57 protein-coding genes and 1 riboswitch (1 of these 58 cut by a window edge) are annotated in these 54,919 nt (G+C 73.8%); of the genes, 25 read left to right on the forward strand and 32 right to left on the reverse strand.

The window, feature by feature from the left end; translation table 11 throughout:
- Positions 1–281: 281 nt before the first annotated feature.
- Both tyrS and AC3EVP_RS12885 read right to left on the reverse strand, forming a co-directional pair.
- The gene (tyrS, locus tag AC3EVP_RS12880; RefSeq protein ID WP_335973114.1) at positions 282–1,556 is read right to left on the reverse strand and encodes a tyrosine--tRNA ligase; all 1,275 of its coding nucleotides are present in this window, start codon (positions 1,554–1,556) and stop codon (positions 282–284) included.
- A 143-nt stretch (positions 1,557–1,699) separates the two neighbouring features.
- Complete coding sequence (locus AC3EVP_RS12885) at positions 1,700–2,338, reverse strand: DNA-3-methyladenine glycosylase (RefSeq protein ID WP_435129443.1); 639 nt, start codon at positions 2,336–2,338, stop codon at positions 1,700–1,702.
- A 96-nt stretch (positions 2,339–2,434) separates the two neighbouring features.
- On the opposite strand from AC3EVP_RS12885, the gene AC3EVP_RS12890 reads away from it, so the two are divergent.
- Positions 2,435–2,977 (forward strand): YbhB/YbcL family Raf kinase inhibitor-like protein, encoded by a 543-nt coding sequence (locus AC3EVP_RS12890; protein WP_435129446.1) that lies wholly within the window; start codon positions 2,435–2,437, stop codon positions 2,975–2,977.
- Positions 2,978–3,098: 121 nt separating this feature from the next.
- Positions 3,099–3,602, forward strand: a complete 504-nt coding sequence (locus AC3EVP_RS12895; RefSeq protein WP_335973122.1) for an HNH endonuclease — start codon at positions 3,099–3,101, stop codon at positions 3,600–3,602.
- Between the two features lie 27 nt (positions 3,603–3,629).
- Here AC3EVP_RS12895 and AC3EVP_RS12900 read toward each other — a convergent pair whose 3' ends face one another.
- The 4 genes from AC3EVP_RS12900 to AC3EVP_RS12915 all read right to left on the reverse strand — a co-directional run bounded on the left by AC3EVP_RS12900 (position 3,630) and on the right by AC3EVP_RS12915 (position 7,014).
- Positions 3,630–4,397 (reverse strand): sulfite exporter TauE/SafE family protein, encoded by a 768-nt coding sequence (locus AC3EVP_RS12900; protein WP_435129450.1) that lies wholly within the window; start codon positions 4,395–4,397, stop codon positions 3,630–3,632.
- Between the two features lie 167 nt (positions 4,398–4,564).
- Positions 4,565–5,584 carry an SPFH domain-containing protein gene (locus tag AC3EVP_RS12905; protein ID WP_335973128.1) on the reverse strand — a complete coding sequence of 340 codons (1,020 nt, stop codon included), beginning with the start codon at positions 5,582–5,584 and terminating at the stop codon, positions 4,565–4,567.
- A 149-nt stretch (positions 5,585–5,733) separates the two neighbouring features.
- Positions 5,734–6,144, reverse strand: a complete 411-nt coding sequence (locus tag AC3EVP_RS12910; RefSeq protein WP_335974110.1) for an NfeD family protein — start codon at positions 6,142–6,144, stop codon at positions 5,734–5,736.
- Positions 6,145–6,222: 78 nt separating this feature from the next.
- Positions 6,223–7,014 carry an ABC transporter ATP-binding protein gene (locus AC3EVP_RS12915; RefSeq protein WP_335973131.1) on the reverse strand — a complete coding sequence of 264 codons (792 nt, stop codon included), beginning with the start codon at positions 7,012–7,014 and terminating at the stop codon, positions 6,223–6,225.
- 133 nt (positions 7,015–7,147) lie between these two features.
- On the opposite strand from AC3EVP_RS12915, the gene AC3EVP_RS12920 reads away from it, so the two are divergent.
- Positions 7,148–7,936 (forward strand): hypothetical protein, encoded by a 789-nt coding sequence (locus AC3EVP_RS12920; RefSeq protein ID WP_335973132.1) that lies wholly within the window; start codon positions 7,148–7,150, stop codon positions 7,934–7,936.
- A 109-nt stretch (positions 7,937–8,045) separates the two neighbouring features.
- Here AC3EVP_RS12920 and AC3EVP_RS12925 read toward each other — a convergent pair whose 3' ends face one another.
- The 3 genes from AC3EVP_RS12925 to AC3EVP_RS12935 all read right to left on the reverse strand — a co-directional run bounded on the left by AC3EVP_RS12925 (position 8,046) and on the right by AC3EVP_RS12935 (position 10,359).
- Positions 8,046–8,285, reverse strand: coding sequence for a chaplin family protein (locus AC3EVP_RS12925; protein ID WP_335973134.1), 240 nt, complete (start codon positions 8,283–8,285; stop codon positions 8,046–8,048).
- Between the two features lie 219 nt (positions 8,286–8,504).
- A complete protein-coding gene (locus AC3EVP_RS12930; RefSeq protein ID WP_335973137.1) occupies positions 8,505–9,149 on the reverse strand; it encodes a response regulator in 645 nt (214 codons plus the stop codon).
- Positions 9,142–10,359: a GAF domain-containing sensor histidine kinase gene (locus tag AC3EVP_RS12935; protein ID WP_435129456.1), complete on the reverse strand. Its 1,218-nt coding sequence runs from the start codon at positions 10,357–10,359 to the stop codon at positions 9,142–9,144. The genes AC3EVP_RS12930 and AC3EVP_RS12935 overlap by 8 nt, the downstream gene beginning before the upstream one ends.
- 202 nt (positions 10,360–10,561) lie before the next feature.
- Between AC3EVP_RS12935 and AC3EVP_RS12940 the strand changes: the two genes are divergently transcribed.
- The 3 genes from AC3EVP_RS12940 to AC3EVP_RS12950 all read left to right on the forward strand — a co-directional run bounded on the left by AC3EVP_RS12940 (position 10,562) and on the right by AC3EVP_RS12950 (position 13,645).
- The gene (locus AC3EVP_RS12940; RefSeq protein ID WP_435129459.1) at positions 10,562–11,398 is read left to right on the forward strand and encodes an SDR family NAD(P)-dependent oxidoreductase; all 837 of its coding nucleotides are present in this window, start codon (positions 10,562–10,564) and stop codon (positions 11,396–11,398) included.
- The gene (locus tag AC3EVP_RS12945; protein WP_435129462.1) at positions 11,395–12,507 is read left to right on the forward strand and encodes an S-adenosylmethionine:tRNA ribosyltransferase-isomerase; all 1,113 of its coding nucleotides are present in this window, start codon (positions 11,395–11,397) and stop codon (positions 12,505–12,507) included. The genes AC3EVP_RS12940 and AC3EVP_RS12945 overlap by 4 nt, the downstream gene beginning before the upstream one ends.
- 274 nt (positions 12,508–12,781) lie before the next feature.
- Complete coding sequence (locus AC3EVP_RS12950; RefSeq protein WP_435129465.1) at positions 12,782–13,645, forward strand: transglycosylase SLT domain-containing protein; 864 nt, start codon at positions 12,782–12,784, stop codon at positions 13,643–13,645.
- 92 nt (positions 13,646–13,737) lie between these two features.
- Here the strand turns inward: AC3EVP_RS12950 and AC3EVP_RS12955 are convergent, their stop codons facing one another.
- Entirely contained in the window at positions 13,738–16,374 is a 2,637-nt protein-coding gene (locus AC3EVP_RS12955) for an FHA domain-containing protein (protein WP_435129468.1), read from the reverse strand.
- Positions 16,375–16,673: 299 nt separating this feature from the next.
- Between AC3EVP_RS12955 and serB the strand changes: the two genes are divergently transcribed.
- Positions 16,674–17,942, forward strand: a complete 1,269-nt coding sequence (gene serB / locus AC3EVP_RS12960) for a phosphoserine phosphatase SerB (RefSeq protein ID WP_435129471.1) — start codon at positions 16,674–16,676, stop codon at positions 17,940–17,942.
- 51 nt (positions 17,943–17,993) lie between these two features.
- Here the strand turns inward: serB and AC3EVP_RS12965 are convergent, their stop codons facing one another.
- From AC3EVP_RS12965 to AC3EVP_RS12980, 4 genes are all read right to left on the reverse strand, one after another.
- On the reverse strand, positions 17,994–18,515 hold the full coding sequence (locus AC3EVP_RS12965; RefSeq protein ID WP_335973147.1) for a SixA phosphatase family protein: 522 nt from the start codon (positions 18,513–18,515) through the stop codon (positions 17,994–17,996).
- Positions 18,516–18,636: 121 nt separating this feature from the next.
- Positions 18,637–18,897, reverse strand: a complete 261-nt coding sequence (locus AC3EVP_RS12970; RefSeq protein ID WP_335973149.1) for a hypothetical protein — start codon at positions 18,895–18,897, stop codon at positions 18,637–18,639.
- 228 nt (positions 18,898–19,125) lie between these two features.
- Positions 19,126–19,248 (reverse strand): SGM_5486 family transporter-associated protein, encoded by a 123-nt coding sequence (locus AC3EVP_RS12975; RefSeq protein ID WP_262413603.1) that lies wholly within the window; start codon positions 19,246–19,248, stop codon positions 19,126–19,128.
- 43 nt (positions 19,249–19,291) lie between these two features.
- Positions 19,292–20,662, reverse strand: coding sequence for a CynX/NimT family MFS transporter (locus AC3EVP_RS12980; RefSeq protein ID WP_435129476.1), 1,371 nt, complete (start codon positions 20,660–20,662; stop codon positions 19,292–19,294).
- 22 nt (positions 20,663–20,684) lie between these two features.
- On the opposite strand from AC3EVP_RS12980, the gene AC3EVP_RS12985 reads away from it, so the two are divergent.
- Positions 20,685–21,368, forward strand: coding sequence for a FadR/GntR family transcriptional regulator (locus AC3EVP_RS12985; protein WP_335973155.1), 684 nt, complete (start codon positions 20,685–20,687; stop codon positions 21,366–21,368).
- 55 nt (positions 21,369–21,423) lie between these two features.
- On the opposite strand, the gene fabI is transcribed toward AC3EVP_RS12985, so the two are convergent.
- From fabI to AC3EVP_RS13010, 5 genes are all read right to left on the reverse strand, one after another.
- On the reverse strand, positions 21,424–22,212 hold the full coding sequence (gene fabI / locus AC3EVP_RS12990) for an enoyl-ACP reductase FabI (RefSeq protein WP_435129479.1): 789 nt from the start codon (positions 22,210–22,212) through the stop codon (positions 21,424–21,426).
- 5 nt (positions 22,213–22,217) lie between these two features.
- A complete protein-coding gene (gene fabG / locus AC3EVP_RS12995; RefSeq protein ID WP_435129482.1) occupies positions 22,218–22,937 on the reverse strand; it encodes a 3-oxoacyl-[acyl-carrier-protein] reductase in 720 nt (239 codons plus the stop codon).
- A 160-nt stretch (positions 22,938–23,097) separates the two neighbouring features.
- Positions 23,098–23,613 (reverse strand): DivIVA domain-containing protein, encoded by a 516-nt coding sequence (locus AC3EVP_RS13000; protein WP_335973166.1) that lies wholly within the window; start codon positions 23,611–23,613, stop codon positions 23,098–23,100.
- A 49-nt stretch (positions 23,614–23,662) separates the two neighbouring features.
- Complete coding sequence (locus AC3EVP_RS13005; protein ID WP_335973168.1) at positions 23,663–24,769, reverse strand: globin domain-containing protein; 1,107 nt, start codon at positions 24,767–24,769, stop codon at positions 23,663–23,665.
- A gap of 90 nt (positions 24,770–24,859) precedes the next feature.
- Positions 24,860–25,273: a globin domain-containing protein gene (locus AC3EVP_RS13010; RefSeq protein WP_335973173.1), complete on the reverse strand. Its 414-nt coding sequence runs from the start codon at positions 25,271–25,273 to the stop codon at positions 24,860–24,862.
- Positions 25,274–25,869: 596 nt separating this feature from the next.
- Here AC3EVP_RS13010 and AC3EVP_RS13015 point away from each other — a divergent pair.
- Genes AC3EVP_RS13015 through AC3EVP_RS13025 form a run of 3 tightly spaced genes read left to right on the forward strand, consistent with a single transcriptional unit; the run spans position 25,870 to position 29,425 of the window.
- Positions 25,870–27,390 (forward strand): TldD/PmbA family protein, encoded by a 1,521-nt coding sequence (locus AC3EVP_RS13015; protein ID WP_435129487.1) that lies wholly within the window; start codon positions 25,870–25,872, stop codon positions 27,388–27,390.
- The gene (locus AC3EVP_RS13020; protein WP_435129490.1) at positions 27,387–28,793 is read left to right on the forward strand and encodes a metallopeptidase TldD-related protein; all 1,407 of its coding nucleotides are present in this window, start codon (positions 27,387–27,389) and stop codon (positions 28,791–28,793) included. The genes AC3EVP_RS13015 and AC3EVP_RS13020 overlap by 4 nt, the downstream gene beginning before the upstream one ends.
- Before the next feature lie 59 nt (positions 28,794–28,852).
- Positions 28,853–29,425 (forward strand): RNA 2'-phosphotransferase, encoded by a 573-nt coding sequence (locus AC3EVP_RS13025; protein ID WP_435129493.1) that lies wholly within the window; start codon positions 28,853–28,855, stop codon positions 29,423–29,425.
- 8 nt (positions 29,426–29,433) lie between these two features.
- On the opposite strand, the gene AC3EVP_RS13030 is transcribed toward AC3EVP_RS13025, so the two are convergent.
- Entirely contained in the window at positions 29,434–29,715 is a 282-nt protein-coding gene (locus AC3EVP_RS13030) for a GlsB/YeaQ/YmgE family stress response membrane protein (protein ID WP_335973188.1), read from the reverse strand.
- A 245-nt stretch (positions 29,716–29,960) separates the two neighbouring features.
- Here AC3EVP_RS13030 and AC3EVP_RS13035 point away from each other — a divergent pair, with 245 nt between their 5' ends.
- Positions 29,961–30,356 (forward strand): DUF3099 domain-containing protein, encoded by a 396-nt coding sequence (locus AC3EVP_RS13035; RefSeq protein WP_435129496.1) that lies wholly within the window; start codon positions 29,961–29,963, stop codon positions 30,354–30,356.
- Positions 30,357–30,637: 281 nt separating this feature from the next.
- A complete protein-coding gene (locus AC3EVP_RS13040) occupies positions 30,638–30,865 on the forward strand; it encodes a hypothetical protein (RefSeq protein WP_335973191.1) in 228 nt (75 codons plus the stop codon).
- On the opposite strand, the gene moaA is transcribed toward AC3EVP_RS13040, so the two are convergent.
- Positions 30,848–31,837 carry a GTP 3',8-cyclase MoaA gene (gene moaA / locus AC3EVP_RS13045; RefSeq protein ID WP_435129499.1) on the reverse strand — a complete coding sequence of 330 codons (990 nt, stop codon included), beginning with the start codon at positions 31,835–31,837 and terminating at the stop codon, positions 30,848–30,850. The genes AC3EVP_RS13040 and moaA overlap by 18 nt on opposite strands.
- A 227-nt stretch (positions 31,838–32,064) precedes the next feature.
- Here moaA and AC3EVP_RS13050 point away from each other — a divergent pair, with 227 nt between their 5' ends.
- The 3 genes from AC3EVP_RS13050 (at position 32,065) to AC3EVP_RS13060 (ending at position 35,486) form a co-directional block, all read left to right on the forward strand.
- A complete protein-coding gene (locus tag AC3EVP_RS13050) occupies positions 32,065–33,186 on the forward strand; it encodes a DEDDh family exonuclease (protein ID WP_435129502.1) in 1,122 nt (373 codons plus the stop codon).
- 106 nt (positions 33,187–33,292) lie between these two features.
- Entirely contained in the window at positions 33,293–33,544 is a 252-nt protein-coding gene (locus tag AC3EVP_RS13055) for a hypothetical protein (protein WP_335973202.1), read from the forward strand.
- A 154-nt stretch (positions 33,545–33,698) separates the two neighbouring features.
- On the forward strand, positions 33,699–35,486 hold the full coding sequence (locus AC3EVP_RS13060) for a glycoside hydrolase family 15 protein (RefSeq protein WP_435129505.1): 1,788 nt from the start codon (positions 33,699–33,701) through the stop codon (positions 35,484–35,486).
- Positions 35,487–35,502: 16 nt separating this feature from the next.
- Here the strand turns inward: AC3EVP_RS13060 and amaP are convergent, their stop codons facing one another.
- The 5 genes from amaP to AC3EVP_RS13085 form a co-directional block, all read right to left on the reverse strand.
- Positions 35,503–36,099 (reverse strand): alkaline shock response membrane anchor protein AmaP, encoded by a 597-nt coding sequence (gene amaP, locus AC3EVP_RS13065; RefSeq protein ID WP_435129508.1) that lies wholly within the window; start codon positions 36,097–36,099, stop codon positions 35,503–35,505.
- 11 nt (positions 36,100–36,110) lie between these two features.
- Entirely contained in the window at positions 36,111–36,740 is a 630-nt protein-coding gene (locus AC3EVP_RS13070; RefSeq protein ID WP_435129796.1) for a DUF6286 domain-containing protein, read from the reverse strand.
- A 113-nt stretch (positions 36,741–36,853) separates the two neighbouring features.
- Positions 36,854–37,201 (reverse strand): Asp23/Gls24 family envelope stress response protein, encoded by a 348-nt coding sequence (locus AC3EVP_RS13075; RefSeq protein WP_335973215.1) that lies wholly within the window; start codon positions 37,199–37,201, stop codon positions 36,854–36,856.
- A gap of 23 nt (positions 37,202–37,224) precedes the next feature.
- On the reverse strand, positions 37,225–37,425 hold the full coding sequence (locus AC3EVP_RS13080; protein ID WP_335973218.1) for a hypothetical protein: 201 nt from the start codon (positions 37,423–37,425) through the stop codon (positions 37,225–37,227).
- A 63-nt stretch (positions 37,426–37,488) separates the two neighbouring features.
- Complete coding sequence (locus tag AC3EVP_RS13085; protein WP_335973222.1) at positions 37,489–37,986, reverse strand: Asp23/Gls24 family envelope stress response protein; 498 nt, start codon at positions 37,984–37,986, stop codon at positions 37,489–37,491.
- Between the two features lie 143 nt (positions 37,987–38,129).
- On the opposite strand from AC3EVP_RS13085, the gene AC3EVP_RS13090 reads away from it, so the two are divergent.
- Entirely contained in the window at positions 38,130–38,891 is a 762-nt protein-coding gene (locus tag AC3EVP_RS13090) for a hypothetical protein (protein WP_435129512.1), read from the forward strand.
- 629 nt (positions 38,892–39,520) lie between these two features.
- Here AC3EVP_RS13090 and AC3EVP_RS13095 read toward each other — a convergent pair.
- The 3 genes from AC3EVP_RS13095 to AC3EVP_RS13105 all read right to left on the reverse strand — a co-directional run bounded on the left by AC3EVP_RS13095 (position 39,521) and on the right by AC3EVP_RS13105 (position 42,710).
- The gene (locus AC3EVP_RS13095; protein WP_435129515.1) at positions 39,521–40,312 is read right to left on the reverse strand and encodes an enoyl-CoA hydratase/isomerase family protein; all 792 of its coding nucleotides are present in this window, start codon (positions 40,310–40,312) and stop codon (positions 39,521–39,523) included.
- A gap of 154 nt (positions 40,313–40,466) precedes the next feature.
- Complete coding sequence (locus AC3EVP_RS13100; protein ID WP_335973233.1) at positions 40,467–40,688, reverse strand: helix-turn-helix domain-containing protein; 222 nt, start codon at positions 40,686–40,688, stop codon at positions 40,467–40,469.
- Positions 40,689–41,111: 423 nt separating this feature from the next.
- A complete protein-coding gene (locus AC3EVP_RS13105; protein WP_335973237.1) occupies positions 41,112–42,710 on the reverse strand; it encodes an ABC-F family ATP-binding cassette domain-containing protein in 1,599 nt (532 codons plus the stop codon).
- 319 nt (positions 42,711–43,029) lie between these two features.
- On the opposite strand from AC3EVP_RS13105, the gene AC3EVP_RS13110 reads away from it, so the two are divergent.
- Positions 43,030–43,434, forward strand: a complete 405-nt coding sequence (locus AC3EVP_RS13110; protein ID WP_435129520.1) for a VOC family protein — start codon at positions 43,030–43,032, stop codon at positions 43,432–43,434.
- A 7-nt stretch (positions 43,435–43,441) separates the two neighbouring features.
- Here AC3EVP_RS13110 and AC3EVP_RS13115 read toward each other — a convergent pair whose 3' ends face one another.
- The 3 genes from AC3EVP_RS13115 to AC3EVP_RS13125 form a co-directional block, all read right to left on the reverse strand.
- Positions 43,442–44,872: a hypothetical protein gene (locus AC3EVP_RS13115; protein WP_435129523.1), complete on the reverse strand. Its 1,431-nt coding sequence runs from the start codon at positions 44,870–44,872 to the stop codon at positions 43,442–43,444.
- Positions 44,873–44,926: 54 nt separating this feature from the next.
- Entirely contained in the window at positions 44,927–46,060 is a 1,134-nt protein-coding gene (locus AC3EVP_RS13120; RefSeq protein WP_435129526.1) for an alpha/beta hydrolase, read from the reverse strand.
- A gap of 502 nt (positions 46,061–46,562) precedes the next feature.
- The gene (locus tag AC3EVP_RS13125) at positions 46,563–47,213 is read right to left on the reverse strand and encodes a class II aldolase/adducin family protein (protein ID WP_435129529.1); all 651 of its coding nucleotides are present in this window, start codon (positions 47,211–47,213) and stop codon (positions 46,563–46,565) included.
- A gap of 290 nt (positions 47,214–47,503) precedes the next feature.
- Here AC3EVP_RS13125 and AC3EVP_RS13130 point away from each other — a divergent pair, with 290 nt between their 5' ends.
- The 7 genes from AC3EVP_RS13130 to AC3EVP_RS13160 form a co-directional block, all read left to right on the forward strand.
- Complete coding sequence (locus AC3EVP_RS13130) at positions 47,504–48,808, forward strand: inorganic phosphate transporter (RefSeq protein WP_435129532.1); 1,305 nt, start codon at positions 47,504–47,506, stop codon at positions 48,806–48,808.
- Positions 48,809–48,819: 11 nt separating this feature from the next.
- On the forward strand, positions 48,820–49,032 hold the full coding sequence (locus AC3EVP_RS13135) for a hypothetical protein (protein ID WP_435129535.1): 213 nt from the start codon (positions 48,820–48,822) through the stop codon (positions 49,030–49,032).
- A gap of 195 nt (positions 49,033–49,227) precedes the next feature.
- On the forward strand, positions 49,228–49,974 hold the full coding sequence (locus AC3EVP_RS13140) for an SDR family oxidoreductase (RefSeq protein WP_435129538.1): 747 nt from the start codon (positions 49,228–49,230) through the stop codon (positions 49,972–49,974).
- Between the two features lie 15 nt (positions 49,975–49,989).
- Positions 49,990–50,913, forward strand: coding sequence for an SDR family oxidoreductase (locus tag AC3EVP_RS13145; RefSeq protein ID WP_335973270.1), 924 nt, complete (start codon positions 49,990–49,992; stop codon positions 50,911–50,913).
- 109 nt (positions 50,914–51,022) lie between these two features.
- Positions 51,023–51,154, forward strand: a riboswitch (cobalamin riboswitch).
- A gap of 111 nt (positions 51,155–51,265) precedes the next feature.
- Positions 51,266–52,222 carry a cobalamin biosynthesis protein gene (locus AC3EVP_RS13150; protein ID WP_435129542.1) on the forward strand — a complete coding sequence of 319 codons (957 nt, stop codon included), beginning with the start codon at positions 51,266–51,268 and terminating at the stop codon, positions 52,220–52,222.
- 8 nt (positions 52,223–52,230) lie between these two features.
- Positions 52,231–53,724: a cobyric acid synthase gene (locus tag AC3EVP_RS13155; protein ID WP_435129799.1), complete on the forward strand. Its 1,494-nt coding sequence runs from the start codon at positions 52,231–52,233 to the stop codon at positions 53,722–53,724.
- Positions 53,725–53,812: 88 nt separating this feature from the next.
- Positions 53,813–54,919, forward strand: partial view of a putative cobaltochelatase gene (locus AC3EVP_RS13160; protein WP_435129545.1) — the 5' portion only. The gene runs 999 nt beyond the window's last position; only the first 1,107 of its 2,106 coding nucleotides appear in the window; it begins with the start codon at positions 53,813–53,815; its stop codon lies beyond the right edge, outside the window.

Raw genomic sequence — 54,919 nt, forward strand, 5'->3', positions numbered from 1 at the left:
TCCTTCGGTCCGACCGTTTCCGGTTTTTCCCTCCGGGCTTTCCCTTCGTGTTCACTACCGTACCCCATTCCCGGACCGATTCATAATCGGCTTCCCCGAATTGGATTTTGGCGCACCAAAAGCCAACCCGATGATCGGGAGGACGTAGTTAGTGGGTGGCCGCTCGTCCCGCGGAGCCTTGTGTGAACCAGGCCCGCCGTTTCAGCGACTCGGACTACGTTACGCAGGCGCGGCGGCCGAGTCAAGCTCGGCCGCCGCCCAAACGTGGATTTCCGGCCGTGTCAGGCCAGTTCGACCGCCCCGAGGTTGCGCTTGCCCCGGCGCAGGACCAGCCAGCGGCCGTGGATCAGGTCGCTCCGGGCGGGTACCGCGTCCTCCCCCACGACCTTGGCGTTGTTCAGGTAGGCGCCGCCCTCCTTGATGGTGCGGCGGGCGGCGGACTTGCTCGGGGCCAGCTCGACCAGCGCCAACAGGTCGGCGACCGGCGCCAGTTCGCTCACCTTGGCGTGCGGCAGCTCGCTCAGGGCCGCGGCGAGGGTGCCCTCGTCGAGGTCCGCCAGCTCACCCTGGCCGAAAAGTGCCTTGGAAGCGGCGATGACGGCCGCGCACTGCTCGGCGCCGTGCACCAGCTCGGTCAGCTCCTCGGCCAGCGCCCGCTGTGCCGCCCGGGCCTGCGGCCGCTCGGCGCTGGCCTGCTCCAGCTCCTCGATCTGCGCGCGGGAGCGGAAGCTGAAGGTGCGCAGGTAGCGGGAGATGTCGCGGTCGTCGGCGTTCAGCCAGAACTGGTAGAAGGCGTAGGGCGTGGTCAGTTCGGGGTCGAGCCAGACGGCCCCGCCCTCGGTCTTGCCGAACTTGGTTCCGTCGGCCTTGGTGAGCAGCACCTGGGTGAGGGCGTGCGCGGGGCCGTGCGGTGCGTTGCCCTCGACCCGGCGGATCAGGTCGAGGCCGGCGGTGATGTTGCCCCACTGGTCGCTGCCGCCGATCTGGAGCGTGCAGCCGTACGTCCGGTACAGCTCCAGGTAGTCCAGCGACTGGAGGATGACGTAGCTGAACTCGGTGTAGCTCATGCCCTCGCCGTCGAGGCGGGTCTTCACCGTCTCGCGGGCGAGCATCTGGTTGACGCTGAAGTGCTTGCCGTAGTCGCGCAGCAGCGCCAGGGCGGAGATGCCCTCGGTCCACTCGTAGTTATTGGCCATCACCGCCTGGGTGGGGCCGGCGGTGTCGAAGTCGAGGAACGCGGCGAGCTGGCCGCGGAGCGCGGCGACCCACTGCTGGACGGTCTCCACGTCGTTGAGTACCCGCTCGGCGCTGGGCTTCGGGTCGCCGATCAGTCCGGTGGCGCCCCCCACGAGGGCGATCGGCCGGTGGCCGGCGAGCTGGAAGCGGCGCAGGGTCAGGATCTGGGTGAGGTGGCCGACGTGCAGGCTGCGCGCGGTGGGGTCGAAGCCGCAATACAGGGTGAGGGGACCGTCCGCGAGCGCCTTGCGCAGGGCTTCCTCGTCGGTGGTCTGGGCGAGTACGCCCCGCCACCGCAGCTCGTCGACGATGTCCGTCACGGTGTCCGTGTCTCCTTGGGTCTGCGGCCTGCTCGGTCCGGCACCGGCCTGCCCGGGCGCCGGGGCGCCTGGTGGGCCTGCCGCCAGGGTGCCTGGCTTCCTGGTACCAGCGTGCCTGAGGTCTGGGTGTGGCGGCGATTCGATTATCCGCGCTTGCGCGGGGTGTGCGGGCGGTAGGGGCTGACGGTGGGGTCGCCGTCGATCCAGTAGCGCCAGGGGTGTGCGGCGCCGTCGCCGCCGACCCCGGTGCGGGGGCCGCTGCGGACGGCGTCGGGGGCGGGCGGGGTGCCGGTCAGGACGCGGAAGGGACCGCCGTCGGCGGCGCAGGCGTCGGCGCCGTTGAGGCCGCGGTCGACGCCGAGTGCGGTGGCGAGCCGGGCCGGGCCCTGGGCGAGGTCGGCGTCCTTGCGGGAGGTGGGGCGGCGGGGGCGGGCGAGGTCGGTGCCGGCGGTGATCCGGCCGGCGCGCAGCAGCACCCCGCTGGCGGTGCCGGGCGGGCCGCAGACCAGGTTCAGGCAGTGCCACATGCCGTAGGTGAAGTAGACGTAGGTGTGGCCGGGCGGGCCGAACATCACGGCGTTGCGCTCGGTGCGTCCGCGGTAGGCGTGGGAGCCGGGGTCGTTGGGGCCGTCGTACGCCTCGACCTCGGTGAGCCGCAGTTCGATCGGGCCGTCGTCGGTGCTGCGCACCAGGGTGCGGCCGAGCAGGTCGGGAGCGATCTCCAGGACGGGCCGGTCGAAGAAGGCGCGCTCCAGCGGGGTCCGGGTCGGTGGCGTGCTCACGAGGCAGGAGCGTAGTCGACGGCGGGTGGGTGCCGCGGGGATCGGTCGGGCAGGCCATAGGCTCGGACCAATCCGTTCCCAACAGGAGGTGTCGAGGTGACCGAGCAAGCGCGACGGCCGCTCCCCCATGACTTCCACCCGCCGGTGCCGGCGTTCACGGTGGTCAGTGACGATGTGGCGCCGGGTGCGGCGCTCAAGGACGACCAGGTGTTCGCGGCCGGCAACCGTTCGCCGCACCTGCGGTGGGAGGGTTTCCCGGCGGAGACGAAGAGCTTCGCGGTGTCCTGCTACGACCCGGACGCGCCGACCGGCAGCGGCTTCTGGCACTGGTCGGTGTTCGACATCCCGGTGTCGGTGACGGAGCTGCCCGCGGGTGCGGGGTCGGGGGACTTCGCCGGGCTGCCCGCGGGCGCGGTGCAGGTGCGCAACGACTACGGGACCCGGGACTTCGGCGGTGCCGCGCCGCCGCCCGGGGACGGCCCGCACCGCTATGTGTTCACGGTGTACGCGGTGGACACGGAGAAGCTGGGTCCTGACGCGGACGCGACGCCGGCGGTGGTGGGCTTCAACCTCCGCTTCCACGCGCTGGCGCGGGCGCAGCTGATCGGTGTCCACGAGGTGCCGGCCGACGCCGGCTGAGCCCGCCCCGCCTGCCCTCCCGGGGCCGGTGGCCCCTGTACGCGGCCGGAAACTCCGTTGTCCGGTACGGCGCCGGGGGTCACAGTGGTGCCACCTGAAGGACCCCGGGAGGTGGGCGGACATGCGTGAGACGCTGGTGCTGAATGCGAGTTTCGAGCCGCTGTCGACGGTGTCGCTGCGGCGTGCGGTCGTGCTGGTGATGCAGGACAAGGCCGTTGTCGAGCAGGCCCATCCCGGTCTTCGGGTGCGCGCGGCGCGGGTGGACGTGCCGATGCCGCAGGTGATCAGGCTGTGCCGGTATGTGCGGGTGCCGTTCCGACAACGGGCGCCGTGGTCGCGGCGCGGTGTGCTGGTACGCGACCGGCACCGCTGCGCGTACTGCGGGCGGCGGGCGACGACCGTGGACCATGTGCAGCCGCGGTCGCGCGGGGGCGGCGACACCTGGCTGAACACGGTGGCGGCGTGCAGCGAGGACAACCAGCGCAAGGCGGACCGTACGCCGGAGCAGGCGGGGATGCGGCTGCTGGTACGGCCGTTCGAGCCGACGCCGGCCGACGCGCTGCTGCTGGCGCTGGGGGCGCGGGACCGTACGGACCTGCCGGAGTGGCTGGCGCTGCCGGCGTGAGGCGGCCCGGGCGCGGCCCGGCGCGGGCTACTTCAGCAGGAGCTGGACGATCGCCGCGATGCCGACGGCGACGATGAGGCCGCGCAGTGCCATCGGCGGGAGGCGGCGTCCGACCCGGGCGCCGATCAGCCCGCCGATGGTGGCGCCGGCGGCGATGAGGGCGACCGCCGCCCAGTCCATGTGGGCGATGACGACGAAGAAGAGCGCGGCGATGCCGTTGACCATCGCGGCGAGCACGTTCTTCAGTCCGTTGATCCGCTGGAGCGACTCGTCGAGGAGCACCCCCATCAGGGACATGTAGATGACCCCCTGCGCGGCTCCGAAGTACCCGCCGTAGATGCTGGCGAGGAAGAGTCCGAGCAGGAGGACGGGTCCGCCGTGCACGGGGGCGGCGGACCCGCTGCGCTGCCGGCTGGCCTGGAGGGCGCGGGTCAGCCGCGGTTGCAGGACCACCAGCACCAGGGCGAGCGCGATGAGGACCGGCACGATCGCGTGGAACGCGCCGGACGGCAGGTTGACCAATAGCACGGCGCCGATCGCGCCGCCGACCAGGCAGACGGCGCCCAGGCGCAGCAACCGGCCGCGCTGGCCGGCCAGTTCGCCGCGGTAGCCGATGGCGCCGGCCACCGAGCCGGGCACCAGGCCGAGGGTGTTGGAGACGTTCGCGGTGACGGGCGGCAGGCCGACGGCCAGCAGGACGGGGAAGGTGATCAGGGTGCCGGAGCCGACGATGGTGTTGATGGTGCCCGCGCCGATTCCGGCGGCGAGCACGGCGACGGCTTCCGCCGGTGACATGGGTCCTCCGTGATCGGTGCGCGTCCTGTGCGCCGTGGCGGCCGGGGGGTTCCGGGGGGGTGCCGGACGGCGGTCGGGGGCGCGGCGATCATGCCACACCGGTGCGCCCGGGCCGGGACGGCCCCCGGAGTACGGGCTCCGGGGGCTTCCGGGGGTGTGCTCCCGGGTCAGTCCTTGTCGAAGGGCGGGGCCTCGCGGCGCGGTGCGGGTGCGGCCGCGGGGCGGGTGGCGGGGGGCGCGGCGGCCGCGCTGCCCGGGGCGGGCGCGGGAGCGCCGCCGTTGCCCGCGCCGTTGCCGCCGCCTCCGTTGCCGGTGACGCCGGGGATGTTGACGATGCCGCCGAGGCCCTTGAGCGCGTCGTTGAGTTCGCTGGGGATGATCCAGAGCTTGTTGGCGTCGCCCTCGGCGATCTTCGGCAGCATCTGGAGGTACTGGTAGGCGAGCAGCTTCTGGTCCGGGTCGCCGGCGTGGATGGACTCGAAGACGGTGCGGATCGCCTGGGCCTCGCCCTCGGCGCGCAGCGCGGCGGAGCGCGCGTCGCCTTCGGCGCGCAGGATCGAGGACTGCTTCTCGCCCTCCGCGGTGAGGATCTGGGACTGCCGGATGCCCTCGGCGGTGAGGATCGCGGCGCGCTTGTCACGGTCGGCGCGCATCTGCTTCTCCATCGAGTCCTGGATGGAGGTGGGCGGCTCGATCGCCTTGAGCTCGACGCGGTTGACGCGGATGCCCCACTTGCCGGTGGCCTCGTCGAGGACGCCGCGCAGCGCCGCGTTGATCTCCTCGCGGGAGGTGAGGGTCCGCTCCAGGTCCATGCCGCCGATGATGTTGCGGAGCGTGGTGACGGTGAGCTGCTCGATCGCCTGGATGTAGCTGGCGACTTCATAGGTGGCGGCCCGGGCGTCGGTGACCTGGTAGTAGATGACGGTGTCGATGTTGACCACCAGGTTGTCCTGGGTGATCACCGGCTGCGGGGGGAAGGGCACGACCTGCTCGCGCAGGTCGATCCGGTTGCGGATGGTGTCGATGAACGGGACGACGATGTTCAGCCCGGCACTGAGGGTGCGGGTGTAGCGGCCGAAGCGCTCGACGATGGCGGCGCTGGCCTGCGGGATGACCTGGACCGTCCTGATCAGCGCGATGAAGACGAGCACCACCAGGATGATGAGGACGATGATGATGGGCTGCATGGTCACTCCGGCGCCGGGTTGAGTGCGGATGGAGCACGTACTACAACAACATGATCAATTGTCGCAGACGGTAGGCGTGCCGTGCGCGGGGTTCCGCGAATTCCCGGCGCCGGGCGGCCCGTTGGCTGCGGTGGGCGTGGCGACTACATCTACATCACGACGGCCGTCGCGCCGTCGATCTCGACCACGTCCACGTGCTGGCCGGGGTCGAAGACGCGGTCGTGTTCCAGGGCGCGGGCCGACCAGATCTCACCGGCGAGCTTGATCCGTCCGCCCGTGCCGTCGTCGACCCGTTCGAGCACCAGGGCCCGTTTGCCCTTGAGCGCGTCCACCCCGCTGCGCTGGCCGGCGCTCTGCCGGTTCCGGTAGGCGATCGGCCGGACGAAGACCAGCAGCGCCACGGAGACCACGACGAAGACGATGACTTGGGCGACGATGCCGCCGCCCATGCCTGCCGTGACCGCTCCGCCGACCGCGCCGACCGCGAACATGCCGAACTCGGGCATCGCCGTGATCACCAGCGGGATGCCCAGCCCCACTGCGGCCACCAACCACCACACCCATGCGTCCACGGGGTCAATCGTAGGCGTACTCGGGGCAGTTGCGGCAGTGCGCGATCCGGACGGCGGTGCCGCGGGCTACTTCAGCGGCAGTCCGGCGGCGGTCCAGCGGTCGCCGCGGCGCTCGACGACGAGCGGCAGTCCGAAGCAGTGCGAGAGGTTGCGCGAGCTCAGCTCGGTGTCGATGGGGCCGGCGGCGATCACCCGGCCCTGACGGATCATCAGCACGTGGGTGAAGCCGGGCGCGATCTCCTCGACGTGGTGGGTCACCATGATCATGGAGGGCGCGATCGGGTCGCGGGCGAGCCGGCCGAGCCGGCGGACCAGGTCCTCGCGGCCGCCGAGGTCGAGGCCGGCCGCGGGTTCGTCGAGCAGCAGCAGTTCGGGGTCGGACATCATCGCGCGGGCGATGAGGGTGCGCTTGCGCTCGCCCTCGGAGAGGGTGCCGAACTTCCGGTCGAGGAACTCGGTCATGCCGAGCCGGTCGAGGAAGGCGCGGGCGCGGTCCTCGTCGACCTGTTCGTACCCCTCGTTCCAGGTGGCGGTCATGCCGTAGGCGGCGGTGAGGACCGTCTCCAGGACGGTCTGGCGGCGCGGCATCTTCTCGGCCATCGCGGCCCCGGCCATCCCGATCCGGGGGCGCAGCTCGAAGACGTCGACGTTGCCGAGCTTCTCGCCGAGGATCTGCACGGTGCCGGTGCTCGGGTAGAGGTAGCTGGAGGCGACGTTCAACAGGGTGGTCTTGCCCGCGCCGTTGGGGCCGAGGATGACCCAGCGCTCCCCTTCGGCCACCGACCAGGAGACCCCTTCGACCAGAGCCCGTCCGTCGCGGACCACGGATACGTCCACCAGCTCCAGTACATCGCTCATGAGCGCGTTGTCTCCCCTTGCATCTCGGCAGTCTCGGCAGGTCGGTGTGCCGGGATCGGCACGGGCCGGAAGGAACAACCCCCGGGGAAAACTTACGCCACCGCGCGGCCGGTCCAGTCCATAGGCTGGGGGCATGCTTGATGAACCTCGTTCAGGGCGGCTGACGGCGTGGGGAAATGCCCTGCTTGCCGGACTTGCCGCCCCTGATGACGTCGCCCAGCGGATCTCGGCCGAGGACGCGGTGCACCGTGTCGCCGGGCTGCCGGGCGAGCCGGCGCCGGTCGGGCTGACCCTGGCGCTGGGCCGGCTCCGCGCCCTGGGCGCCACCGGGCTGCGGCTCGCGCTGCCGGTGGCCGGGCACCCGCTCGGGCTGACCGGGCCCCCGGAGTTCAACGCCCGCGCGATGGCCGCCGGTGAGGCGGTGCTCACCGTGGGCGCGGTCGCGCTCGGCCTGGTGCCCGAGGTCCACGAGGCCGGGCCGGTCGGCGACCTGCACGTGGACGTGGAGTGGCAGTGCCTGCCGGTGCGGGACGCGCCACCGGCCGACGTGCCCTCGCTCGGCGAGGCGGAACGCGAGCTGGCGGAGGCGCTGCGCGACGCCACGGACGCGCTCGCCCAGCTCGACGTCGCCGGCGCGGGGCCCGCCGCCCAGGCGGCGCTGGAGGCGTACCGGGCCCGGGCCGAGCGCGGGCGCGAGGTGCTCGCGCCCGGCTACCCGCCGCGCGCGGTGCGGGTGCTGGAGCTGGCGCAGCGGGTGGCGGCGCTGGTGTCGATAGCGTCCGACGGGCACGGCGGCGCGGTGAGCGCCTCGCAGATCGCCGCCCGTGCGGAGTTGCTGCGCCCGGTGGAGCGGACCGCCCGGCGCGCGCAGGTCGCGGCGTACAACGCGTACGTGGAGGAGACCGAGCGCCGCAGGCCCTGAGGGGCCGGGGTCGCGGGACAGCGCGCGGGCCCCGCGGGCGGCGTACGGTGACGTCGGCCGCGGGGCCCGTGCGGGTTGCCGTCCGGAGGGGGTCAGACGGCAGGCGGGGTCACGTGTTGGCGCCGGTGTTGCCGAAGGCCGGGTTGAGCAGGCCGATCACGTTGACGGTGTTGCCGACCACGTTGACCGGGACGTGCACCGGGACCTGCACGAGGTTGCCGGAGACGACGCCCGGGGACTTCACGGCGGCACCCTGCGCGCCCGAGTCGGCCGAGGCCGCACCGGCACCGGCGGCGAGGAGCCCGCCCGCCACGAGGGTGAGGGTCGCGGCCTTCTTCAGGTTCTTCACTTCGAACTTCCTCCTTGCGAGACGTGCCGCGGCCATCCGCCGCGGCACGCCATGGAGAACGGTCCGCCGCCGCTGGGGATGCGCACCCCGGAGGACATACACCCGACAGTATGAATCTCACTCCGCCAAGCGCGGGTGCGCGGGCGTGGCGCACCGGCGCCCGCGGGGGCGTGCCGCGTGCCCGCGCACGCCAGGTCAGGCGCCTGCTCGCACGGCAGATCAGTTGCCGACGCCGTTGCGGACCGCCCACAGCGCGGCCTGGGTGCGGTCGGCGAGGTCGAGCTTCATGAGGATGTTCGACACGTGGGTCTTGACGGTCTTCTCCGAGAGCACCAGGGCGCGGGCGATCTCCCGGTTGGAGCGGCCGTCCGCGATCAGGCCCAGCACCTCGCGCTCGCGCTCGGTCAGCGTGCTGCCGCGGCCGGTGCCGCCGGCCGGCTGGTCCGGGGCGAGCAGCGCGCCGGCCACCTCCGCCTGGAGCAGGACGTGCCCGGCGTGCACCGAGCGGATGGCGTCGGCGAGCGCGACCGGGTCGACGTCCTTGTAGACGTATCCGGCGGCGCCGGCCCGCAGCGCGGGGACCACGGTGCGCTTCTCGGTGAAGCTGGTCACGATCAGGACCCGGGCGGGGCTGTCCGCCTCGTGCAGCAGCCGCAGCGCCTCGATGCCGTCGGTGCCGGGCATCTTGACGTCCATCAGGATCACGTCGGGGCGCAGCTCCAGCGCGCGGGCCACGCCCTCGTCGCCGTCGGCGGCCTCGCCGACCACCTCGATGTCGCCCTGGACCTCCAGGAACGTCCGCAGGCCGCGGCGCACCACCTGGTGGTCGTCCACGAGCAGCACCCGGATCACCTTGTCAGCCACCTGGCACCTCCATCTCGACGACGGTGCCCCGGCCGGGCTCCGACTGCACGCTCAGCGAGCCGCCGACGCCGTCGGCGCGGTCCCGCATGGAGACCAGCCCCAGGTGGCGGCCGGCCCGGCGGACGGCGGTGGGGTCGAAGCCGCGGCCGTCGTCGCGCACGCGCAGGGTGGCGCCCCCGCCGCCGTGCCCTTCGAGGGTGACGGCGACGCTCCGCGGGTGGGCGTGGCGCAGCGCGTTGTGGGTGGCCTCCTGGGCGACGCGCAGCAGGGCCTCCTCCTGCGGTGCGGGCAGGGCGCGCATCCGGTCGGCGTGGAAGGTCACGCGGGCGGCGTGCACCCGGTCCAGGACGTCGGCCTGGGTGCGCAGGGTGGCCACGAGGCCGTCGTCGTCCAGGGCGGCCGGGCGCAGCTCGACGACGACGGCGCGCAGCTCGTCGGCGGCCTCGGCGGCGAGCGCGGCGACCTGCCGCAGCTCCTCCTTGGCGCGGGCGGGGTCGGTGTCGACGAGGGCGGCGGACGCCTGGGCGGTCAGCCGCAGTGAGAACAGCTTCTGGGAGACCGCGTCGTGCAGTTCGTGGGCGATGCGGGCGCGCTCCCCGGCGAGGGTCAGCTCGCGGCTGCGCTCGTGCAGGCGGGCGTTGGTCAGGGCGATCGCGGCGTGGTCGGCGAGGATGCGCAGGAGGTCCTCGTCGTCCTGGGTGAAGCCCGCGGGGGCGGCCGGACGGTTCTCGGCGGGCGGTGTTTCCCTGGCGGGCGGTGTTTCCCTGGCGGGTGGTGTGTCCCTGGCGGGCGGCGCGTTCTTGTTCGCCAGGAAGATCGCGCCGAGGATCTCGTCGCCGTCGGCCACCGGCATGCCGATGAAGTCCTTCATCACGGGGTGGGCGCGCGGCCAGCCGGCGAAGCTCTCGAAGTCGCGGACGTCGGCGAGGCGCTGCGGGGTGGCCTCGCGGAGCATGGCGGCGAGCACGCCGTGCTGCCGGGGCAGCGGGCCGATCGCCTTCCACTGCTCGTCGCTGACGCCGTCGACCACGAACTGAGCGAACCCGCCATGGTCGTCGGGCACCCCGAGCGCCGCGTACTGGGCGTCGAGCAGCTCGCGGGCAGAGCCCACGATGGTCTGGAGGACCTCGCGCACCTCCAGCCGCCGGTTCATCGCCACGATCGCGGCGCTGACCGCTTCGATGCCGCCTCGCGGCGCCCGTCCGGACATGTCTCCACGGTACTCGGCGCAGGTGACACCCCGTATGCGCCGCCGGACGTACGGTCCTGGTCCGCTCGTCGTAGGGCTCGGCGTAGGGCGAAGGGCCCGCGGGGGTTGCGGCGGGCGCCCGAGGCCCGGGGCGGGGCGGCGTTCCTACGGTGGGGGCAACGGGTCCGGCGACCGCGCCGGGCCGTGGCGGAAGGCGGGGACCATGCCGGTGGCGATCATCACGGGCGCGTCGCGGGGGCTGGGCCGCGCGCTGGCCGAGGGGCTGGCCGGCCGCGGCTGGGATCTGGTGCTGGACGGCCGCGACGCGGACGCGTTGCGCGCCTCCGCCCAGGACCTCATAACGGACAAAAGTCACGATGCCCTATATATAGGGGACAAAGGTACGGCGGGTGCGGCGCCCGGCCGGGCGGCCGCGGGCCGGGTGCGGGCGGTGCCCGGCGACGTAACGAACCCGGCGCACCGCGCCGAGCTGCTCGCGGCCGCCCGGGAGCTGGGCGGCGGCGCGGGCCCGGACCTGCTGGTCAACAACGCCAGCGCCCTGGGCGCCGAACCCCTGCTGCCGCTGGCCGAACTCCCCGAGGACGGGCTGCGGGCGGCCCTGGAGACGAATGTGCTCGCGCCCTTCGCCCTGATCAGGGCGGCCCTGCCGGGGCTGCGGGCGGCCGGCGGCGCGGTGCTGAACATCAGCTCGGACGCGGCCGTGGCCGCCTACCCCGCCTGGGGCGGCTACGGGGCGAGCAAGGCCGCGCTCGACCACCTGTCGGCGGTGCTGGCGGCGGAGGAGCCGGCGGTCCGGGTGTGGTGGGTCGACCCGGGCGACCTGCGGACCGCGCTGTACGCGGCCGCGGTGCCGGACGACCCCGGCTTCGCGCAGCGCCCGCTGCCGGAAGAGGTCGCGCCCGCGCTGTTGCGGCTGCTCGACGGTCCGGCGCCCGGCGGCCGCTATGTCGCCGCCGAGCTGGCGGGTCCGCAGACGCCGGCCGGACCGGACCCCCTGGCCTCGCCGGCCGCTCCCGCCGAGCCGGGGCGGGCACGATGAGCGCGGCGGCGCCGGCGGCCCCGGTCACCTGCCCGACCTGCGACGACGAGGCGGACCGGCTGGACGCCGGGAGCCTGGCCGACCTGCGGCTGCCGCCGGAGCTGTCGGCGGCGGCGCCCGCGCCCCGCCGCGACGCGGTACGGCTGCTGGTCGGGCGGCAGGGCAGCGGCGAGGTCTCCCGCCACGGCTTCCGCGAGCTGCCCGGACTGCTGCGGGCCGGGGACGTACTGGTCGTCAACACCTCGCAGACCCTGCCCGCAGCGCTGGACGGCCGGATCGACGGCGGCGGCGCACCGGTCGTGGTGCACTTCTCCACCCGGCGTGACGACGGCCGCTGGGTGGTCGAGCTGCGCTCCCCCGACGGGCGCGGCACGACCGTACGCCGGCCGGGCGGACCTGCCGGCGCCCAGGTGCGGCTGGAAGGCGGCGGCCGACTGGTGCTGGAGCACCCGCTGGACCCGGCGGCCGACCGGCTGTGGGTGGCATCGGTGCGGGTGCCCGACCTGGTGCGGCACCTGCGGCGGCACGGGCGGCCGATCCGCTACGGGTACACCGCCCGCGACCAGCCGCTGTCGGCCCACCAGACGGTCTTCGGCACGCCGTCGGCCGACGGGCGGGGCTCGGCCGAGATGCCGAGCGCGGGCCGGCCGTTCACCGCGCCCCTGGTCACGGCGCTGGTCAGCCGGGGGGTGCAGATCGCGCCGATCGAGCTGCACACGGGGGTGGCGTCCGCCGAGGCGCACGAACCGCCGTACCCCGAGCCGTACACGGTGCCGGCCGGCACCGCGTGGCAGGTGAACGCGGCCCGGGCGGCCGGCGGGCGGGTGGTGGCGGTGGGCACCACCGCGGTGCGCGCGCTGGAGTCGGCGGCCGACGGGCGCGGCCGGGTGCGGGCGGCGCACGGCTGGACGGACCTGGTGATCACCCCGGAGCGCGGGGTGCGCGCGGTGGACGGCCTGCTGACCGGGCTGCACGAGCCGCAGGCGTCGCACCTGCTGATGCTGCGGGCCCTGTCGGGCGACGGCCTGCTGGCCCGGGTCTACGCGGAAGCGCTGCGCGGCCGTTTCCGCTGGCACGAGTTCGGAGACGTCAACCTGCTGCTCCCATAAGGGCCTTCGGGCCCCGAATAAGCGTCACATAAAGCGCCTCCTCCGTCACCATCCGCGACGCAGGGGGCGCGCCCCTGTGACCTCACCGATAGGGCCTGCGTCACATACTAAGCCGCTTAGTGGAATTCACCGCGGCAAACGCGCGGACATATCACGGAAACTGCCTCGGGCACTTCGGCCGCGGCTACGAGCCACGCTCGTAGCCAGGCTCATTGACCCCCGATTTCCGACCCTCTAACAATTCTCGGGTCCCAATCGGAAGAGGTAATCCCGCATGCAGCTCCCCACGATCCCGAAGATCGGCCGACTGTCCAGGAAGCACAAGATCACGGCGGCCGGTGTCGCCGCCGCCGCGGCCGTTGCGCTGACAGTCACCGGTCTCGAGGCGACCGCTGGTGGGTCGGCTGTCGCCGACGGCGACCCGACTGGGTTCTCCGTGTCCACCGGCGACCAGGTCAAGGGCATCAGCCCCGAGTCCGGCATGGCCTCCCAGAAGGCCATCAAGGACCAGAGCGACGCTCAGCAGAAGGCCGCCGCGGCAGCGGCGAAGAAGAAGGCGGCCGCTGAGGCCGCGGCGAAGAAGAAGGCCGCCGACGCGGCGGCCGCGAAGAAGAAGGCGGCGGCGCTGGCCGCCGAGCGCGCCAAGGAAGCGGCCAACCGCTCCACCCAGCGCACCACCGTCAAGAAGACCGCGCCGGTGACGAAGAAGTCCACCACGGCCACCAGGTCGACCGGCACGTCGACGGCCACGTCGACCGCCAAGTCGACCACCGTCTCGAAGACGATCACCGCGACGCCCGTCGCCGTGACCTACCCGAACAACCTGGACGGCTGGATTCGCCAGGCCCGCGCCGTCCTGGCCGCGCACAACATTCCGGTCCCGACCTACAACGGCATTTACCGCAACATCATCCGGGAATCGTCCGGAAACCCGAACGCGATCAACCTGTGGGACTCGAACGCCGCCAAGGGCATTCCGTCCAAGGGCCTGCTCCAGACGATCGACCCCACGTTCAACGCGTACCACGTCTCCGGTACTTCGTGGAACGTCTACAACCCGGTCGCGAACATCGCCGCCGCGTGCAACTACGCGTACCACGTGTACGGCGGCATGGACAACGTGAACTCGGCGTACTGACCGGCGTATCCGCTGAATGCGGGAAAACACGAGGGCGGTGGGACCTGTGCGTCCCACCGCCCTCGCGCGCAACCTGGCCGGCCCGGCGCCGGCTACTTCCGCATGACCTCGGGTTCGTGCCGGCGCAGCAGCCGGGCGACGACGACGCCGCACAGCACGGACATCACCACCAGCACCAGGACGTCCAGCGTCCAGGCACCCGCGGTGTGCTGCCACAGCGCGTCGTGCGTCTTGCGGGTCGGGTCCCACGGCAGCAGCGTGTTGAGGCTCGCCGTGGCACCGGTGCCGGCCACCGCCCAGCGGGCCGGCATCAGCCAGGCCAACTCCTCCACCCCGGGCTTGCCGTAGAGCTGGAAGAGCACCCCGGTGAAGACGATCTGCACGATCGCGAACATCACCAGCAGCGGCATGGTCTTCTCCGCCGTCTTCACCAGCGCCGAGATGATCAGGCCGACCATCATCGAGGCGAAGCCGAAGACGATGATGACCACGGTCATCTCCACGCCCGGGTGGCTGTGCAGGACGACGCCCTCGGTGGGCATCTTGCGCGGCGCGAAGCCGATGCCGCAGATGATCGCGCCCTGGAGCGCCGTGATCAGGCCGAGCACGATGACCTTCGACATCAGGTACGCCGACCGGGACAGCCCGACCGCCCGTTCTCGTTCGTAGATCACCCGCTCCTTGATCAGTTCGCGGACGGAGTTCGCCGAGCCGGCGAAGCAGGCGCCGACCGCGAGGATCATCAGGATGGTGCCCGCGTCCTTGTTCTGGAGGAACGGCGGCTTGCCGAAGCCGAGTCCGTAGTCGGCGGGGATCAGGATGCTGACCACGCCGAGCACCGCGGGCAGGATCACCATCAGCCCGATGAAGCCCCGGTCGGAGAGGATCACCGACAGGTAGCGCCGTATCAGGGTGCCCAGTTGGGAACCCCACGCCTGCGGCTTGGGCGGCCTGGCCGCCTGGTACGGGATGTAGTGCGCGGCCTGCGGGGCTGCCTGGTCGAGGTGGGCGGCATACGTCTGGTAGTGCTGCGAACCGCGCCAGCGGCCGGACCAGTCGTAGTCGCGGTAGTTCTCGAACGCGGAGAAGACGTCGGCCCAGTTGTCGTAGCCGAAGAACGTCAGCGCCTCGTCCGGCGGGCCGAAGTACGCCACCGCGCCGCCCGGCGCCATCACCAGCAGCTTGTCGCACAGCGCCAGTTCGGCCACCGAGTGGGTGACGACCAGGACCGTGCGGCCGTCGTCGGCCAGGCCGCGCAGCAGCTTCATCACGTCGCGGTCCATGCCCGGGTCGAGACCGGAGGTCGGCTCGTCCAGGAAGATCAGCGACGGCTTGGTCAGCAGCTCCAGGGCGACCGAGACGCGCTTGCGCTGGCCCCCGGAGAGCGAGGTGACCTTCTTGTCCGCGTGGATGTCGAGCTTCAGCTCGCGCAGCACCTCGTCGATCCGCGCCTCGCGCTCCGCGGTCGCGGTGTCGCCGGGGAAGCGGAGCTTGGCGGCGTACCGCAGCGCGGTCCTGACCTGGAGCTCCTTGTGCAGGATGTCGTCCTGCGGGACCAGGCCGATGCGCTGGCGCAACTCGGCGAACTGCTTGTACAGGTTGCGGTTGTCGTACAGCACCTCGCCCTGGTCGGCGGGGCGGTAGCCGGTCAGCGCGCGCAGCAGCGTCGACTTGCCGGAGCCGGACGGGCCGATGACGCCGATCAGCGACTTCTCCGGCACCCCGAAGGAGACGTCCTTCAGGATCGTCTTCGTGGTCTTGCCGTGCGGCACCGTGACCGACAGCCGGCGCGCGGAGAAGGACACGTCGCCGGTGTCGACGAACTCCTCCAGCCGGTCGCCGACCAGCCGGAAGGTGGAGTGGCCGACGCCCACGATGTCGTTGGGGCCCAGCAGGTGGCGCTGGACCGGCTGGCCGTTGACATAGGTGCCGTTGTGGCTGCCGAGGTCGACGATCTCGTAGCGGCCGTCGGGGTGCGCGCGGAACTCCGCGTGGTAGCGGGAGACCTGGAGGTCGGAGACGACCAGTTCGTTCTCCAGCGCACGGCCGATCTTCATCACCCGGCCCAGCGCGAGCTGGTGGAAGGTGGTGGGGCTGCGCATCCCGGCGCCCGGTGCGCCCTGCGGCGGCTGCGGCGCCCCGGCCTGCGGCGGCACCCCCGGCTGGGGCTGGGCGCCCCAAGCCTGCTGCGGCGGGGCGGCCTGCTGCGGCGGCGCCGCGTGCTGCTGCGGTACCCCGTGCTGGGGCGGCGCGCCCCATCCCCCGGCGCCCGGCTGCCCCTGCTGCGGTGCGGCCTGCGGCGGCGCCGCGTACATCTGCGGCTGCTGCGGCGGGGGTTGGTACGGCGGCTGCGGCTGCGGGTGCGCCTGCGGCGGGGCCTGCTGGTAGGCGGCGGCCGGCTGGGGCGCCTGGTACGGCGCCTGCGCCGGCGCGGTGAAGTTCAGCCGGGGCCCGTCGGTCGCGTTGCCGAGGTTGACCACCGCCCCCGGGCCGAGGTCGGTGTGCTGGACCCGTTGGCCCTGTACGAAGGTGCCGTTGGTGCTGCCCTGGTCCTCCAGCAGCCAGCCGCGCTCCCCGCGGCGGATCGTGGCGTGCCGCCAGGAGACTCGCGCGTCGTCGAGCACGAGGTCGCCCTGCGGGTCCCGGCCGAGGCTGTAGGACCGGGACGGGTCCAGTGGCCAGGTCTGTCCGTTGAGTTCAAGTACGAGTTCAGGCACCCCATGCCCCATTTGTTGTCCCCCGAAGTCCCCCATGGAGGGGCAGTCTAGGGATTACGAACATCGGGAGGAAATATTTCCGGCTCGGCCCGGTTGCCGAGGGCCCCCTCCACGCCCCACGACGCACGTCGCGCACCCCCGGTTCCGTGCCGCGGCACCCCGGGTTCGCCGCGGGTTCGCCGCGGGGGCACCAGTAGTACCACCCCGGCGCACCGGGCAGGGCGGCCCGCGCACCGCGGGTTTTGTGCGGGTGTCCGCCAGCCGGGACAGCCCGCGCCCCGCGGGCGGTCGGCCGATACGGTGGGAGCACCATGAACGACGCCCCGCAGACCCCACCGGCTGCCGCCGCGGACGAGACCGTCCCCATGATCCCCGCGGCCGACGCGCCGACCCTCCTGGTCAAGATCTTCGGCAGGGACCGGCCCGGGCTCACCGCCGGTCTCTTCGAGACGCTGGCCGGCTACGACGTGGCCGTGGTGGACATCGAGCAGGTGGTCACCCGCGGCCGGATCGTGCTGTGCGCGCTGGTCACCGCCCCGGCCGGCCGAGGCGCGGAGAGCGAGCTGCGGGTCACCGTGCACGGCTGGGCCGAGTCGATGAAGATGCAGGCCGAGATCATCTCCGGGATCGGCGACAACAGTCCGCGCGGCGCGGGCCGCTCCCACGTCACGGTGCTCGGGCGGCCGCTGGCACCGGAGTCCATCGCGGCCATAGCAGCCCTGATCACCGGCACCGGCGGCAACATCGACCGGATCTTCCGGCTGGCGAAGTACCCGGTGACCGCGGTGGAGTTCGCGGTGTCGGGTGCCGAGCACACCGCGCTGCGCTCGGCCCTGGCGCTGGAGTCGGCCGCGCGCGGGGTGGACGTGGCGGTGGTGTCCTCCGGGCTCCAGCGCCGGGCGCAGCGGCTGGTGGTGATGGACGTGGACTCCACCGTCATCCAGGACGAGGTGATCGAGCTGTTCGCCGCGCACGCCGGGTGCGAGGCGCAGGTCGCCGAGGTGACGGCGGCCGCGATGCGCGGCGAGCTGGACTTCGAGCAGTCGCTGCACGCGCGGGTGGCGCTGCTGGCGGGGCTGGACGCGTCGGTGGTGGACAAGGTCCGCGCCGAGGTGCGGCTGACGCCCGGCGCCCGCACCCTGGTGCGCACCCTGAAGCGGCTGGGCTACCAGGTGGGGGTGGTCTCCGGCGGCTTCACCCAGGTGACCGACGACCTCAAGGAGCGGCTGGGGCTGGACTTCGCCGCCGCGAACACCCTGGAGATCGTCGAGGGGCGGCTGACCGGCAAGGTGACCGGGCCGATAGTGGACCGGGCGGGCAAGGCGCGGCTGCTGCGGTCCTTCGCCGCGCTGGCCGGGGTGCCGCTGAGCCAGACGGTGGCGATCGGCGACGGCGCCAACGACCTGGACATGCTCAACACCGCGGGCCTGGGCGTGGCGTTCAACGCCAAGCCGCTGGTCCGGGAGGCGGCCGACGCGGCGGTGACGGTGCCGTTCCTGGACGCCGTGCTCTACCTGCTGGGGATCACCCGCGAGGAGATCGAGGCGGCCGACGCGCTGGACGGCACGGCCACGGACTGACCCGCCCGCCGGCCGTACCGCGCCGCCGCCTCTACGGCCGGCCCCGGGTCCTCACTCCTCGTGCGGCGCCCAGAAGGCGGTGAGGCGGGCCACGCCGTGCTCGGCGGACTTCCAGGGCCCGGTGAAGGTCAGGACGGCGAAGGCCGCGGTGGGGAAGCCGGCGCGGTGCATCCGGGCGCGGGCGTCGCCGTCCGAGGTGCCGGCCAGTGCCTCGGCGAGGGCGTGCATGCCCGGGTTGTGGCCGATCAGCAGGAGCGAGCCGACGCTGTCGGGGGTCTCGCCGACCAGGGCCAGCAGGTCGCCGAGGGAGGCGTCGTAGAGCCGCTCCTCGTAGACGGTCCTGGGCCGGTGCGTCATCTCGTGCGCGACGAGTTTCCAGGTCTCGCGGGTGCGGGTGGCCGTCGAGCACAGGGCGAGGTCGGGGGCGATGCCGTCGTCGGTGAAGCGGCGGCCGGCCGCGGGCGCGTCCAGGCGGCCGCGGTCGGCCAGCGGGCGCTCGTGGTCGGGCACGGCCGGCCAGTCGGCCTTGGCATGCCTGAGCAGGACGATGGTGCGGGTCGAATCGGCGCTCATGCCCTTCAGCTTTCCAGAATTCGGGCCGTCAGGCGCGGGCTGGGCCACCTGGCCCGGACCGGGGTTTCGCGCCGGCGCACGACCGGGGGCGTACGCGGGCTCGGAAGCAGGTCGGAACAGGTCACCACAGGTGGTGCAGCAGGGCGGTGAAGGCCGTGGTGAAGCGTGCGAGCAGGTCGCTGCCTGCGGCGCCGGAGGAGGCGTGCGCGGCGCCGCCGCTGAGCAGGGCCAGCAGCACGGCGAACGCCACCACGGGCAGCGCCACCGCCCACCAGGGCACCCTGGTCTGGGCGGCGGGCTCCCGCCCGGGGCCGCGGCCGGCGCCGGGCCGGACCGCGGACCGGGGCTGCCGCTCGTACAGGTGCGGGGACTGCGTGGTCACGTGGGCCGCCTCCGTGCTGGACCGTCGAACTGCCGGGTCGCTCTTCCCGGTGCGGTTCGACGCTACGGCGGCGCGGTGGCGCGGCCCATCCGGTCGTCCACCCACTTGACCCTGAGCCTGACCCCCTAGGGGAGGTGGGGTTGTCCCTACCCTGCGGTCAGGGTCGCGGGGTCGGTGGTCCGCGCCCGCGCGGACCACCGGGGAGGACGGACCGGGGGGGCGGGTGGGCTAGCCCATGCGGGCAGCGATGGTGGCGACCACCGCGACGATCGCGGGGACGCCCATCATGAGGCCGAAGATGATCAGCAGGCGGCGTTGCGGCTGCGGCGGATTCGGTTCGAGTACCGGCATGGCGTCCAGTCTGGCACCGCGCCCCGGGCGCGGTGCGGCGGGGTCACAGTTCGTCCTCGACGTGTCGGTTCCGCCCGGCCAGCACCCCGCACAGCACCTGGGGCACCACCAGGACGAGCATCAGCGCCATCGGCAGGCCCCAGCCGCCGGTCGCCTGGTTGAGGGTGCCGACCAGGATCGGCCCGGGGATGGCGAGCAGGTAGCCGCTGCTCTGCGCGAACGCCGACAGCCGTACGACGCCCGGTCCGCTGCGGGCGCGCATCCCGATCATCGTCAGCACCAGCGGGAAGGCGCAGTTGGCGACGCCGAGCAGCGCCGCCCACACCCAGGGCGCCGCGGCGGGCGCGGCCCACAGCCCGGCGAACCCGGCGATCTGGAAGGCGGCGAGCACCACCACGATCGGGGCCTGCGAGCGCATGCGGGCGGCGAGCAGCGGCAGCACGAACGACAGCGGCACGCCCAGCGCCATGGTGACGGCGAGCAGCAGGCCCGCCTTGTCCGCGGACAGCCCGGCGTCCCGGAAGATCTGCGGCATCCAGCCCATGGTGACGTAGGCGGCGGTGCCCTGGAGGCCGAAGTAGCCGGCGAGCACCCGGGCGGTGCGGCTGCGGCCGATCCGGCCGTGCTCTCCGGGGGCGGGGGCGGGCGTGGACGCGGACCCGGCGGCGGGGGCGGGCGCCGTTACGGGGGTGGCGGCCGCGCCGCGTACGGCCCGGGGGCGCGGCGGCTGCTGCCCGGACCGGTCCCGGACCAGCGGCAGCCAGGGCAGGATCGCGAGCGCGGCGAGCGCGGCCCACATGCCCAGGCCCAGCCGCCAACTGCCGCCCATCGCGTCGGTGAGCGGCACCGTGACGGCCGCGGCGACCGAGGTGCCCAGGGACAGGGCCATCGAGTAGACGCCGGTGACGGTGCCGACCCGGTCGGGGAAGTAGCGCTTGACGATGACCGGCATCAGCACGTTGGAGACCGCGATCCCGGCCAGCGCCAGCGCGCTGGTGGCCAGGAAGACCGGCGTGCCGCCGGCGAGCGGGCGCAGCAGCAGGCCGGCGGTGATGGCGGCCATCCCGGCGCAGACCACCGCGCCGGGCCCGTAGCGCCGGGCCAGCCGGGGCGCGGCGAAGCCGAACAGCGCGAAGCACGCGGCGGGTACCGAGGTGAGCAGCCCGGCCATGGTGCCGCTCATGCCGAGGCCGTCGCGGACCTCCTTCAGCAGCGCGCCGAGGCTGGTGATGGCCGGGCGCAGGTTGAGCGCGGCGAGGATCAGGGCCACGACGACGAGGCGGCGTATCCACCGCGCGGGCAGGGGCGGGCCGGGGTCGGCGCCGGGGCCGGCTCGGGGGGCGTCCGCGGGGGCGACGGCACCCGACGGTGCGGCCGCGGCGGGGTCGAGGGCCAGGGATTCGTCATCACGCATGAACCCATCATAGAATGATGGGATGAATCTTGGACCCGTCTCCCGCCCCGCTCCCCTCGCCGACCAGGTCATCGCGCGGCTGCGCGCGGAGATCGCCGCCGGGAACTGGCCGGTCGGATCGCGTATCCCGACCGAGCCGGAGCTGGTGGCGCAGCTGGGGGTGGCCCGCAACACCGTCCGGGAGGCGGTCCGCGCCCTGGCGCACAACGGGCTGCTCGACATCCGGCAGGGCTCGGGCACCTACGTCGTCGCGACCAGCGAACTGGCCGGGGTGATGCACCGTCGCTTCGCCGACGCCGACCCGCTGCACGTCGCCGAACTGCGCAGCTCCCTGGAGGCGAGCGCGGCAGGGCTGGCCGCCGAGCGCCGCACCGAGGCGGACCTGCGGCGGCTGGACGCGCTGACCGAGCGGCGCGAGCGCGCCTGGGACTCCGGCGGCGCCGAGGACTTCGTCCAGGCCGACGCCACCTGGCACCTGGCGGTGGTGGCCGCCTCGCACAACGACGTCTTCACCGCGCTGTACGCCGACCTCGGCGAGGTGCTGCGCGACTTCCTGCGGGCGGACGTCGGCCCGCAGGTGCGCCCCGAGGACTACGTCGACCACGCGCGGCTGCTGGCCGCGATCCGCGCCGGCGACGCCGCCGCCGCGGCCGCCGAGGCCCGCAACCACGCCTTCTCCTGCCGGTTCGGCGCCTTCCGGGTATGACGACGGCCTCCCTGCCCGCGAGGGCAGGAAGGCCGTCCAGGACCTGTGGGCCGGATCAACCGACCGCGTGCAGGCCGCCGTCCACGTGGATGATCTCGCCGGTGGTCTTGGGGAACCAGTCCGACAGCAGCGCCACGACGCCGCGGCCGGCCGGCTCCGGGTCGGTGAGGTCCCACGCCAGCGGGGAGCGGGTGTCCCACGCGGAGGCCAGGTCGCTGAAGCCGGGGATCGACTTGGCGGCCATCGAGCCGAGCGGGCCGGCCGACACCAGGTTGCAGCGCACGTTCCGCTCGCCGAGGTAGCGGGCGAGGTAGCGGGACGTCGACTCCAGCGCGGCCTTCGCCGGGCCCATCCAGTCGTACTGCTTCCAGGCGAACTGCGCGTCGAAGGTCAGGCCGACCACCGAGCCGCCGCTCACCGCGTCCGGGCCGTCGGCCTCCGTCATCAGCGGCAGCAGCGCCATGGTGAGGGACTTCAGCGAGAACGCCGAGACGTGCATCGCCGTGGACACCGACTCGAAGGGCGTGTCGAGGAAGTTGCCGCCGAGCGCGTCCTGCGGGGCGAAGCCGATGGAGTGCACGATCCCGTCGAGGCCGCCCAGCTCCTTGCGGACGACCTCCTCCAGGCCGGTCAGGTGCTCGGCGTTGGTCACGTCCAGCTCGATGACCTTCGTCGGCTTCGGCAGCTTCTTGGCGACACGGGCGGTCAGGGTGGGCCGGGGGAAGGCGGTGAGGATGATCTCGGCGCCCTGCTCCTGCGCCAGCTTGGCCGCGTGGAACGCGATGGACGACTCCATCAGCACGCCGGTGATCAGGATGCGCTTGCCTTCGAGGATTCCGCTCATGGTGATCAGTGACCCATGCCCAATCCGCCGTCAACCGGGATGACGGCTCCAGTGATGTACGAGGCGTCGTCGGAGGCGAGGAAGCGCACCGTGGCGGCGATCTCCTCCGGTCGCGCGTACCGGCCCAGCGGCACCTGGGAGACGATGCCGGAGCGCTGCTCGTCGGTGAGCGCCCGGGTCATGTCGGTGTCCACGAAGCCGGGCGCGACGACGTTGAAGGTGAGGTTGCGCGAGCCCAGTTCGCGGGCGAGCGAACGGGCGAATCCCACCAGTCCGGCCTTGGACGCGGCGTAGTTGGCCTGTCCGGCGCTGCCCAGCAGGCCCACGACGGACGAGATCAGCACGACCCGGCCCTTCTTCGCCCGCAGCATGCCGCGGTTGGCCCGCTTGACGACGCGGAAGGTGCCGGTGAGGTTGGTGTCCAGGACCGTGGTGAAGTCCTCCTCGGACATCCGCATCAGCAGCTGGTCCCGGGTGATGCCCGCGTTGGCGACCAGCACCTCGACGGTGCCGTGCTTCTCCTCGATCTCCTTGTACGCCTGCTCCACCTGCTCGCTGTCGGTGATGTCGCAGCGCACCGCGAGCGCGCCCGACTCGACCAGCTCCGCCGGCGGTTCACCCGAGCGGTACGTGATGGCGACCTTGTCGCCCGCGTCGACGAAGACCCGCGCGATGGCGAGACCGATGCCCCGGTTTCCTCCGGTGACCAGAACCGAGCGGCTCAACGGATCACTCTTTCCCTGCGTCGATGGGTCGGCTGTCTGCCTGAAAACTACCGGTAGCGCTCGCGTTCCGGGGAATCGGGCCGTACAGCCTGCCCACGAGGACCCTGTGGGGTTCCTACAGTGCCCGGCGGCGCCGGGGCCTGCGGATACGTCCCGCCGGTCAGGCGTCGTGCGGGGTGGCGGCCGCCGACGGGTCGGGCTGGGCGTGCTTCGTGGCGTACTGGTCCACGGTGACGGTCAGCGACTGCGCGATCTGACGCAGATAGGAGATGAGCCGCTCGGTCTCCTCCTGTTCGCCGCCGGCCGTCCTGCCGTCCTGGGCGCGCAGCTGCTCCAGGACCGCCTCGGCCTGTATCCGCGCGGCCCGCACCATGTTGCGGGCCTGCTCGCGGGCGGCGACCACGGTCTGCTCGGCCGACTGCTGGGCGCGGGCCTGCTGGAGGACCGCGTCCACGGTCGGCACCCCGGTGGGCCCGGCGCCGTCGCCGATGTTGTTCGCTCTGATCCAGTCCCGGTGGCGCTGCATGTCGGTGCGCAGCCGGTCGTTCTCCTGCGCCAGCGCGAGGAGTTCGGCGGCGCAGCGGCGCAACGCGTCGTGCACGGCCTCCTCGTTGTAGCCGCGGCGGGTCAGGGGGGCGCGGGGGAACGTCATCGAGCGCAGCGTCTCGGGCGTCACCCGGCGCTCCTCCGGGCGGTGTGCTCGTGGCTCGTTCACGTGTCTCCGATCACCGAGCGTCTTCGTAGTGCAGCAGGTCCTGGGGGATGCCGCCGGCCGCCAGGTCGCGCACGGTCGCGGTGACCATGGACGGCGAGCCGCAGACGTACACCGAGCGCCCGGGGCAGGTGCCCGAGCGCAGGACCGGGCCGGCCAGGCTGCGGTTCTCGAAGGTGCCGAAGTCCACACCGGTCAGCGGGGTGACGCGGAACCACGGGTGGGCCTCGGCCATCTGCCGCAGCGCGGGCATGTCGTACAGGCCGTGGACGTCGCGGGCCCCGAAGAACAGGTCCACCCGGCGGGCCGGGCCGTACCAGGCGATCTCCTCGACCAGGGCGCGCAGCGGCGCCAGGCCGGTGCCGCCGGCCACCAGCACCAGGTCCCGGCCCTGGGAGCGCCGCAGACCCAGCCGGTCGCCGACCGGGGCGCCCAGCCGCAGCACGTCGCCCTGCCGCAGCGAGTAGACCATGGCGGGACTGACCAGGCCGCCGTCGATGGAGCGCACGTGCAGTTCGATGGTGCCGTCGGCGCGTACGGCGTTGGCCGGGGTGAAGGAGCGCCAGGTGCTCGGCAGCACCGGGGTCTCCACCATCACGGACTGCCCGGCGGCGTAGGCCATCGGCTGGTCCAGGCGCAGGGTGAGGACGGCGAGGTCGAAGCCGCGCTGCTCGCGCCGCACCACTTCGGCGTTCCACCAGGGCGGGTTGACCGCGGCGTCGGTCTCGGCGGCCTGGAACATGGTGCGGGCCACCACGCCGTACGCCTCGGTCCAGCCGCGCTGGAGCTCCGGGGTCCACGCCTCGCCCAGGAAGTAGCCGAGGGTGGCCAGCAGCGCCCGGCCGACCGCGTCGTAGTGCTCGGCCACCACCTGGAACTTGCGGTGGTCGCGGCCGAGTTGCTGGAGGAACGGCACCAGCCGCTCGGGGTCGTCGACATCGGCGACGATCCGGCCCAGGGCCGCGACGAGGCGGTCGCGCTGGAGGCCCATGGAGACCGGGAACATCGGCCGGACCTCCGGCGCGATGAGGAACAGGTAGGAGTAGAAGTACCGCGGTACCTCGTCCCCGGACTTGCCGACCAGGGCGAAGGAGTCCCGCAGCGCCTGGGTGTCGCTCACGGGCGGCCACCGGCGGCTGACATCATCCGAGACCTCCGGACAGTTGGGGGGTGACCGGCGGTCCGCCGCGGCGGACCGCCGACGGCTCCGTCAGCGGGCGACCGCATCGCCGGCCGCGAGCATGGTGTCGGTGATCACGCCGTAGACCCCGGCCCAGGACTCCTCCATGGCGGGCGTCCACGCGTCGCCCGCGAAGTGCTGCAGGGTGGCTATGAGGCTGGCCCCCACCGCCGGGTAGTGCTCGGGCAGCGCGCCGTAGCCCACGTGGCGCCGCCCGAGGTTCTGCAGCATGCCGGTCAGCGTCTCGGGGTTGTCGATGTTGGAGACCAGCGCGCCCAGTGCCGCCCAGAGGCGGTCGCGCTGCTCGTCGATGTGCGGCGCGAACAGCGGGCGCACCTCGGGGTGATGGGTGAACAGGTGGTCGTAGAAATATGCGGTCACCTGCGTGCCGTTCGGCTCGACAACCTTGAAACTGCTGCGGATCAGCGAAGTGTCTACGGTCATGGCGGCCGACTCTAGCGAGGCGCCCGTGAATCGAACAAGTTGGGTCGGGAGTGTGCCGGAACCATCTCAGAAAATCCGCATCTTGATGTCGGATATCTCGACGGACCCTCTCCCCTGACGGACATCGCCCGCAATCAGCCCATCCATGGGTGGATTCCGCGCATATGGGACCGCAGTCCTCTGAACTGCCAGGACACAGGCCGCTTTCCGCCCTTCCTGACGCCGCGGCAGGTGCGCGAGAGGAGTACCGGCGGCCCGAACTTGTGAAGGCGTCCCGGCATGTGGAAGTCTCCGGCCCGAAGCATCCGCGCGGCGCCTGACCGGAAAGCGGCCGGCAAATCCCGGACGGCCGCGGCGGTTTTACGGCATTGCGGATTCCGCGCGCTCTCGTGATGCCCGCGACGTTATTCCGGAACCCGATCATCCGCGCCCGGGTCACGAACATCCGCGGTTTTGCCGCGACACCCCTTCTCACGTGCCGCCGCCGGGAGTTGCGGGCGGGCCGGTCGGCGGCGCGGCCGTGGTGTGGGCGAATCCGGCGCGTGCGGCGGGCGGGGCGTGGTTCACTGCGGGCACGCGAAGGAAGGGAAGTCGTCGTGCCGCATGAGGTGGATGGGTCGTTCGTGGCGTTGCCGTTGCGCGCGCTGGCCGATGCCGCGCTGGCCAGAGCGCGTGCGCTGGGGGCCGAGCACGCGGACTTCCGGCTGGAGCGGGTGCGCAGCGCGGCGTGGCGGCTGCGGGACGCCCGCCCGGCCGGCTCCTCGGACGTCACGGACCTGGGGTACGCCGTCCGCGTGGTGCACGGCGGGGCGTGGGGCTTCGCCGCCGGCGTCGACCTGACGATGGACGGCGCGGCGAAGGTCGCCACGCAGGCCGTCGCGATGGCGAAGCTGTCGGCGAGGGTGATCGCGGCCGCCGGCTCGCCCGAGCGGGTCGAACTGGCCGCCGAGCCGGTGCACGCGGACCGCACCTGGGTGTCGTCCTATGAGGTCAACCCCTTCGACGTGCCCGACGAGGAGAAGACCGGGCTGCTCGCACAGTGGAGTGCGGGGCTGCTGGCCGCGGACGGCGTCTCCCATGTGGACGCGTCGCTGATGACCGTCCAGGAGAACAAGTTCTACGCCGACACCGCCGGCACCAGCACGATCCAGCAGCGGGTCCGGCTGCATCCGACGCTGACGGCGGTCTCCGTCGACCCGGGCGGCGACTTCGACTCGATGCGCACCCTGGCCCCGCCGGCCGGCCGCGGCTGGGAGTACCTGACCGGCGGCACCTGGGACTGGTCCGGCGAACTGGCGGCGCTGCCGGAGCTGCTGGCCGAGAAGATGCGCGCCCCCTCGGTGCGCGCCGGCCGCTACGACCTGGTGGTCGACCCGTCGAACCTGTGGCTGACCATCCACGAGTCGGTCGGCCACGCCACCGAACTGGACCGCGCGCTCGGCTACGAAGCGGCGTACGCGGGCACCTCCTTCGCCACCTTCGACCAGCTCGGCACCCTGAAGTACGGCTCCGCGCACATGAACGTCACCGGGGACCGCACCGCCGAACACGGCCTGGCCACCGTCGGGTTCGACGACGAGGGCGTGGCCGCCCAGTCCTGGGACCTGGTGCGCGACGGCGTCCTGGTCGGCTACCAGCTCGACCGGCGGATCGCGAAGCTCACCGGCTTCGAGCGGTCCAACGGCTGCGCCTTCGCGGACTCCCCCGGCCATGTCCCGGTGCAGCGCATGGCGAACGTGTCGCTCCAGCCGGCACCCGGCGGCCCGTCCACCGAGGAGCTGATCGGCTCCGTCGACCGCGGGATCTACGTGGTCGGCGACCGCTCCTGGTCCATCGACATGCAGCGCTACAACTTCCAGTTCACCGGGCAGCGCTTCTTCCTGATCGAGCACGGCAGGCTCGCCGGGCAGCTCAAGGACGTCGCCTACCAGGCCACCACCACCGACTTCTGGGGCTCCATGGCCGCGGTCGGCGGCCCGCAGACCTATGTGCTCGGCGGCGCCTTCAACTGCGGCAAGGCCCAGCCGGGCCAGGTCGCGGCGGTCAGCCACGGCTGCCCGTCGGCCCTCTTCGAGGGCGTCAGCATTCTCAACACCACGCAGGAGGCCGGCCGATGAGCGGCAGCGTCAGCAGCGCGGCGACCACGCCGCACGAGATCGTGGAGCGCGCCCTGGAGCTGTCCCGGGCCGACGGCTGCGTGGTGATCGCCGACGAGCAGTCCAGCGCCAACCTGCGCTGGGCGGCCAACTCCCTGACCACCAACGGCGTGACCCGCGGCCGCACCCTCACGGTGATCGCCACGGTCGACGGCGCCGAGGGCACCGCCTCCGGCACGGTCTCGCGCAGCGCGGTGACCGCCGACGAGCTGGAGCCGCTGGTACGGGCCGCGGAGGCGGCGGCGCGGGCGGCGGGGCCCGCGGAGGACGCCCGGCCGCTGGTGCCCGGCCGCGCCCCGTCGGCGGACTTCACCGCGCCGCCCGCGGAGACCTCCTCCGAGGTGTTCGCGGCGTTCGCGCCCGCGCTCGGCGAGGCGTTCGGCGCCGCCGCGGCCGGCGGCCGGGAGCTGTACGGCTTCGCCCACCACTACGTGACGTCCACCTACCTGGGCAGCTCCACCGGGCTGCGGCTGCGGCACGACCAGCCCTCCGGCACCCTCGAGGTGAACGCGAAGTCCCCGGACCGGACCCGTTCGGCGTGGGCCGGCCGCGCCACCCGTGACTTCGGGGATGTCGACCCGCTGGCGCTGGACGCCGAGCTGGCCCGGCGGCTGGCCTGGGCGGAGCGCAAGGTCGAACTGCCCGCGGGGCGCTACGAGACGCTGCTGCCGCCCACCGCGGTCGCGGACCTGTTGATCTACCAGCTCTGGTCGTCCGGGGCCCGCGACGCGGCCGAGGGCCGTACGGTCTTCTCCCGCCCCGGCGGCGGCACCCGGATCGGCGACAAGGTCGCCGCGCTGCCCCTGACGCTGCGCAGCGACCCGGCCGAACCGGGCCTGGAGGCGGCGCCGTTCGTCATCGCGCACGCCTCGGACGACGACTCGTCGGTCTTCGACAACGGGCTGCCGCTCGGCCCGGTGGAGTGGGTGCGCGAGGGCACCCTCAACCAGCTGCTCACCAGCCGGCACACCGCGGAGCTGACCAGGGTGCCGCTGGCGCCGATGGTGGACAACCTGGTGCTGGACGGCGGCGGCACCCGCTCCCTGGAGGAGATGGTGGCCGGCACCGAACGCGGCCTGCTGCTGACCTGCCTGTGGTACATCCGCGAGGTGGACCCGGCGACGCTGCTGCTGACCGGCCTGACCCGGGACGGGGTGTACCTGGTGGAGGGCGGCGAGGTGACCGGCGAGGTGAACAACTTCCGGTTCAACGAGTCGCCGGTCGACCTGCTGGGCCGCGCCACCGAGGCGGGCCGCACCGAGCGCACCCTGCCCCGCGAGTGGGGCGACTACTTCACCCGTGCCGCCACCCCGGCGCTGCGGATTCCCGACTTCAACATGAGTTCGGTCAGCCAGGGCGTCTGAGCGGCCGGGCCGGCGGAACAGGCGCGGGCCGAGGCGACGGCCGGAACAGGGGAGGGACCATGCTCGACGAGAAGCAGACGGTCAAGGTGTCGAAGTTCCTGTCGCTGGTGCTGCGGCACGACCCGCAGGCCGTGGGCGTCACCCTCGACGAGGCCGGCTGGGTGGGGGTCGGCGAACTGCTCGCCGCGTGCGCCGCCCACGGCCGCCGCATCTCGCGCGCGGACCTGGACCACGTGGTCGCCACGAACAGCAAGCGCCGGTTCGCCTACTCCCCGGACGGCCGCCGGATACGCGCCAGCCAGGGCCACTCGGTGCCGGTGGAGCTGGGCCTGCCCGCCACCGCTCCCCCGGACGTGCTCTACCACGGCACCGCGGCCGCGGCGTGGCCGCTGATCCGGCAGGAGGGCCTGCGGCCGATGTCCCGGCAGGACGTGCACCTGTCCGCGGACCCCGGGACGGCGCTACGGGTGGGCGCCCGGCACGGCCGCCCGGTGGTGCTGGTGGTGGACGCGGCGGGGATGGCGGCCGCCGGGCAGGCCTTCCGGGTCAGCGACAACGGGGTGTGGCTCACCGACGCGGTGCCGCCGCGGTGGCTGCGGCAGGCGCCGCAGGGCGGGCCGGGCCGCCGCTGAGCCGGCGGTCACCTCCGCGCCGCGTCGCGGCGGCGCCTGCGCCCGGCCCACAGGGCGTCGCCGATCGCCACCAGCACGATGGCGCCGACGAGTTGCAGCAGGTGCCGGGTCCAGTCGAAGCCGCTGGTGTGGCGGACGCCGAGCCACCGGGACACGCCGTTGCCGAGCGCGCTGCCGCCGATACCGCAGATCACGGTGAGCCACAGCGGCAGGCTCTGCTTGCCGGGGATGATCGCTTTGGCGATCAGACCGAGCACCAGGCCGACGATGATCGCCCACAACCAACCCATGCCGCTCGCCTCCTCCGGCCGGGCCGCGTGCGCCCGGCAGATGTCCCGCCAGTGTCCGCCCGGACGGCCTACGCCGCATGTCGGGCAGCGCCCTACCGCGTGCGGCGCGGCAGCGGCACGGCACGCGGCAGGCCGCCCCGCTCTGCTGTGCGGCGCCCCGGCGGCGTACCGTGGTGCCACCGGTGAGCAGGTGTCGTGACCCGTGATCGGCACGGCCCGGTGCGTGGAGCAGGCGGTGGAGCGGGATGGGGAAGCAGGGCGGTCCTGAGGTCTTCCGGATCACCGGGGCACGGGCCGGGCTCACCGACGACGTACGCGGGCGCCAGCGGCGCTACATCATCTCGATGTCGATCCGCACCGTCTCGGTGGTCCTGACGGTGGTGCTGTGGAACGTCGAACGGCCGCTGGCGTGGGCGACGCTCGTCGTGGGCCTGCTGCTGCCGTACGTGGCCGTGGTCTTCGCCAACGGCGGGCGGGAGAACGCGCCGGACCTGCCGTCGTCCTATGTGCCGCCGCTGTCCCGGCCGGCCCTGGAGCCGTCGGAGGTGGTGCCGGGCGCGGAGGCCGCCCCGGCCCGGCCCGGGGACACGGGCGGGGACACGGGCGGAGACGCGTTCGGAAAGCAGCCGGACGCGGACTGACCGCGCCCTTTCGAACAGCGACTGGTCCAGACCAATGGCGGTGGGCCGGGAAAGCTCAAGAAAAGCTCAGATCAATCGTCCTGTTCCCCCTCCACGAGCGGCGGAGCGCGTGCCATACTGCGGTACGCGCTCCGTATCCCCCGTCGGAGCGATGGACCGACGCCGGGCGGCTCCCCCCGTGGCTGCCCGGCGTCGCCATGTGCGCGGCCGCCGTGTTCGAAACCGCCGCGTCCGAGGCGGCCGGGTCCGGTGCTCCGCGGCCGCCCTGTTTACTGGGTGCCATGAGCGACGAGATGCCGCCGACCTGCTCGGCGAAGGGCTGCCGGGCGGCCGCCGTGTGGGTGCTGGCCTGGAACAACCCGAAACTGCACACCCCGGAGCGGCGCAAGACCTGGCTGGCGTGCGAGGAGCACCGCGAGCACCTGTCCCAGTTCCTCGGGGTGCGGGGCTTCCTCAAGGACGTGGTGGCGCTGACGGAGTGGGAGGCCCGGTCAGCCGCCGATGGCTGACATCGGCCGGTCCGGCTGGAGGAACGCCGGGTCGTCCAGGCCCGAGCCCGCCTTCTTGCCCCACGTCGCCGTCCGCCACCGCTCGGCGATCTCGGCGTCCCCGGCGCCCGAGCGCAGCGCCCCGCGCAGGTCGGACTCCTCGCGGGCGAACAGGCAGGTGCGCACCTGGCCGTCGGCGGTCAGCCGGGTACGGTCGCAGGCACGGCAGAACGGCCGCGTCACCGAGGCGATCACCCCGACCCGGGCCGGGCCGCCGTCCACCAGCCAGCGTTCGGCCGGCGCGTGGCCGCGGGCCGGCTCGCCCTCGGCGGTGAGCGCGAAGCGGGTGCGCAGCGCGGTCAGGATCTCCTCGGCGGTGACCATGCCGGAGCGCTGCCAGCCGTGCTGCGCGTCCAGCGGCATCTGCTCGATGAACCGCAGTTCGTAGCCCTCGGCCAGGGCCCATGCGAGCAGGTCGGGCGCCTCGTCGTCATTGACCCCGCGCATCAGGACGGCGTTGACCTTGACCGGGGTGAGCCCGGCGGCGCGGGCGGCGGCCAGCCCGTCGAGCACGTCGCGGTGCCGGTCCCGGCGGGTCAGGGTGCGGAAGGTGTCGGGGCGCAGGGTGTCCAGCGACACGTTGACCCGGTCCAGGCCCGCGGCGCGCAGCGCGCCGGCGGTGCGGCCCAGCCCGATCCCGTTGGTGGTCAGCGACAGCCGGGGGCGCGGCTCCAGTGCGGCGCAGCGGGCCACGATGCCGGCCAGGCCCGGGCGCAGCAGCGGCTCGCCGCCGGTGAACCGCACGTCGGTGACGCCGAGTTCGGTGACGGCGACCCGGACCAGCCGGACCACCTCGTCGTCGGTGAGCAGGTCGGGGCGGGCCAGCCAGCGCAGGCCCTCCTCGGGCATGCAGTAGGTGCAGCGCAGGTTGCAGCGGTCGGTGAGTGAGACCCGGAGGTCCGTGGCGACCCGACCGTAGGTGTCGACGAGCACGGCCCCTCCTTCCGTTCCCGCACCGGCGCGGCGGTCCGCCGGTGCTCGCGGCCGGCGCGTACGGCACCGGCCCGCTGCTCACCTCCCACCCTAGGTCCTCCCGGCCCGCGCCTGCCGCGACAGACTGGTGGAACGGCGGCTCGGGGGCCCGCGCGGCACCGTCATCACCCGCGGTCCGGCCATGGGGTGGGAAACGCTGTCGGCGACGGCCCTTATCCTCAATGACCATGCTGGACAACCGGACCGAGCCGCCTACCGCTCCCGGCGGGCCGACCCCGACGCCGACCACCGCCCCGGCGGCGGTCCGCGCGGCGATCCCCGCCCCGGCCCCGCCGCCCTGGCTGCCCGCACCGGCGTCGTGGCCCGCCGGCTACCCCGCGGGCTACGCCGTGGTCGACGTGGAGACCACCGGGCTCAGCCGGAACGACCGGATCGTGTCCGCGGCCGTCTACCGGCTGGACGCCTACGGCACGGTGCAGGACCACTGGTACTCGCCGGTGAACCCGCAGCGCGACCCCGGCCCGGTCTGGATTCACGGTCTGACCGCGGCGGCCCTGGCGAAGGCGCCGCTCTTCGCGGAGATCGCCGACGCCCTCGCGGAGCAGCTGGCCGGGCGGGTCCTGGTGGCGCACAACGCGGTCTTCGACTGGTCCATGCTGGCACGGGAGTTCGCCCGCGCGCAGACCACCGCACCGGTCGAGCACCGGCTGTGCACCATCGTGCTGGCCAAGGAGCTGGGCCTGCCGCTGGCCAACCACAAGCTGGAGACGCTCGCCGCGCACTACGGGGTCGAGCAGCGCCGGGCGCACCACGCGCTCGACGACGCCCGGGTGCTCGCCGAGACGTTCCGGCCGAGCCTGCACCTGGCGGCCGCCGCGGACCTGCCGCTGCCGCTGCACGCCTGCCGCCCGCTGACGGAGTGGAAGGACGCCGCGGGCGCACCGGCGCGCCCCGGCCAGGAGGAGCGGACCGCGGCGCCGCGCGCCGGCCGCCTGTACGGCTCGGGGTACGGCAACTCCGGCTGGCGCCCGGCCCGCAAGCGGCCGGCCTGCCCGTATCCGAACCCCGGGCGGCTGGCGCCGGACGGGCCGCTGGTCCAGGGCATGCGGGTGGCGTTCTCCGGCGACACCGGCATCGACCGCGAGCTGCTGGAGGACCGGGCCACCGACGCGGGGCTGCACGTCGCGTCGTCCGTGAGCCGCCTGACCAGCCTGCTGGTCACCAATGACCCCGACTCCCCTACCACCAAGGCGGTCCGCGCCCGGCAGGTCGGCACCCCGATCATCGACGAGGCGCGCTTCGCCGAACTGCTCAAGGCCGTCCGGCCCGCCGACGGTGTACACGGTTGACGCCTGGGTGCCGTACACCGCCGTACGGGTGAAAGGGGCGGCCCGACCCGCCGCCGCGCCGCGCGGAGCGTTGCCCACCCGGCGGCCGGTCCGCACCCTGAACGGCATGGCCCGTTGCGAGGTTTGCGGAAACGACTACGCGTTGAGCTTCGAGGTGCACGCCCAGGGCGCGGTGCACGTCTTCGACAGCTTCGAGTGCGCGATCCACCGGCTGGCACCGATCTGCGAGCACTGCCGCGTGCAGATCGTCGGCCACGGGGTGGAGGTCGACGGCCGGTTCTACTGCTGCGCGCACTGCGCCAACGCGGAGGGCGCGGTCGGCATCGTCGACCGGGTCGGCACGCCCTCCCCCGCCTGACCGCCGCGCCGCCCGACCGCCCGCCCCACCGCGCCCGCACCTTCCCGGACCCGCGCTCCCCACCCCCGCCGCCGAGTTGTACGGTCAGGGGATTGCACGGCGGACAGCACGGGGGCGGCCGGCGACGGCCCCAAGAAGGCGGCGAGGCGGACACGTGGCAGCACCCATCGAGGACTACGCGATCATCGGCGACCTCCAGACCGCCGCGCTCGTCGGCCGGGACGGCTCGATCGACTGGCTGTGCCTGCCCCGCTTCGACTCCGGTGCCTGCTTCGCCGCCCTGCTCGGCGACCGCGACAACGGCCGCTGGCGGATCGCCCCGGTCAACTCCGGGCACTGTGCCAGCCGCTCCTACCGCGGCGACACCCTGGTGCTCGACACCGTGTGGGAGACGCCCAGCGGCACCGTGCGGGTCACCGACTTCATGCCGCAGCGCGACAAGGCGCCGGACGTGATCCGCGTCGTGGAGGGCATATCCGGCGAGGTCGCCATGCACACCGAGCTGGTGCTGCGCTTCGACTACGGCAACGTGGTGCCCTGGATGCGCCGCGTCGACGGCCACCACGTGGCCACCGCCGGGCCCGACTCCGCGTGGCTGCGCAGCACCCCGAACGTGCCGATGTACGGCAAGGACATGCGCACCCACGCCGACTTCACCGTCAGCGCGGGCGAACGCGTCGGCTTCGTGCTGACCTGGAACGTCTCGCACGCCCGGCATCTGCGCAAGGTCGACCCGTTCGCGGCCCTCGACACCTGCCTGAAGGACTGGGAGTCCTGGTCCGCGCAGTGCCGCTACGAGGGCCCCTGGCGCGACGCGGTCCTGCGCTCCCTGATCACCCTCAAGGCGCTGACCTACGCGCCCAGCGGCGGCATAGCGGCCGCGGCGACCACCTCGCTGCCCGAGGAGATCGGCGGCGTCCGCAACTGGGACTACCGCTACTGCTGGCTGCGCGACGCGGCCCTGACCCTCAACGCCCTCATCGCCGGCGGCTACCTCGACGAGGCCCGCGCCTGGCGCGACTGGCTGCTGCGCGCGGTCGCCGGCGACCCGGCCGACCTCCAGATCATGTACGGCATCGCGGGCGAGCGCCGGCTGCCGGAGTACGAAGTGCCGTGGCTGGCCGGCTACCAGGGCTCGGCCCCGGTCCGGATCGGCAACGCCGCCGCCGGACAGCTCCAACTCGACGTCTACGGCGAGGTGATGGACTCCCTCTTCCTCGCCGGCGAGCAGGGCCTTGCCACCGAGTCGCACGCCTGGAACCTCCAGCGCTCCCTGATGGACTTCCTGGAGTCCAAGTGGCGCGAACCCGACGAGGGCCTGTGGGAGGTCCGCGGCCCGCGCCGGCACTTCGTGCACTCCAAGGTGATGGCCTGGGTCGCGGCCGACCGCGCGGTGCGCACCATGGAGTCCCGCCCCAAGCTGCGCGGCGACGTCGACAAGTGGCGCGCGATGCGCGACCAGGTGCACGCCGAGGTGTGCGCGAAGGGCTATGACGCGGACCGCAACACCTTCACCCAGTCCTACGGCTCCCGCGAACTGGACGCCGCCACGCTGCTGATCCCGCAGGTCGGGTTCCTGCCGCCGGACGACCCGCGGGTGGCCGGCACCGTGGAGGCGGTCCGCGCCGAACTCGACCTCGGCGGCTTCGTCCGCCGCTACAGCCCGGAGGCGGCCGGAGTGGACGGCCTGCCCGGCACCGAAGGCGCCTTCCTGGCCTGCTCGTTCTGGATGGTGGACGCCCTGCACACCACCGGGCGGCCGGACGAGGCGAAGGAGCTGTTCGAGAAGCTGCTGTCGCTGCGCAACGACGTCGGGCTGCTCGCCGAGGAGTGGGACCCGGTCGCGGGCCGCCAACTGGGCAACTTCCCCCAGGCATTCAGCCACATCGGCCTGGTCAACAGCGCGCTGACGCTCACCGGCCGGGCCGGCGACACCGCCTGACCGCGGGCGGGCGCCGTCAGCTGACCCGCCGGGCCCGGTGGCGCACCGCGCGCAGCCGCGCCTCGGCGGGCAGCTCGTCCAGCCCGGCCGAGCCGCGGGCCCGGGTCAGCACCGAGGTGTCCAGGCCCGCCACGACCTCCCGCGGGTTGGCGTCCGGCTCCAGGCCCAGCACCAGCCGCGCCGAGGGCCGCCCGCGCCGGCCCACCAGCCGCGCCCCGGACCACGCCACCCCGTCGTACGCCTCCGACTCCGCGCGCAGCACGTCCTCCACCGCCCGGCCGCGCAGCTGCGCGCCCTGACCGTCGCCGCTGTCCACCCGGATCTGCCGGACCCGGCGGCTGCGCGCCTGGGCGAACAGCCACCACAGACCGATCAGCAGCAGCACCGCCAGCACCGCGATCACCACCGGCCACCACCAGCCGTCGGAGCGGTAGCGGGTCCGGTCGTGGTCGCTCAGCAGCACGTCCTTCGGGCCGCTCCACGGCCACCAGTGCGGCATCGTGAAGTTCCAGTGCCGCTCCAGGTCCAGGCCGCCGACCAGGACCGACAGCCCCACCACCAGCAGCAGCAGGCCGAGCAGCCCGAGCATGACCCGGTTGAGTGTGGTGCGCATGCGCCCTCTCCTCACGCCTTCTTGTCGGCCCGCCGGACGTGTACGCGCATCGCGAGCTCCCTGGCCAGCCCGAGCTGCGCGACCGCCGTGTCCAGCGCGCCGGCCAGGTCGCGCCGTACGTCGTCCAGTTCGCGGAAGTGCGAGGTGGCGCGGGCGGTGACCTTGCGGCGGCCCACCTTCACCCGCGACCAGCGCACCCCGGCGACCTCCATCGCCCGGTCACGCAGCACCAGTTCGGCCGCGTGCCGGTCCAGCCCGGCCCGTACGCCCTGCGGGCCGCGGCGGGCCATCGGCAGCACCTTGCGCTCGCCGGGGGTCGCCGCGAGCAGCAGCAGCCACAGCCCGAGCGCCGCGGCCACCGCGGCGCCGACGATGATCCAGACGTTGTCCAGGTGGCGGGTGGCCAGTTCGTCCGCCAGCGTCTTGCGCCAGGCCATCGCCTTGCGGTCGGTGCGCACCGCGGCGACGTCGTAGAGGAACAGGCCGGTCAACGCGGTGCAGACGGCCGCGGTCAGGGCCGCGGGGACGCGGCGCCCGGACCAGAAGCGCTTGACGCGCACCGCGCCGGGCTCACCGGCGGCCGGGGCGTACTGGAGCGCGCCGGAGCCCGGGCCCGCCTCGTCCGGGTCGAGGGTGGGCAGCCTGACGGTGGGTTCGGGGCGGCCGTCCGCGCGCTCGCCGTACCCGGCGCCCGGGTCGGCGCCGCTGCCGCCGCCGGCGTCCGCCGGACGCCTCGGGTCCGGGCCGTCGTCGCTCACTGCACCCTCCCGTCGTCCTTGCGGCGGGCGGCGGCCGAGTGCAGGCGCTCGACCTCGACCGCCACCTCCGGTACCGCCATCCCGGTCAGTTCCTCGACCCGGCCGGTGACATGGCGCCGTACGCTCCCGCAGACGGCGCCGATGTCGGTGGGGTAGCCGAGTTCGAGGGCCAGCCGCAGCCGGGCGGTGTCCTTGCGCACCGACACCGTGGCATGCGGGCGCGCGTCGCCGGGCACCAACTCGGCACCCGGCGCGTCGCTCAGCGCCTCACCGGCGGCCTGCGCGGCGATCTTCGCGACCACCCGGTCCGCGATCCGCAGCGCCCCGCGCTCCGCGGGCGGCATCCTGGCGGGTTGGGCTCCCGCCATCAGCGCCGCCGGTCGCGGTCGCGGTCACGGTCACGTGTCCGGAAGAACTCGCCCGGTTCGAGGTCGCCGTCCAGGAACTTGCCTGCCACGAACCCGACCACGCCGAGCGCCGCCACCAGCAGGAAGGCCCCGAACCCGCCGAACCATCCGGCGAACCCGAGCGCCATTCCCACCGCCAGGCCGATCACCGCCATACTCATTCCGCGCTCTCCGTCCGCTCAGCCATGACCGCCTCCGCCTGCGTCCGTTCCGGAGCCGGCCCGCTACTGGACCCGCTGCTCGCGCTCGTCGTCATCGTCCTCGTCGGGCAGCTTCACGTCGCCGACCGCGACATTGACCTCGACGACCTCGAGGCCGGTCATCCGCTCCACCGCCGTGATCACGTTCTCCCGCACGGCGCGGGCGACCTCGACGATCGACACGCCGTACTCCACGACGATGTCCAGGTCGAGCGCCGTCTGCACCTCGCCGACCTCGGCCTTGACCCCGCGGGCCACCGACCGGCCGCCGCCGGGCACGCGGTCGCGTACGGCGCCGAACGTGCGGGACAGGCCGGTGCCCATCGCGTGCACGCCCACCACGTCGCGGGCGGCGAGCCCGGCGATCTTCTCGACCACGCCGTCGGCGATCGTCGTACGGCCGCGGGTGGCCGGGTCACCGAGCGCCTTGCGGCCGCCCGACGCGCCCTTGTCCAGCGTCCTTCCCTCGGCCGAGGACGTGCTGTTCGGCTCCGGGCTGCCATGCTGTGCGCTGTCGCTCATCGCGAGTCGTCCCTCCGTCTCGGCTGCTCCGTGCACCACACTAAGTGCGCATGCCCCCGCACGCGTGGGGGATGCGGCGAGTGGGTTGCCACCGGCCTTCCCCCGATCGGGTGGCCGGCCCGTCGAAGCGAGGGGTGGAGGTCATGGACCGGCTGAGCCGAACGGTACGGGAACAGGTCGCGCTGGGGCGGTTGTTGCCGCTCGGCGCGCCCGAGGACGGCGCTTGGATCACCGAGCGGACGGCCGTGGCGGCACTCCGGGCCGTCTGCGCGGCGCTGCCCGGGGTACGGCTCGGCCGGGTGAACATCCTGCCGGTGCCGGACGGCCCGGTCGGCCCCGAGGTGTCCCCGGCCGCCCCGGTGGGCGCGGTGCCGCACCGGCCGCTGCGGATCGAGGCGCGGTTCGAGGCGGCGCTCGGCGAGCCGCTGCCGGTCCTGGCGGAGCGGCTGCGCACCGCGCTGTTCGCTGCCGCGGGCGACAGCGGGCTGGGGCTGCCCGTCCGGGTGGTCGACCTCGCGGTCACCGGGCTGGTCGACGACGCCACCGCCCTGGCCGGTGCCCCCGCGCCCCCCGCGCGGCCCGAACTCGCCGACGACTACGGACCCGCATCCGCGTCCGACGCCCCCGCCCGCCCCGGCACCGCCGCCGCCGTCCAGGCCGCGGTCCTCTCCGTACCGGGCGTCGCCCGGGTGACCCGGCGGCTCGCCGGACACGCCGGTGTCCACGTCCACGACTCCGACGGGGCCCAGGGCTCCGCCCGCTACGTACGGCTCCAACTCTCCGCCGCCCCCTCCTACCGACCCCTCACCGTCGCCCGCGCCGCCTCAACCGCCGCCACCCAAGCCGCCACCCCGGGCGCCCCCGGCCCCGTCTCCACCGCGGTCCTCATCACCGACCTCGCGTAGCGGGGTCGGCCCGCACCCCCCCGGGTGCCCCCGTCCCGCCCGTCCGGGACCTTGCGGCAGGTGGGTGGCTTGTCGCGCCGTTCCCCGCGCCCCTGAGCACGCCCGGGTACCCCGTGGTGCGGCCCCGCCCGGGGGTGCCCCTCTCCGACGGCTCCCGGACCTTGCAGTCGGTGGTGGGCTGGTCGCGCAGTTCCCCGCGCCCCTGGAAACGCTTCGGGTACCCCGTGGTGCGGGCCCGCCCGGGGGTCCCCTGTCCGACAGTTCCCGGACCTTGCGGTGAGTGGATGGCTTGTCGCGCAGTTCCCCGCGCCCCTGGGTAGCTACCTGGTCGTGCCGGAGTGAGCTGACTTGGTGCAGGGGGAGGTCGGCTGTCGGCAGCACCACATCGGCTGGCTCCGGGAGGAGCAGAAGCTTTCCCAGGGGCGCGGGGAACTGCGCGACCAGCCACTTCCCGGCCGCCAGGTCCGGGAACCGCCGGACAGGGCAGATGGTGCGGAGCCCCGCCACGGAAGACCAGAAGCATTTCCAGGGGCGCGGGGAACGGCGCGACAAGCCCACCACCGGCCGCAAGGTCCCGGCACGGGCGGGACGGGGGCACCCGGGGGGTCCGGTCAGTCGGAGACGTCCATTCAGTCGGAGACGTTCATGAGGTCACGAAGCCTGCGGCCTTGGGCCGCACGCTCGGCGGCGCGCTGGGCACCCTCGTCCTCGACCAGCGCGGAGCGCAGCAACCCCTTCGTCTCGATGACGGCGTCGCGGGGCGCCGAGAGTACTGCGGCGACGAGGTCGGAGACGGTGTCGTCGAGTTCAGGGGCGGGCACGACGACGTTGGCGAGGCCGCTGCGGAGGGCCTCGTCCGCGTGGACGAAGCGTCCGGTCACGCAGATCTCGAGGGCGCGGCCGTAACCGACGAGTTCGACCAGCGGCTTGGTGCCGGTGAGGTCGGGCACGAGCCCGAGCGAGGTCTCCCGCATGGCGAACTGGACGTCGTCCGCACAGACCCGCAGGTCGCAGGCGAGGGCGAGCTGGAAGCCGGCCCCGATCGCGTGCCCCTGGACAGCGGCGACCGTGATGAGGTCGGTGCGCCGCCACCAGGTGAACGCCTCCTGGTACCCCTCGATGGCCGCGTCGAGCTGCTGCTCGGTGCCGCGCGCGAGGTCGAGGAAGGACGGTTCGCCCTCGAAGCCCTCAGGGGTGAACGCACGCCGGTCGAGCCCGGCGGAGAAGGACACGCCCTCGCCGCGCAGGACCGCGACCCGTACGCTCCCCGGCAGCAGCCGCCCCGCCTCGGCCAGGGCCCGCCACAGGGCGGGTGACTGGACGTTGCGCTTGGCCGGGTTGCAGAGGGTGATGTGTGCGACGGCACCGTCCAGGGTGAGCCGGACTCCGTCGCGTTCGAGCAGGACGTGGGCATCGGGCATCGGGCACCTCCGAGCGGACCGCGAACATGATTACCGAAGAGTAACCACTCGCTCGGCGCGCCGGTCGTACGGGTGCCCGTACACACCCCGGGGCGGACCGTGAACGCCGTCCGGCGCCCGCTCCGCCCCCGCCCGCGGGAATTCCCCGCGGTGATCAGGCCGCGTCGGCCTTCTTGCCGCGTGTCGCACCGCCGCGGCCGCGCAGGACCACGCCCGACTCGCTGAGCATCCGGTGGACGAACCCGTAGGAACGCCCGGTCTCCTCGGCGAGGGCACGAATGCTCGCACCGGAGTCGTACTTCTTCTTCAGGTCTGCCGCGAGCTTCTCGCGCGCGGCGCCGGTCACCCGGCTGCCCTTCTTCAGAGTCTCGGCCACCCGTGCCTCCTCCAGGGAAGTGCGCTATGGACTCTCATGATCACCCCTAACCCGGTTCCTGGCCACCCATTCGACAAGGTCGATCGCCGTACATTCGGCGACCGAATGTGCCGATAGCCCCCGCAGAACCCGGTGTGCGGGCAATTTCCCGGCCGTAATTCCCGTGCCGAGATCTTCCCCCGGGGAATACCGGCAGGTCAGCCCGGTGGGTAAGGAGTTCACCGACGTCATGGCACTGATCGGCGGGCCGGGCGGGCGGCTGGCCGGGGCAGGGCGGCGGTACGAGGCCGACTCATACAGATGAAGGATCAACGATGGGCCGAATGATCGATTCAGCATGATCATCCGGCCCAACGGCGCAGTAGGGGCCCCGCTCCCCCGCCCTGCGGCACCGCGTCGGAGCGGCGCCGCAGGGCCCCGGGCTCAGGCCAGCGCGACCAGGTCGGCGTACGCCTGGCTCCACAGGTCCTCGACCCCGTCGGGCAGCATGATGATCCGCTCGGGTTCGAGCGCGTGGACCGCGCCCTCGTCGTGGGTGACCAGCACGACCGCGCCGGTGAAGGTGTGCAGCGCGCCGAGGATCTCCTCGCGGCTGGCCGGGTCGAGGTTGTTGGTGGGCTCGTCGAGCAGCAGCACGTTGGCGCTGGAGACGACGAGCGCGGCCAGCGCCAGCCGGGTCTTCTCACCGCCGGACAGCACCCGGGCGGGTTTGTCGACGTCGTCGCCGGAGAAGAGGAAGGAACCGAGGATCTTGCGGATCTCGACCAGGTCGGTGTCGGGCGCGGCGGAGCGCATGTTCTCCAGCACGGTGCGGTCCGGGTCGAGGGTCTCGTGCTCCTGCGCGTAGTAGCCGAGCTTGAGGCCGTGGCCGGGGGTGACGGCGCCGGTGTCGGGCTGCTCCACCCCGGCCAGCAGCCGCAGCAGCGTGGTCTTGCCGGCGCCGTTCAGCCCGAGGATGACCACGCGTGAGCCGCGGTCGATGGCCAGGTCGACGTCGGTGAAGATCTCCAGCGAGCCGTAGGACTTCGAGAGCCCTTCGGCCATCAGGGGGGTCTTGCCGCACGGCGCCGGGTCGGGGAAGCGCAGTTTCGCGACCTTGTCGGCCTGCCGGACCTCTTCCAGCCCGGACAGCAGCTTCTCCGCCCGGCGCGCCATGTTCTGCGCGGCAACGGTCTTGGTGGCCTTCGCGCGCATCTTGTCGGCCTGCGAATTCAGCGCGGCGGCCTTCTTCTCGGCATTCGCGCGCTCGCGGTGGCGCCGCTTCTCGTCGGCTTCCCGCTGCTGCTGGTAGAGCTTCCAGCCCATGTTGTAGACGTCGATACGGGAGCGGTTGGCGTCGAGATAGAAGACCTTGTTGACGACCGTCTCGATCAGGTCGGTGTCGTGGGAGATGACGATGAATCCGCCGCGGTAGGACTTGAGGTAGTCCCGCAGCCAGGTGATGGAGTCGGCGTCGAGGTGGTTGGTGGGCTCGTCGAGCAGCAGCGTGTCGGCGTCGGAGAACAGGATGCGGGCCAGTTCGACCCGGCGCCGCTGCCCGCCGGACAGGGTGCGCAGCGGCTGGCCGAGCACCCGGTCGGGCAGGCCGAGCGCGGCGGCGATGGTGGCGGCCTCGGCCTCGGCGGCGTATCCGCCCTTGGTGAGGAATTCCGTTTCCAGCCGCGAGTATTTCTTCATCGCGTTCTCGCGGGTGGCGCCCTTGCCGTTGGCCATCCGCTCCTCGTTCTCGCGCATTTTGCGCAGCACCACGTCAAGGCCGCGGGCGGACAGCACCCGGTCGCTGGCGATGGTCTCGAGGTCGCCGGCGCGCGGGTCCTGCGGGAGGTAGCCGACCTCGCCGGAGTTGGTGACGCTTCCGGCGGCGGGCTGGCCCTCGCCGGCCAGCACCTTGGTGAGGGTGGTCTTGCCGGCGCCGTTCCGGCCGACCAGGCCGATCCGGTCGCCCTTGGCGACGCGGAAGGAGGCGGATTCGATGAGGATGCGGGCGCCGGCGCGCAACTCGATGCCGGTGGCAGTGATCACGGGTGAAGCTCCAGGGCGATGGGCGCCGCGCCAGGCGGCAGCGGAGGACGAGAGGTCCGGGGGCGCGGCGGCGCGAAGGCGTCGGAAGCCGGCCCGCGGACTGCGGTCGGGGCGGGCGCCGTGACCGGTGGGTCGGCGCCGCGGCTGGTCGACTCGGCTAATCGAGGAGCAGAACTGCCATAGGTGCATTCTACGACCGACCCGCAACCGCTTTTCCCGGCTCCGCCGCCACGGCTGCGCGCACCCGCGGGGCACATCGCCCATACTCGGACATGTGCCAGTGACGGGCACTGGCCGCCCTCGGGAAGGGAGACCACCCATGACCCGCCGGCTCAGCGTCTGCCCCGCCCTGCGGTACCAGGACGCGAAGGGCGCCATCGCGCTGCTGAAGGACACGTTCGGCTTCACCGAGGTCGCCGTGTACGAGAACGACGACGGCACCGTCGCCCACGCCGAACTCGCCCACGGCAACGGCATCGTGATGCTCGGCACCGCCACGGACGAAGGCGCGTACGGGCAGGCCGCCCAACACCTGGGGCCCACCTCGGTCTACGTGGCGGTCGACGACGTCGACGCGCACTACGCCCGTACGGCGGCCGCCGGCGCGAAGATCGTGGCGCCGCTCACCGACAAGGACTACGGTTCGCGCGACTACGTGGTCCGGGACGCGGAGGGGAACCTGTGGTGCTTCGGCACCTACGCGCCCGAACTCCCGTCGTCGTAGGGCCTGTTCACGCCTCGCCGGTGTGCACCTGGAACGCCGCCTTGCGCATCGCCTTCGCCAGCGCGGGGTCGGGGTGCGCGGCGGCGAGGGCGACCAGGACCTGCACGGTGCGGGGGTGGCCGGCCCGCCGCACCTCCTGGAGCAGCCCGGGCACCGAGCCCTGGACGGCCGTCTCCAGGTGGCTGACGAGCAGGTGCTCGTCGCCGTGGTCGGCGACCGCGGCAGCGGTGTCCACCCACAGCCAGGTGGCCTCCTCGCGGCTCAGCAGCCCGGTCGCGGTGTCCGGGTCGCCGCCGTCCAACTCCGCCAGCCACAGCACCGCGTAGGGGCGCAGCGTCGGTTCGTTGACGACCGCGCGCACCGCCGCCTCCGCCGGGTCGCCGACCACGCGCAGCGCCTCGAAAGCCAGCCCGCGCAGCAGCGCGTCCTCGCCGCGGGCGGTCTCCAGCAGCTCGGCGACGGCCGGCGCGACCGGGCGGGCGGCCAGCCACGCGCGGTACTCGGCGCGGGCCGGTCCCGGGGACAGGCGGGCGCAGGCGCGCAGCATCGTCTCGGCGGACTGCTCCATGTTCCCCGCCGGGCCCTGGGCGGCCACGCAGATCTGCTCCAGCTTGACCCACACCGCCCAGCTGCCCAGCGCGGTCAGCGCGGCCTCGTCCGGGCGCTTCGGGTCGCGCGGGCGCAGCGCGCCCACGTCGGTGGCGGCTTCCAGCACCCAGTCCAGCAGGGCGGGCAGCGGGTCGCCCGCGGCGGGCGGTTCGTGCCGCTCGGTGCGCAGTTCGGCGACGCGCTGCCGCAGCAGGTCCAGCAGCGTGTCCAGCGGCACCGGGCCCTGCGAGAGGTGCAGGAAGGACAGCAACTGCGGTGCGGCCTCGATGACTTCGGCGACCAGGGCGGGGTCGGCGCCCAGCGCGGCGCCGGTGTCGGCACCGTCGGCACCATCGGCACCGGCGACACCGTCGTCAGTGTCTCCCCGCTTGTCGGGCGCGAGGAACGGGTGGGCGAGGGACCAGGCGTCGAACAGGGCCACCCAGCCGCGCAGCACCGCGGTGTCGTCGGTGTCCCAGGCGCGCAGCCGCCAGCCGGGGCGGGCGGTGCCGCGGTGCAGCTCGATCAGGCCGGACAGCCGGGCCCGGTCCCAGGCGGTGCGGACCTGGCCGGGGGTCAGCCCGAGGTCGGCCGCGGCCTGGGCGACGGTGCCGTCCGGCAGTATCCCGGTCGGCCCCGCGGTGCCGGGGCCGGTGCCGGCCCACCGCGCGAGCCGTACCGCGGCGGCGAGTTCGGCCCTGGCGACGTGGGCGAGTTCGGGGATCGAGGGGGTGCCCTCGGGGGGGCGCGCCGGTCGCGACCTGCGCGTCGTGGCGGTCCTGCGGGCCGCGGTGAGCGGCCGGCGGGGGACGAGGCGGAGCGGAGTGTCTCGCGGGATACGGGACGTCACCTGATCAGTCTCGCCGCTCAGCACCCAGAATCCCAAACCCGACTGTGAACGCGCTCACATGAGCGGGGTCAGAAAGCGGCGCAGCGTCTCCTCGTACGCGGCCGGGTCGGCGTTCCACATCGCGGTGTGGGCGGCGCCGGGCACCGTGTGCAGGGATGCCTTGCCGGGGTAGCGGGCGGCGAGCGCGCGCGAGGCGGACCAGGGGGCGAAGGTGTCGTCGGGGCCGTGCACGATCAGCGTCGGTACGTCCAGGCCGACCGGCCCGCCCGCTTCCGTTTCTGCGGTTTCCTCCGCGGAGCGGGGGCCCTGCGCGCCGGTACGGCCCTGCGCGGCGCGGACGGCGAGCGGCGTGACGGCGGCGGGCAGGCCGCGGGCGCGGACCGCCGCGGTGACCGTGGCGCGCCAGTCCAGCACCGGCGAGTCCAGGACGAGGCCGGCGACCTTGTCGGCCGACGGGGAGCGGCGCAGGGCCCGCAGCGCCATCGTCGCGCCGGTGGACCAGCCGTACAGCACCAGGGCCGTCGCGCCGTGCGCCACCGCGTGGCGCATCGCCGCGTCCAGGTCGCGCCACTCGGTGGCGCCGAGGTGGCCGATACGGTCCGGGGAGGCGGGGGCGCCCGCGTCGTTGCGGTACGTCGGGACCAGGACCGGCAGCCGGAAGCGGTGCAGGGCGGGCAGGACCGCGAGGGCCTGCTCACGGGTGGCGCCCACGCCGTGCACCGCGATCACCCAGATCGAGCGGGCGCCGGGTACGTACCAGGCGGGCATCGGGCCCAGTTCGCCCTCGACCTCCACGTCGTGGAACTCCAGGCCGCACGCGGACCGCGGGTCGCCCGCGTACGCCTGCGGGGTCAGCCGGACGAACGCGCCCGCGTCCACGGTGCCCTTCCCCGTGCCGAGCAGTTCCCTGGTCACGGAGCGGCCGTCGGACCTGAGCACCCGGCCCACCGTCGCGTGCACGCCCGGGCCGCTCAGGCCGTACACCCCCGGGCGGCCCGACTCCGTGGTGCGGGTCAGCACGACCTCGTGCGGCGTCACGCTGTGCACCGTCACCGCCCCGCCCGGTGGCGGGCCCGCCACCCCCGGGTTCAGGGCGAACCTCGATCCGTACCGGCCCGCCGCCAATGCGGCCGCGCCGGCACTCACCACTGTCGTGGCCGCCACGGCCACCGCGTGTCGAAAGCGCATCACCCTCACTCTGCTACCCCCTCCGGGCGGGCGCCACCGCACCCGACGTGTGCCCCCTCCCACGGGGGTGCCGGGACCTTCCGGCCCGTGGGTAGCTTGTCGCGCAGTTCCCCGCGCCCCTGGAAATGCTTCTGGTCTTCCGTGGCGGGGCTCCGCACCGTCTGCTCTGTCCGGAGGTTCCCGGACCTTGCGGCCGGGAAGTGGCTGGTCGCGCAGTTCCCCGCGCCCCTGGAAATGCTTCTGGTCCTTCCGGAGCAAGCCGACGTCCCTCCTGCACCGGGTCAGGTCACTCCGGTAGGACCAGGTAGCTACCCAGGGGCGCGGGGAACTGCGCGACAAGCCACCCACTCACCGCAAGGTCCGGGAGCCGTCGGACAGGGGCACCCCCGGGCGGGCCCGCACCACGGGGTACCCGGGCGTGCTCAGGGGCGCGGGGAACGGCGCGACAAGCCACCCACGGGCCGGAAGGTCCCGGCACGGGGGGACGGGGGCACCCGGGGGGTCAGGGTTGGCCGTAACCACGGAACTTGGTTCCCGCGGCTTCGAGTTCCGTGGGGGTGAGGGTCGTGGGAGTGGAGCCCGTGGAGGTCGCGGTGAGCCAGACGCGGCACATCCATTCGAGCTGGGCGCCGCGGTCGTAGGCGCGGTCGAGGGTGTCGCCGAGACTGATCATCCCGTGGTTGCGCATGAGGCAGGCGGTGCGGTCGCCGCGGAGGGCGTGGAGGACGGCGTCGGCGAGTTCGGGGGTGCCGTAGAGGGCGTAGTCGGCGACGCGGACGGGTCCGCCGAGCTCCGCGGCCATGTAGTGGATGGCGGGCAGCTCGGCGACGAGCGTGGAGACGGCGGTGGCGTGCGGTGCGTGGGTGTGGACGACCGCCCGCGCGGGGGTGCCGCGGTAGACGGCGAGGTGGAGCGGGAGTTCGCTGGTCGGTCTGAGCTCGCCGCGCACCTGCCGCCCGCTGGCGAGGTCGACGCCGACGAGGTCGCCGGGCCCGAGCCGGTGGTAGGGCACGCCGGTGGGGGTGACCAGGACGAGGTCGTCGCCGACGAGGGCGGAGACGTTGCCGGAGGTGCCGACCACGAGGCCGTCCGCGACGGTGCGGCGGGCCGCGTCGACCACGTCGGACCAGGTCTGCTGTGCTGCGTCGTGCACGGGAACCCCTTGCTGCCGTTGGTGCCGCTGATACCGGTTCGAGGGTGCCACGGGCGGACCGACCACCAAAGAGCACGGATTACAGCTCGCTTCACCGGTCCGCGGGATCACGCAGGAGTGCGCCAGGGCGTCGCGCCGACCGCTCCCGACCGCTCCGCACCCCTTCCCGATCCCCCCGCGTTCACCGATGATTCATGTCAGCACCCCGAGTCTGCCGCGAGTTCACCTTCCGTTCATCAATGCTCCGTACGTTCACCTCGCCACTGCCCGACCGAACGATTGCTGGGCCCATGGAACACATCACGCTCCTGATCGGACTCGTGATCGCCACCGCTCTCGTCTTCGACTTCACCAACGGCTTCCACGACACCGCCAACGCCATGGCGACCACCATCTCGACGGGGGCCCTCGGACCCCGCGTCGCGGTGGGCATGTCAGCCGTACTCAACCTGGTCGGCGCCTTCCTGTCGGTGGAGGTCGCCAAGACGATCTCCGGCGGGATCATCGACGAGTCGGCCGGCATCAGACCCGCGATGATCTTCGCTGCACTGGTCGGCGCGATCGTGTGGAACCTGGTGACCTGGCTGGCCGGGCTCCCCTCCAGCTCCTCGCACGCGCTCTTCGGCGGACTGATCGGCGCCACCCTCGTCTCGGTCGGCGCGCACGGCGTGCACGGGGACGCGGTCGTCATGAAAGTGATCATTCCGGCAGTGGCCGCGCCCGTGGTGGCCGGCCTCGCCTCGATGCTCGCCACCCGGCTCACCTACCGGCTCGGCCGCGCCGCCGATCCGGCGGCCACCTCGCGCGGCTACCGGGTCGGGCAGATCGCCTCCGCCGGGCTGGTGTCCCTCGCGCACGGCACCAATGACGCGCAGAAGACGATGGGCGTCATCACCCTCACGCTCATCGCCGGCGGTTCGCTCGCGCCCGGGTCCGACCCGCCGCTGTGGGTCATCTGCGCGGCCGGCACCGCGATCGCGCTGGGCACGTACATCGGCGGCTGGCGGATCATCAGGACCGTCGGCCGCGGCATCACCGACATCCAGCCGCAGCAGGGGTTCGCGGCGCAGACCGGCGCCGCGGCGACGATCCTGGCGTCCTCGCACCTGGGGTTCGCGCTGTCGACGACGCAGGTCTGCTCCGGGTCGGTACTCGGGGCCGGGCTCGGGCGGCGCGGGGCGGTGGTCCACTGGGGCACCGCCGGGCGCATGGTCGCCGCGTGGGCGCTCACCCTTCCCGCGGCCGGGCTGGTCGCCGGCGCCGCGGCCTACCTCGCCGACCGCGGGACCTGGGGGGTCACCACGGTCGGCGTGATCGGCCTCGCGGTGTGCGCGGTGGTCCGTACGGCGGCCCGCCGCAAGCCGGTCACGCACGCGAACGTCAACGACGCCGCGGCCGCCGAGGCCCCCGTCCCGGCCACGATCCCGGTCCCGGCCGCACCGGCCGTCCACCTCACCCCCGCGGTCCACGTCGTCCCGGTCACCGTGGTCGACAGCGCGTCCGAGCCCGCGGCCGAGCCGCAACCCGCCCCCGGGCCCGCCGTTCCGGCGGCCTCCCCCGTCCCGCCTCCCGCCTCCGCTCCCACCACGGTCTGAAAGGGCACGCCATGAGCATCGACTGGCACGCGCTCGGCACGGTCCTCGCGGTCACACTGCTGTCCACCGTCGGCCTCGTCGGGGTCTTCACGCTCGGCATCGTCGGGCTCTCCCGCCCCTCGTCCGCCCAGGGCACCGCGCTCCTGACGCGCACCGGCGCCTACCTGTGCTTCGCCGCCTGCGCCGCCGCCGTCGCCTACGGCATCCACCTCATAGCCAGCTGAGCGCACCCTCCCTCCGCCGTCACCCGGCCCGCCGCCGGGACCCGCCACCTGGGTCCCGGCGGCGGGCTGTTCGCATGCCGGCGCCCGCGGGCCCCTCTCCTGTTTTCGCCGATAACACTCTGACCGAATCATCGATCCCCATCTGTGTTATCGTTGATCTCGTCAGATCGTATCGACGAAAACAAGGAGGACGCCATGTCCACCAGCGCCACCCCTGTCCGCGTCGCCCTGGTCACCGGTGGGTCCGGTGGCATCGGCCGGGCCGTCGTCCGGCGGCTCGCCCGCGACGGGTACGCCCTGGGCATCCACTACGCCGGCAACAAGGCCGCCGCCGAGGCGCTCGCCGCGGAGATCACGGGCGCCGGGGGCCGGGCCGTCACCGTCGGCGGCGACGTCGCCGACGAGCACGCCATGGCCGCCGCCTTCGATACCGTGGAGGCCGCCTTCGGCGGTCTGGACGCCGTCGTGCACACCGCCGGCGTGATGCGGCTGAAGCCGATCGTCGACCTGGACCTCGCGGAGCTGGACGCGGTGCACCGCACCAACATCCGCGGCAGCTTCGTGGTCGACCAGCAGGCCGCCCGCCGGCTGCGCGCGGGCGGGGCCATCGTGAACCTCTCGACCTCCGTCGTGGGGCTCCAGTTCCCCGGCTACGGGGCCTACACCGCCAGCAAGGGCGCCGTCGAGGCGCTGACCCTGATCCTCGCCTGCGAGCTGCGCGGCCGGGACATCACCGTCAACGCGATCGCCCCCGGGCCCACCGCCACACCGCTGTTCATGGCCGGCAAGGACCAGGAGACCGTCGACCGCCTCGCGGCCCAGCCCCCGCTGGAGCGCCTGGGCACCCCCGAGGACATCGCCGAGGTGGCCGCCTTCCTGGCCGGCCCCGCCGGCCACTGGGTCAACGGCCAGACCGTCCGCGCCAACGGCGGAATCATCTAGGAGGCAGGAACAGCCATGACACCAGCCACGACACACCGCACCGGTCCGAAGGTCATCGTCGTCACCGGCGCCTCCAGCGGCATCGGCAACCTCGCCGCCCGCTTCCTGGCCGGGGCCGGGCACACCGTCTACGCGGGCATGCGCGCCACCGCCGACCGCAACGCCCCCCGCGTGGCCGAACTCGCCGCGTACGCAGAGGCGGAGGGCGTGGACGTGCGCGGCATCGAGATGGACGTGCAGGACCAGGCGTCAGTCGACGCGGCGATCGAGCAGGTCACCGCCGAGCAGGGCCGGCTGGACGTGGTCGTCCACAACGCCGGCCACATGGCGCTGGGCCCGGCCGAGGCGTTCACCCCCGAACAGCTCGCCGCGCTCTACGACGCCAACGTCCTGTCCACCCAGCGCGTCAACCGCGCCGCGCTGCCGCACCTGCGCCGCCAGGGCGAGGGGCTGCTGGTGTGGGTGGGGTCGTCCTCCACCCGCGGCGGCCACCCGCCGTTCCTCGCCCCGTACTTCGCGGCGAAGGCGGGCATGGACGCACTGGCCGAGAGCTACGCCGCCGAGCTGGTCCGGTTCGGCATCGACACCGTCATCGTGGTGCCGGGCGCCTACCCGTCGGGCACCAACCACTTCGCCCACGCGGCCCGGCCGGCCGACACCGTACGGGACACCGCGTACGACGAGGCGTACGGCGCGGTGCGCGACTCCATGGCGCAGGCGCTCACCGACCTCTTCCCCGCGGGGCGGACCGTGGACGAGGTCGCGGACGAGATCGTCCGGGTGGTCGGACTGCCGCAGGGCGAGCGGCCGTTCCGCACCCACATCGATCCCAGCCGCGACGGCAGCGAGGTCGTGTCCGCGGTCAGCGACCGCATCCGCGCGGAGTTCTACCACCGCATCGGCATCCAGGAGCTGCTTCCCGAGCACGCCTCCCTCTGAGCCGGCCGCGCGCCCACCTGCCGGCGCGGGGCCGCAAAGCCGCAGGCAGGCCCGGTTGACGGGGTTTCTCCGGGCGTGGTGAACTGCCGGGAGCAATGCGGCGGCAGGAGAGGAAGTCGGTGCGAATCCGACGCGGTCCCGCCACTGTCACCGGGGAGTGCACTCCCGAAGCTGGAGGCCACGGCCGGCGCACGCCGGCGGGAAGGCCCGGGAGTGCGTTGATCCGGGAGCCAGGAGACTCTCACCGCCGGTCACGTCGAGCCAGGGCGCGGACCCTGAGTGAGGACTTCGCCATGCCCTGCACGCAGGCGGCACCCGCCCTGGCGGCCGCCGGTACCCGGATATCCGCGGCATGAGCGGCCGCCACCGTGCCTACGCGTACGGCGCCGCACTCGGCTTCCTCGGCGACCTCCTGATCGGCGACCCGCGCCGCGGCCACCCGGTGGCCGGGTTCGGGCGGGCCGCCGGCGCCCTGGAGCAGCGGATGTGGCGCGACGACCGGGGCGCCGGCAGCGCGTACGCGGCGCTGTGCGTGGGCGGCGCGGTGGCCGCGGCCGCCGTCGCCGAGCGGGCGGCCCGGCGCCGCCCGCTGCTGGGCGCGGCGCTGGCCGCGGCGGCCACCTGGTCGGTGCTGGGCGGCACTTCGCTCGCCCGGGAGGCCCGCACGATCGGCGCGGCGCTTCAGGCCGGCGACCTGGCCGCCGCCCGGGACCGGCTGCCGCACCTGTGCGGGCGGGACCCGGCCGCGCTGGACGCCGACGCGCTGGCGCGGGCGGTGGTGGAGTCGGTCGCGGAGAACACCTCGGACGCGGTGGTCGGCGCCCTGGTGTGGGGCGGGCTCGCGGGGGTGCCCGGGCTGGTCGGCTTCCGTGCCGCCAACACGCTGGACGCGATGGTCGGCCACCGCTCCCCGCGGCACCTGCGCTTCGGGTGGGCGGCCGCCCGGCTGGACGACGCGGCCGGCTACCCCGGCGCGCGGCTGACCGCCCTGCTCGCCGCGCTGGCCGGGCCGTATCCGGGCAGCGCGCTGGCCACCGCGCGCCGGGACGGGCCGCGGCACCCCTCGCCCAACGCCGGGCCGGTCGAGGCCGCGTTCGCGGGGGCGCTGCGGGTGCGACTGGGCGGCACCCTGGCGTACGGGGGGCGGGTCGAGCACCGGCCGGTGCTGGGCGCGGGGTTCCGGCCGCCGCGGCCGGCCGACATCGGGCGCGCGGTGCGGCTGTCCCGCCGGGTCGGCGCGCTCGCGCTGGGCGCGTCGGTGCTGCTGTCGGCGGCCCGCGGCCGGACCGGCACGAGGGGTGCGCGGTGAAGGGGCTGATGGTCGCCGGGACCGGTTCGGACACCGGCAAGAGCGTGGTGACCGCGGGGATCTGCCGGTGGCTGACCCGGCAGGGCCTGCGGGTGGCGCCGTTCAAGGGCCAGAACATGTCGCTCAACTCGTACGTGACCCGGGAGGGCGCCGAGATCGGCCGGGCGCAGGCGATGCAGGCGCAGGCGGCCGGGGTGGAGCCGTCGGCGCTGATGAACCCGGTGCTGCTCAAGCCGGGCGGCGAGCAGCGCAGCCAGGTGGTGGTGCTGGGCAGGCCGGTCGGCGAGCTGAGCGCGCGCGGCTACCACGGCGGCAAGCAGGCGGAGTTGCTCGGCACCGTGGTGGACTGCCTCCAGGAGCTGGGCCGTACGCACGACGCGGTGGTCTGCGAGGGCGCGGGCAGCCCCGCGGAGATCAACCTGCGCCGTACCGACATCGTCAACATGGCGGTGGCCAGGAGCGCGCGGCTGCCGGTGGTCGTGGTGGGCGACATCGACCGCGGCGGCGTCTTCGCGTCCTTCTACGGCACGACGGCGCTGCTCGCGCAGGAGGACCAGCAACTCGTCGCGGGCTACCTGGTGAACAAGTTCCGCGGTGACGTCTCGCTGCTCAGGCCGGGCCTGGACATGCTGCGCGGCCTCACCGGCCGCCCCACCTTCGGGGTGCTGCCCTTCGCGCACGGCCTGGGCATCGACGAGGAGGACGGGCTGCGGGTGTCGCTGCGCGGCGCGGTGCGCGAGTCCGCGGTCGAGGCGCCCCACGGCGAGGAGGTGCTGCGGGTCGCGGTGGCCGCGGTGCCGCTGATGTCGAACTTCACCGACCTCGACGCGCTGGCCGCCGAACCCGGTGTGGTGGTGCGGTTCGTGGACCGCCCGGACGAACTGGCCGACGCCGACCTGGTGGTGCTGCCCGGCACCCGCGGCACCGTCCGCGCGCTGGAGTGGCTGCACGCGCGCGGCCTGGCCGACGCGGTACGGCAGCGCGCGGCGCAGGGCCGCCCGGTGCTGGGCATCTGCGGCGGCTTCCAACTGCTGGCCGAGCGCATCGACGACGAGGTGGAGTCGAAGGCCGGTACGGTCCGGGCGCTGGGCCTGCTGCCGGTACGGGTCCGCTTCGCCCGGGAGAAGACCCTCGCCCGCCCCGAGGGCACGCAGTACGGCGAGCAGGTGCGCGGCTACGAGATCCACCACGGGGTGGCCGAAGTGCGCGGCGGTGACGAGCCGTTCCTCGACGGCTGCCGGGTCGGCGCGGTGTGGGGCACCCACTGGCACGGGTCGCTGGAGAGCGACGGCTTCCGGCGGGCGTTCCTGCGGCAGGTGGCCGCGGCGGCCGGGCGGCGCTTCGAGCCCGCGCCCGGCACCCGCTTCGAGGCGCTGCGGGAGGAGCAGTTGGAGCGGCTGGCGGACCTGGTCGAGGAGCACGCCGACACCGGTGCGCTGCTGCGGCTGGTGGAGCAGGGCCCGCCGGAGGGCCTGCCGTTCCTGCCGCCGGGGGCGCCGTGAGACCGCCGCCCCGCGCCCACCAGGCACCGCCGCAGGCGCCGCGCACGGCCCCGTACCCACGACTTCCGCTCGAAGGAGCGATCCTGCCATGAGCATCACCTACCCGTTCACCGCTGTCGTCGGACAGGACGACCTGCGGCTGGCCCTGCTGCTCAACGCGGTCTCGCCCGCGGTGGGGGGTGTGCTGGTGCGCGGGGAGAAGGGGACGGCGAAGACGACGACGGTGCGCGCGGTCGCCGCGCTGCTGCCGGACGTGGCGGTGGTGCCCGGCTGCCGGTTCAGCTGCGACCCGGCCGCGCCGGACCCGGGCTGCCCGGACGGGCCGCACGACCCGGACCCGGCCGGCGCCCGGCGCGCCACGAAGCTCGTCGAGTTGCCGGTGGGCGCCTCCGAGGACCGGCTCGTCGGCGCGCTGGACTTCGAACGGGCGCTGGCCGAGGGCGTGAAGGCGTTCGAGCCGGGGCTGCTGGCCGAGGCGCACCGGGGTGTGCTCTACGTCGACGAGGTCAACCTCCTCAACGACCACCTGGTGGATGTGCTGCTGGACGCCGCCGCGACGGGGGCGAGCTACGTGGAGCGCGAGGGCGTGTCGGTGCGGCACGCGGCGCGCTTCCTGCTGGTGGGCACGATGAACCCCGAAGAGGGCGAGCTGCGGCCGCAGTTGCTCGACCGGTTCGGGCTGACCGTGGAGGTCACCGCCTCCCGCGAGACCGACGAGCGGGTGGAGGTGGTGCGCCGCCGGCTGGCCTACGACGCGGACCCGGCGGCCTTCGCCGCGCGGTGGGCGGAGGAGGAGCGGCGGACCCGGGAGCGGATCGCGGCCGCACGGGCGCTGCTGCCGTCGGTGGTGCTCGGCGACACGGTGCTGCGGCAGATCGCGGCGACCTGCGCGGCCTTCGAGGTGGACGGGATGCGCGCGGACATCGTGATGGCGCGTACCGCGACCGCGCTGGCGGCGTGGGCGGGCCGCACCGAGGTGACGGCCGACGACGTCCGGCAGGCCGCGCTGCTGGCGCTGCCGCACCGGCGCCGCCGCAACCCGTTCGACGCGCCCGGGCTGGACGAGCAGAAGCTGGACGAGGCGCTGGAGCAGGCCCGGCAGGAGGCCGAGCAGGCGGCGAACGACGTGGACGAGCGCCCGGGCCCGGACGACGACCCGGAGCCCGACCCCGATCCTGACGGCGGCCCCGGCCCG

Source organism: Actinacidiphila sp. bgisy144, from assembly GCF_057708105.1.

Bases quoted from the DNA above. Each gene is read 5' to 3' on its own strand.
- AC3EVP_RS12895 (WP_335973122.1), top strand. From the start codon at position 3,099: ATGCGTGAGACGCTGGTGCTGAATGCGAGTTTCGAGCCGCTGTCGACG.
- AC3EVP_RS12900 (WP_435129450.1), bottom strand. From the start codon at position 4,397: ATGTCACCGGCGGAAGCCGTCGCCGTGCTCGCCGCCGGAATCGGCGCG.
- AC3EVP_RS12905 (WP_335973128.1), bottom strand. From the start codon at position 5,584: ATGCAGCCCATCATCATCGTCCTCATCATCCTGGTGGTGCTCGTCTTC.
- AC3EVP_RS12915 (WP_335973131.1), bottom strand. From the start codon at position 7,014: ATGAGCGATGTACTGGAGCTGGTGGACGTATCCGTGGTCCGCGACGGA.
- AC3EVP_RS12920 (WP_335973132.1), top strand. From the start codon at position 7,148: ATGCTTGATGAACCTCGTTCAGGGCGGCTGACGGCGTGGGGAAATGCC.
- AC3EVP_RS12935 (WP_435129456.1), bottom strand. From the start codon at position 10,359: ATGTCCGGACGGGCGCCGCGAGGCGGCATCGAAGCGGTCAGCGCCGCG.
- AC3EVP_RS12940 (WP_435129459.1), top strand. From the start codon at position 10,562: ATGCCGGTGGCGATCATCACGGGCGCGTCGCGGGGGCTGGGCCGCGCG.
- AC3EVP_RS12945 (WP_435129462.1), top strand. From the start codon at position 11,395: ATGAGCGCGGCGGCGCCGGCGGCCCCGGTCACCTGCCCGACCTGCGAC.
- AC3EVP_RS12950 (WP_435129465.1), top strand. From the start codon at position 12,782: ATGCAGCTCCCCACGATCCCGAAGATCGGCCGACTGTCCAGGAAGCAC.
- AC3EVP_RS12955 (WP_435129468.1), bottom strand. From the start codon at position 16,374: ATGGGGCATGGGGTGCCTGAACTCGTACTTGAACTCAACGGACAGACC.
- serB (WP_435129471.1), top strand. From the start codon at position 16,674: ATGAACGACGCCCCGCAGACCCCACCGGCTGCCGCCGCGGACGAGACC.
- AC3EVP_RS12965 (WP_335973147.1), bottom strand. From the start codon at position 18,515: ATGAGCGCCGATTCGACCCGCACCATCGTCCTGCTCAGGCATGCCAAG.
- AC3EVP_RS12975 (WP_262413603.1), bottom strand. From the start codon at position 19,248: ATGCCGGTACTCGAACCGAATCCGCCGCAGCCGCAACGCCGCCTGCTG.
- AC3EVP_RS12980 (WP_435129476.1), bottom strand. From the start codon at position 20,662: ATGCGTGATGACGAATCCCTGGCCCTCGACCCCGCCGCGGCCGCACCG.
- AC3EVP_RS12985 (WP_335973155.1), top strand. From the start codon at position 20,685: ATGAATCTTGGACCCGTCTCCCGCCCCGCTCCCCTCGCCGACCAGGTC.
- fabI (WP_435129479.1), bottom strand. From the start codon at position 22,212: ATGAGCGGAATCCTCGAAGGCAAGCGCATCCTGATCACCGGCGTGCTG.
- AC3EVP_RS13010 (WP_335973173.1), bottom strand. From the start codon at position 25,273: ATGACCGTAGACACTTCGCTGATCCGCAGCAGTTTCAAGGTTGTCGAG.
- AC3EVP_RS13020 (WP_435129490.1), top strand. From the start codon at position 27,387: ATGAGCGGCAGCGTCAGCAGCGCGGCGACCACGCCGCACGAGATCGTG.
- AC3EVP_RS13025 (WP_435129493.1), top strand. From the start codon at position 28,853: ATGCTCGACGAGAAGCAGACGGTCAAGGTGTCGAAGTTCCTGTCGCTG.
- AC3EVP_RS13030 (WP_335973188.1), bottom strand. From the start codon at position 29,715: ATGGGTTGGTTGTGGGCGATCATCGTCGGCCTGGTGCTCGGTCTGATC.
- AC3EVP_RS13035 (WP_435129496.1), top strand. From the start codon at position 29,961: ATGGGGAAGCAGGGCGGTCCTGAGGTCTTCCGGATCACCGGGGCACGG.
- AC3EVP_RS13040 (WP_335973191.1), top strand. From the start codon at position 30,638: ATGAGCGACGAGATGCCGCCGACCTGCTCGGCGAAGGGCTGCCGGGCG.
- AC3EVP_RS13050 (WP_435129502.1), top strand. From the start codon at position 32,065: ATGCTGGACAACCGGACCGAGCCGCCTACCGCTCCCGGCGGGCCGACC.
- AC3EVP_RS13055 (WP_335973202.1), top strand. From the start codon at position 33,293: ATGGCCCGTTGCGAGGTTTGCGGAAACGACTACGCGTTGAGCTTCGAG.
- amaP (WP_435129508.1), bottom strand. From the start codon at position 36,099: ATGCGCACCACACTCAACCGGGTCATGCTCGGGCTGCTCGGCCTGCTG.
- AC3EVP_RS13075 (WP_335973215.1), bottom strand. From the start codon at position 37,201: ATGCCGCCCGCGGAGCGCGGGGCGCTGCGGATCGCGGACCGGGTGGTC.
- AC3EVP_RS13080 (WP_335973218.1), bottom strand. From the start codon at position 37,425: ATGAGTATGGCGGTGATCGGCCTGGCGGTGGGAATGGCGCTCGGGTTC.
- AC3EVP_RS13085 (WP_335973222.1), bottom strand. From the start codon at position 37,986: ATGAGCGACAGCGCACAGCATGGCAGCCCGGAGCCGAACAGCACGTCC.
- AC3EVP_RS13090 (WP_435129512.1), top strand. From the start codon at position 38,130: ATGGACCGGCTGAGCCGAACGGTACGGGAACAGGTCGCGCTGGGGCGG.
- AC3EVP_RS13095 (WP_435129515.1), bottom strand. From the start codon at position 40,312: ATGCCCGATGCCCACGTCCTGCTCGAACGCGACGGAGTCCGGCTCACC.
- AC3EVP_RS13110 (WP_435129520.1), top strand. From the start codon at position 43,030: ATGACCCGCCGGCTCAGCGTCTGCCCCGCCCTGCGGTACCAGGACGCG.
- AC3EVP_RS13120 (WP_435129526.1), bottom strand. From the start codon at position 46,060: ATGCGCTTTCGACACGCGGTGGCCGTGGCGGCCACGACAGTGGTGAGT.
- AC3EVP_RS13130 (WP_435129532.1), top strand. From the start codon at position 47,504: ATGGAACACATCACGCTCCTGATCGGACTCGTGATCGCCACCGCTCTC.
- AC3EVP_RS13135 (WP_435129535.1), top strand. From the start codon at position 48,820: ATGAGCATCGACTGGCACGCGCTCGGCACGGTCCTCGCGGTCACACTG.
- AC3EVP_RS13140 (WP_435129538.1), top strand. From the start codon at position 49,228: ATGTCCACCAGCGCCACCCCTGTCCGCGTCGCCCTGGTCACCGGTGGG.
- AC3EVP_RS13145 (WP_335973270.1), top strand. From the start codon at position 49,990: ATGACACCAGCCACGACACACCGCACCGGTCCGAAGGTCATCGTCGTC.
- AC3EVP_RS13150 (WP_435129542.1), top strand. From the start codon at position 51,266: ATGAGCGGCCGCCACCGTGCCTACGCGTACGGCGCCGCACTCGGCTTC.
- AC3EVP_RS13155 (WP_435129799.1), top strand. From the start codon at position 52,231: ATGGTCGCCGGGACCGGTTCGGACACCGGCAAGAGCGTGGTGACCGCG.